This window comes from Asticcacaulis sp., from assembly GCF_051956075.1.
In the GTDB taxonomy this organism is placed as follows: domain Bacteria; phylum Pseudomonadota; class Alphaproteobacteria; order Caulobacterales; family Caulobacteraceae; genus Asticcacaulis.
Genome location: NZ_JBQCGA010000010.1, coordinates 1 through 53,036 on the forward strand (window position 1 = coordinate 1; position 53,036 = coordinate 53,036).

47 protein-coding genes are annotated in these 53,036 nt (G+C 61.8%); 22 read left to right on the plus strand and 25 right to left on the minus strand.

The window, feature by feature from the left end:
• The coding region (locus ACTHLA_RS02920; protein WP_440185264.1) for an aminotransferase class I/II-fold pyridoxal phosphate-dependent enzyme at positions 1-1,085 on the plus strand (1,085 nt) is incomplete at its 5' end.
• On the opposite strand, the gene ACTHLA_RS02925 is transcribed toward ACTHLA_RS02920, so the two are convergent.
• Complete coding sequence (locus ACTHLA_RS02925; RefSeq protein WP_440185266.1) at positions 1,062-1,991, minus strand: DUF2608 domain-containing protein; 930 nt, start codon at positions 1,989-1,991, stop codon at positions 1,062-1,064. The genes ACTHLA_RS02920 and ACTHLA_RS02925 overlap by 24 nt on opposite strands.
• A 61-nt stretch (positions 1,992-2,052) precedes the next feature.
• On the minus strand, positions 2,053-3,087 hold the full coding sequence (locus tag ACTHLA_RS02930; protein WP_440185269.1) for a cupin-like domain-containing protein: 1,035 nt from the start codon (positions 3,085-3,087) through the stop codon (positions 2,053-2,055).
• An 806-nt stretch (positions 3,088-3,893) separates the two neighbouring features.
• Between ACTHLA_RS02930 and ACTHLA_RS02935 the strand changes: the two genes are divergently transcribed.
• From ACTHLA_RS02935 to ACTHLA_RS02950, 4 genes are all read left to right on the plus strand, one after another.
• Positions 3,894-7,226, plus strand: a complete 3,333-nt coding sequence (locus ACTHLA_RS02935; RefSeq protein WP_440185271.1) for a TonB-dependent receptor — start codon at positions 3,894-3,896, stop codon at positions 7,224-7,226.
• A 168-nt stretch (positions 7,227-7,394) separates the two neighbouring features.
• Positions 7,395-8,927: a tryptophan halogenase family protein gene (locus tag ACTHLA_RS02940; RefSeq protein WP_440185274.1), complete on the plus strand. Its 1,533-nt coding sequence runs from the start codon at positions 7,395-7,397 to the stop codon at positions 8,925-8,927.
• Entirely contained in the window at positions 8,920-10,434 is a 1,515-nt protein-coding gene (locus tag ACTHLA_RS02945; protein ID WP_440185276.1) for a tryptophan halogenase family protein, read from the plus strand. Before ACTHLA_RS02940 ends, ACTHLA_RS02945 begins: the two co-directional genes overlap by 8 nt.
• Positions 10,434-11,960, plus strand: a complete 1,527-nt coding sequence (locus ACTHLA_RS02950) for a tryptophan halogenase family protein (RefSeq protein ID WP_440185279.1) — start codon at positions 10,434-10,436, stop codon at positions 11,958-11,960. Before ACTHLA_RS02945 ends, ACTHLA_RS02950 begins: the two co-directional genes overlap by 1 nt.
• Positions 11,961-12,028: 68 nt before the next feature.
• Here the strand turns inward: ACTHLA_RS02950 and ACTHLA_RS02955 are convergent, their stop codons facing one another.
• Positions 12,029-12,727 (minus strand): DUF6445 family protein, encoded by a 699-nt coding sequence (locus ACTHLA_RS02955; RefSeq protein ID WP_440185281.1) that lies wholly within the window; start codon positions 12,725-12,727, stop codon positions 12,029-12,031.
• A 110-nt stretch (positions 12,728-12,837) separates the two neighbouring features.
• Here ACTHLA_RS02955 and ACTHLA_RS02960 point away from each other — a divergent pair, with 110 nt between their 5' ends.
• Positions 12,838-13,533: a DUF6445 family protein gene (locus tag ACTHLA_RS02960; protein ID WP_440185283.1), complete on the plus strand. Its 696-nt coding sequence runs from the start codon at positions 12,838-12,840 to the stop codon at positions 13,531-13,533.
• Here ACTHLA_RS02960 and gabT read toward each other — a convergent pair.
• The 4 genes from gabT to ACTHLA_RS02980 all read right to left on the minus strand — a co-directional run bounded on the left by gabT (position 13,517) and on the right by ACTHLA_RS02980 (position 19,218).
• Entirely contained in the window at positions 13,517-14,800 is a 1,284-nt protein-coding gene (gene gabT / locus ACTHLA_RS02965; protein ID WP_440185286.1) for a 4-aminobutyrate--2-oxoglutarate transaminase, read from the minus strand. The genes ACTHLA_RS02960 and gabT overlap by 17 nt on opposite strands.
• A 208-nt stretch (positions 14,801-15,008) precedes the next feature.
• A complete protein-coding gene (locus ACTHLA_RS02970; protein ID WP_440185289.1) occupies positions 15,009-16,562 on the minus strand; it encodes a DHA2 family efflux MFS transporter permease subunit in 1,554 nt (517 codons plus the stop codon).
• Positions 16,563-16,630: 68 nt separating this feature from the next.
• Entirely contained in the window at positions 16,631-17,728 is a 1,098-nt protein-coding gene (locus ACTHLA_RS02975; RefSeq protein WP_440185292.1) for an HlyD family secretion protein, read from the minus strand.
• 23 nt (positions 17,729-17,751) lie between these two features.
• Entirely contained in the window at positions 17,752-19,218 is a 1,467-nt protein-coding gene (locus tag ACTHLA_RS02980) for an efflux transporter outer membrane subunit (RefSeq protein WP_440185295.1), read from the minus strand.
• A gap of 114 nt (positions 19,219-19,332) precedes the next feature.
• On the opposite strand from ACTHLA_RS02980, the gene ACTHLA_RS02985 reads away from it, so the two are divergent.
• The 3 genes from ACTHLA_RS02985 (at position 19,333) to ACTHLA_RS02995 (ending at position 23,482) form a co-directional block, all read left to right on the plus strand.
• Positions 19,333-19,977, plus strand: a complete 645-nt coding sequence (locus tag ACTHLA_RS02985; protein WP_440185298.1) for a TetR/AcrR family transcriptional regulator — start codon at positions 19,333-19,335, stop codon at positions 19,975-19,977.
• 72 nt (positions 19,978-20,049) lie between these two features.
• Complete coding sequence (locus ACTHLA_RS02990; RefSeq protein WP_440185301.1) at positions 20,050-21,738, plus strand: ATP-binding protein; 1,689 nt, start codon at positions 20,050-20,052, stop codon at positions 21,736-21,738.
• Positions 21,739-21,835: 97 nt separating this feature from the next.
• Positions 21,836-23,482, plus strand: a complete 1,647-nt coding sequence (locus ACTHLA_RS02995; RefSeq protein ID WP_440185304.1) for an EAL domain-containing protein — start codon at positions 21,836-21,838, stop codon at positions 23,480-23,482.
• Here ACTHLA_RS02995 and msrA read toward each other — a convergent pair whose 3' ends face one another.
• The 3 genes from msrA to mtnP are packed head-to-tail and all read right to left on the minus strand — an operon-like array spanning position 23,483 to position 25,490.
• Positions 23,483-24,091, minus strand: coding sequence for a peptide-methionine (S)-S-oxide reductase MsrA (msrA, locus tag ACTHLA_RS03000; protein ID WP_440185306.1), 609 nt, complete (start codon positions 24,089-24,091; stop codon positions 23,483-23,485).
• Positions 24,092-24,099: 8 nt separating this feature from the next.
• Positions 24,100-24,591 carry a peptide-methionine (R)-S-oxide reductase MsrB gene (gene msrB / locus ACTHLA_RS03005; protein WP_440185308.1) on the minus strand — a complete coding sequence of 164 codons (492 nt, stop codon included), beginning with the start codon at positions 24,589-24,591 and terminating at the stop codon, positions 24,100-24,102.
• Between the two features lie 53 nt (positions 24,592-24,644).
• Positions 24,645-25,490 carry an S-methyl-5'-thioadenosine phosphorylase gene (gene mtnP, locus ACTHLA_RS03010; RefSeq protein WP_440185311.1) on the minus strand — a complete coding sequence of 282 codons (846 nt, stop codon included), beginning with the start codon at positions 25,488-25,490 and terminating at the stop codon, positions 24,645-24,647.
• Positions 25,491-25,684: 194 nt separating this feature from the next.
• Here mtnP and ACTHLA_RS03015 point away from each other — a divergent pair, with 194 nt between their 5' ends.
• From ACTHLA_RS03015 to pstB, 5 genes are all read left to right on the plus strand, one after another.
• Positions 25,685-26,716: a porin gene (locus tag ACTHLA_RS03015; RefSeq protein WP_440185313.1), complete on the plus strand. Its 1,032-nt coding sequence runs from the start codon at positions 25,685-25,687 to the stop codon at positions 26,714-26,716.
• Positions 26,717-26,923: 207 nt separating this feature from the next.
• Positions 26,924-27,985 carry a phosphate ABC transporter substrate-binding protein PstS gene (pstS, locus tag ACTHLA_RS03020; RefSeq protein ID WP_440185315.1) on the plus strand — a complete coding sequence of 354 codons (1,062 nt, stop codon included), beginning with the start codon at positions 26,924-26,926 and terminating at the stop codon, positions 27,983-27,985.
• A 173-nt stretch (positions 27,986-28,158) separates the two neighbouring features.
• Positions 28,159-29,133: a phosphate ABC transporter permease subunit PstC gene (gene pstC / locus ACTHLA_RS03025; RefSeq protein WP_440185317.1), complete on the plus strand. Its 975-nt coding sequence runs from the start codon at positions 28,159-28,161 to the stop codon at positions 29,131-29,133.
• A 13-nt stretch (positions 29,134-29,146) separates the two neighbouring features.
• Positions 29,147-29,986, plus strand: a complete 840-nt coding sequence (pstA, locus tag ACTHLA_RS03030; protein WP_440185320.1) for a phosphate ABC transporter permease PstA — start codon at positions 29,147-29,149, stop codon at positions 29,984-29,986.
• Between the two features lie 15 nt (positions 29,987-30,001).
• On the plus strand, positions 30,002-30,811 hold the full coding sequence (gene pstB / locus ACTHLA_RS03035) for a phosphate ABC transporter ATP-binding protein PstB (RefSeq protein ID WP_440185323.1): 810 nt from the start codon (positions 30,002-30,004) through the stop codon (positions 30,809-30,811).
• A 62-nt stretch (positions 30,812-30,873) separates the two neighbouring features.
• On the opposite strand, the gene ACTHLA_RS03040 is transcribed toward pstB, so the two are convergent.
• From ACTHLA_RS03040 to ACTHLA_RS03070, 7 genes are all read right to left on the minus strand, one after another.
• The gene (locus ACTHLA_RS03040; RefSeq protein ID WP_440185327.1) at positions 30,874-32,898 is read right to left on the minus strand and encodes a glycosyltransferase family 39 protein; all 2,025 of its coding nucleotides are present in this window, start codon (positions 32,896-32,898) and stop codon (positions 30,874-30,876) included.
• 57 nt (positions 32,899-32,955) lie between these two features.
• Positions 32,956-33,807 (minus strand): alpha/beta hydrolase, encoded by an 852-nt coding sequence (locus ACTHLA_RS03045; RefSeq protein WP_440185330.1) that lies wholly within the window; start codon positions 33,805-33,807, stop codon positions 32,956-32,958.
• Between the two features lie 62 nt (positions 33,808-33,869).
• Positions 33,870-34,181, minus strand: a complete 312-nt coding sequence (locus ACTHLA_RS03050) for a Dabb family protein (RefSeq protein ID WP_440185332.1) — start codon at positions 34,179-34,181, stop codon at positions 33,870-33,872.
• A 64-nt stretch (positions 34,182-34,245) separates the two neighbouring features.
• Positions 34,246-34,914 (minus strand): DsbA family oxidoreductase, encoded by a 669-nt coding sequence (locus tag ACTHLA_RS03055; protein ID WP_440185335.1) that lies wholly within the window; start codon positions 34,912-34,914, stop codon positions 34,246-34,248.
• Between the two features lie 36 nt (positions 34,915-34,950).
• Positions 34,951-36,831, minus strand: coding sequence for a sodium:solute symporter family protein (locus ACTHLA_RS03060; protein WP_440185337.1), 1,881 nt, complete (start codon positions 36,829-36,831; stop codon positions 34,951-34,953).
• A gap of 26 nt (positions 36,832-36,857) precedes the next feature.
• Complete coding sequence (locus ACTHLA_RS03065) at positions 36,858-38,015, minus strand: AGE family epimerase/isomerase (protein ID WP_440185340.1); 1,158 nt, start codon at positions 38,013-38,015, stop codon at positions 36,858-36,860.
• Complete coding sequence (locus ACTHLA_RS03070; protein ID WP_440185343.1) at positions 38,012-39,187, minus strand: glycoside hydrolase family 130 protein; 1,176 nt, start codon at positions 39,185-39,187, stop codon at positions 38,012-38,014. The genes ACTHLA_RS03065 and ACTHLA_RS03070 overlap by 4 nt, the downstream gene beginning before the upstream one ends.
• 189 nt (positions 39,188-39,376) lie before the next feature.
• Between ACTHLA_RS03070 and ACTHLA_RS03075 the strand changes: the two genes are divergently transcribed.
• Both ACTHLA_RS03075 and ACTHLA_RS03080 read left to right on the plus strand, forming a co-directional pair.
• Positions 39,377-39,796: a MerC domain-containing protein gene (locus tag ACTHLA_RS03075; protein WP_440185345.1), complete on the plus strand. Its 420-nt coding sequence runs from the start codon at positions 39,377-39,379 to the stop codon at positions 39,794-39,796.
• A gap of 85 nt (positions 39,797-39,881) precedes the next feature.
• Positions 39,882-41,783 carry an ABCB family ABC transporter ATP-binding protein/permease gene (locus ACTHLA_RS03080; protein WP_440185348.1) on the plus strand — a complete coding sequence of 634 codons (1,902 nt, stop codon included), beginning with the start codon at positions 39,882-39,884 and terminating at the stop codon, positions 41,781-41,783.
• Here the strand turns inward: ACTHLA_RS03080 and ACTHLA_RS03085 are convergent.
• The 5 genes from ACTHLA_RS03085 to ACTHLA_RS03105 all read right to left on the minus strand — a co-directional run bounded on the left by ACTHLA_RS03085 (position 41,723) and on the right by ACTHLA_RS03105 (position 44,044).
• Complete coding sequence (locus tag ACTHLA_RS03085) at positions 41,723-41,890, minus strand: hypothetical protein (protein WP_440185351.1); 168 nt, start codon at positions 41,888-41,890, stop codon at positions 41,723-41,725. The two genes, ACTHLA_RS03080 and ACTHLA_RS03085, sit on opposite strands and share 61 nt — an antisense overlap.
• Before the next feature lie 106 nt (positions 41,891-41,996).
• Positions 41,997-42,230 carry a hypothetical protein gene (locus tag ACTHLA_RS03090; protein ID WP_440185353.1) on the minus strand — a complete coding sequence of 78 codons (234 nt, stop codon included), beginning with the start codon at positions 42,228-42,230 and terminating at the stop codon, positions 41,997-41,999.
• A 104-nt stretch (positions 42,231-42,334) separates the two neighbouring features.
• Positions 42,335-43,117 carry a 3-hydroxybutyrate dehydrogenase gene (locus ACTHLA_RS03095; protein ID WP_440185356.1) on the minus strand — a complete coding sequence of 261 codons (783 nt, stop codon included), beginning with the start codon at positions 43,115-43,117 and terminating at the stop codon, positions 42,335-42,337.
• Between the two features lie 60 nt (positions 43,118-43,177).
• Entirely contained in the window at positions 43,178-43,534 is a 357-nt protein-coding gene (locus ACTHLA_RS03100) for a phasin (protein WP_440185358.1), read from the minus strand.
• Between the two features lie 87 nt (positions 43,535-43,621).
• Positions 43,622-44,044, minus strand: coding sequence for a Tat pathway signal protein (locus ACTHLA_RS03105; protein WP_440185361.1), 423 nt, complete (start codon positions 44,042-44,044; stop codon positions 43,622-43,624).
• Between the two features lie 160 nt (positions 44,045-44,204).
• On the opposite strand from ACTHLA_RS03105, the gene ACTHLA_RS03110 reads away from it, so the two are divergent.
• Genes ACTHLA_RS03110 through ACTHLA_RS03120 form a run of 3 tightly spaced genes read left to right on the plus strand, consistent with a single transcriptional unit; the run spans position 44,205 to position 47,460 of the window.
• Complete coding sequence (locus ACTHLA_RS03110; RefSeq protein ID WP_440185363.1) at positions 44,205-45,119, plus strand: response regulator; 915 nt, start codon at positions 44,205-44,207, stop codon at positions 45,117-45,119.
• The gene (locus ACTHLA_RS03115; RefSeq protein WP_440185366.1) at positions 45,119-46,285 is read left to right on the plus strand and encodes a hypothetical protein; all 1,167 of its coding nucleotides are present in this window, start codon (positions 45,119-45,121) and stop codon (positions 46,283-46,285) included. Before ACTHLA_RS03110 ends, ACTHLA_RS03115 begins: the two co-directional genes overlap by 1 nt.
• Positions 46,282-47,460 (plus strand): hypothetical protein, encoded by a 1,179-nt coding sequence (locus ACTHLA_RS03120; RefSeq protein ID WP_440185368.1) that lies wholly within the window; start codon positions 46,282-46,284, stop codon positions 47,458-47,460. Before ACTHLA_RS03115 ends, ACTHLA_RS03120 begins: the two co-directional genes overlap by 4 nt.
• Before the next feature lie 5 nt (positions 47,461-47,465).
• Here ACTHLA_RS03120 and ACTHLA_RS03125 read toward each other — a convergent pair whose 3' ends face one another.
• On the minus strand, positions 47,466-49,640 hold the full coding sequence (locus ACTHLA_RS03125) for a prolyl oligopeptidase family serine peptidase (protein WP_440185371.1): 2,175 nt from the start codon (positions 49,638-49,640) through the stop codon (positions 47,466-47,468).
• Between the two features lie 179 nt (positions 49,641-49,819).
• Between ACTHLA_RS03125 and ACTHLA_RS03130 the strand changes: the two genes are divergently transcribed.
• The 3 genes from ACTHLA_RS03130 (at position 49,820) to phhA (ending at position 51,674) form a co-directional block, all read left to right on the plus strand.
• Positions 49,820-50,425 carry a hypothetical protein gene (locus ACTHLA_RS03130; protein ID WP_440185373.1) on the plus strand — a complete coding sequence of 202 codons (606 nt, stop codon included), beginning with the start codon at positions 49,820-49,822 and terminating at the stop codon, positions 50,423-50,425.
• The gene (locus ACTHLA_RS03135) at positions 50,418-50,720 is read left to right on the plus strand and encodes a winged helix-turn-helix domain-containing protein (protein ID WP_440185376.1); all 303 of its coding nucleotides are present in this window, start codon (positions 50,418-50,420) and stop codon (positions 50,718-50,720) included. Before ACTHLA_RS03130 ends, ACTHLA_RS03135 begins: the two co-directional genes overlap by 8 nt.
• A gap of 87 nt (positions 50,721-50,807) precedes the next feature.
• Complete coding sequence (gene phhA, locus ACTHLA_RS03140; protein ID WP_440185384.1) at positions 50,808-51,674, plus strand: phenylalanine 4-monooxygenase; 867 nt, start codon at positions 50,808-50,810, stop codon at positions 51,672-51,674.
• Between the two features lie 6 nt (positions 51,675-51,680).
• Here phhA and mtgA read toward each other — a convergent pair whose 3' ends face one another.
• Both mtgA and ACTHLA_RS03150 read right to left on the minus strand, forming a co-directional pair.
• Positions 51,681-52,433, minus strand: a complete 753-nt coding sequence (gene mtgA, locus ACTHLA_RS03145) for a monofunctional biosynthetic peptidoglycan transglycosylase (protein WP_440185379.1) — start codon at positions 52,431-52,433, stop codon at positions 51,681-51,683.
• A 21-nt stretch (positions 52,434-52,454) separates the two neighbouring features.
• Positions 52,455-53,036: WD40 repeat domain-containing protein (locus ACTHLA_RS03150; RefSeq protein ID WP_440185381.1), on the minus strand; the 582-nt coding region annotated here is incomplete at its 5' end.

Genomic DNA, 53,036 nt, shown 5'->3' on the forward strand with positions numbered 1-53,036 from the left:
GGGCGATCAATCTGGGCCAAGGCTTCCCGGAAACGGACGGTTTCCCGCAGGTGCGCGAAGCCGCTGCGCGAGCGCTGATGGAGCAATCCAACCAGTATGCGCCGATGCGCGGTCTGCCGGTGCTGCGTCAGGCGGTCAGCGACTTTTATGCCTGCACGCAAGGGATCAGGCTCGATCCAGACCGCGAGGTGGTCGTCACCTCCGGCGCCACCGAGGCGATCTGCGCCGCGCTGCTGGCCCTGATCACGCCGGGCGACGAGGTCGTGGTGTTCGAGCCGATGTACGACGCCTATGTGCCGCTGATCGAACGCGCGGGCGGCGTACCACGCATCGTGCAAATGTCGCCACCGCACTGGCGTTTCAGTGACGACGATCTGAAGGCGGCGTTCAATGACCGCACGCGCGCCGTGCTGTTGACCACGCCGAACAATCCGACCACGACCTGCCTCGACCGCGCGCAACTTGATTTGCTGGCCCAATATTGCGAGCGGTTCGACGCTTATCTCATCGCCGATGAAGTCTGGGAGCAGGTGGTGTTCGGCCGGAAACACTTAAGTGTGCTGCACCATGACGCCTTGCGACATCGCAGCATAAAGATCGGCTCGGCGGGCAAGATCTTCTCGCTGACCGGCTGGAAGGTCGGCTTTGTCTGCGCGGCGCCGGACCTGGCCGACCAGATCGCCCGCGCGCATCAGTTCATTACTTTCGCAACGCCGCCCGCCTTGCAGCATGGCGTGGCCTACGGGTTGAACCTGCCGCAGGCCGTATTCGACGCGGCGCTGACCGAACTGGCGCAGCAACGGGCCTGCTTGAGCGAAGCGCTGACCGCTCAAGGTTTTGCGATCCAGCCGGGCGAGGGGACGTATTTTCTCAATATCGACCTGCGGGCATCGGATATTGCGTCCTCTGGCCTCGATGTCGCGCAGCATCTGGTGCAGCATTGCGGTCTGGCCACCATCCCGCTTCAGGCCTTCTGCCCGACGGGTCGCGACCTGCCTGTGCTGCGGCTGTGTTTCGCCAAGTCGCCGGAAACCCTGACCGAAGGCGCGCGGCGTCTGGGGCTATTGCGCGGCGCACAGATCTGAGGCCAGCGCTGCGCAGACCCCGGCGCGAAACGCCGCCATGCCCTGTTCGGCCTTGTCCTGCCGCACCTGGCTGCGCATGAAATCGGCGGCGTCGGGCCACAGGCGGCTGTAGGCGAAGGGATGCAGGCGTGCGGCGATATGGGGCGCGGCCTTGATCACATGCTCGACATTGTCCTGCGTGTCGTCGATGAACCAGACATCGTCATAACGCACCGGCAGGCTGTGCAGCAAAAGATCGAGCATCAGTCCTTTGTCCTGACCGGCGACCAGCATCACGCCATCGGAAACCGTGACCGGGCGGAACGGGCCGGTCTGCGCCCAGCCTGCGCGCACGCTGGCGGCATGGATTTGCGCCTCGCCCAGCTTGCCGCGCTTCACGCACAGAGGCGCGCCGCATTCGGGCGCCGACGACAGATCAACTCCGGCCTCGCCAAGCGCGCGCTCGGTGGCGCCGCGCAGGTCCGGGCCGCGCGCGCTCAGGGCGTAAACGGCGACGCCCTTCGTTTGCAGCTTTGTGATCAGCTTGGGCATATCGGCCTGGGTCGGCTGCATGACGCTCAGCTCCAGCAAGGCGCTGTTGTCACGCAGAAGGTCGCTGACCGCCGCCCGTCCTGCTGGCGTGGCTGCATCGTCCTGACCGCGCTTCCAGACGTACCAGCTATCGCCGCCAACATCCTGCCGCGTGGTCAGCAGCGTATTGTCGATATCGAACACCACCAGCACGCGGCGGCCGTGCGCCTTGGCCTGCAAGGCTTCGGCGACCGGAACGGCGAGATCGTCCGTGACGCGCTCCGCCGGAACCGGACGCGGCGTGTGATGGCGGACAGGGTGATGGACGGGGCGCGCCTCGACCGCGTGGGCGGTCAGGGCGGCAGCGAAGAACAGGAGCAGAAAGCGTTTCAACATCGTGCGTCTCATGGCGGGGGCGAACCCTAGCCATCCCGCCATGCGAACGCAACAGATGAAACTATCTTACCCCGGCATTGACCAGGGCCTGCAAGGCCTTGAGGATTCCGCTGCGGATTTTCGCATTGTGCGGCCCAAGTCCGCCCTGATGGCCTTGCGGAATATGCGCGACCGGATCGCCATCGGTCTGGAAGATGTAATGGTCGAACATGGTCTTCCAATAGGCCTTGTCGGCGGGGCTCACGTCCTTGAGCGCCAGCAGCGCCGCCAGAAACGGCGTCAGCGGATTTTCGGCGGTCGGCGCGCTGTTGCCCCACCAGTAATTGACCAGCACGTTGAAGGGCGAGAGCGACTGGACATGGTGCCACCAGTATTTCGGGATGTAGATGGCGTCACCGGGCTCCAGTTCGGCGACCTGAGCGTGCTTTAACGCCTCGGCCAGTTTGGGGAAGCGCTCGAAATCTGGCTCTTCAAGGCTGGCCAGCGAGATGGCGCGCCCGGATGGGTTATGCTCCATGGGGCCGATATAGAGATTGACCAGTTGCTCCGGCGGAAACAGGGTGAAACGCCGCCTCCCCGCCGCGACGCAGGCGATATTGTGGTCATTGTCGTTGTGAATCTGCGCGCGCGTGGCGTTGGAAATCCAGATGCGCGGCGCAATGGCGGGCGGCAGCAGCGGATTGGGATTTTCGGCGGCGAAACCCGGCAGGTGCTGCGGCGTCGGGGTGGACTGAATATAGATGTAGGGCGGGGCGGGTATGTCCATGACGCGCAGCAGATCATCCAGACCTGCGGACACTGTCTTCTGGCGGCGGTTGAAATTGAAGTCGCGCATGTCAGTGGCGTAGGCGAGGCGACCCTGGGTGCCGGTGTGCGCCTCCAGCACAGTGGTCGGGCGACCGTTATCAAATTGCTTTAGGTACGCAGCCACCGCTTGCGCGCCTTCGTCCGACCGGAGCGTGACCGGCCAGGCCCTGACCAGTTTTCGCAAAACGACAGGATGTGCGGCGGGCAGAATCTCCGTTGCAAAGCGGCGGGCGTCGACATCCGGTATTTCAATGATAGACGACAGGCGGGTAAGAGAAACACAGGTCATGCTGTCATAAATCGGGGAGAAACGGGCATACGCAAATTGTGGGCAAAGTGAGGCGGAAACATGACGGCAGTGGCTTGAAGTGCGCCGGCATCACTGACCTTGCCGCCTACCTGTCTGCACGATCCGCGTCGTGGAGGGAGTGGGATCGTTTTTGCAACTTCTGCGCAGTTTTTGAGGGGAGCGCACACATGGCGCGACTAAGTTTCGTGGCATATTTGTCGTGCAAATGGGAAAATTGCACGAAAAATCATGCCTCTGTCAAAATGCTCGGGTTTGGTGGAACTCATTGAAAGCGCTTCAAAAATTGCGATTTTCCTGAATCATACGTCAAATCCGGTCGAAAAACGCGCCTGTCGCGCGAAAAACCCGCGAACAGGTGTGACATTCATGCCATTGTATGACGGCATTGTGGCGATAAGCCCATATTACCTCTAGATATTTCAAGGGTGTTTCGGTAAAAAAAAGACGAAATAATTAATCAGGTCGAGAAGCGCTAACGTCACACCTTCCACGCAACGACGGTACTGGTCTCAATTATTTTTGACATAAACGTCAAAAATGCGAAGACGGAAATGTGGCGAGGGGTCGGCGAATAATTCAGGTGAGGGGCGGTCGCCGCCACCATCTCTACGCTACAAGCTATTCGGTCTCGATTGACTGTTTTGGAACATTCAGTGTCACCGGTGGAAGATTCGGGCCGCCGTAAGGACAGCTTAGGGAGAAGATATATGAGAAGTTCCAATGGCAAGCCCAGGTTTGGGGCGAACCTGCTTAAGGGCGGCGTTTCTGTATTAGCATTGAGCGCAATGGCCGCGACTTTGGCCGCGCCGGCCTTTGCGCAGGACGCAGCGAGCACCGACACCTCGGCAAAAAGCGACAAGAGCACCGAGGTCGTCGTTGTCGGCGTGCGCAAGGCGCTCAAGACGGCGCAGGATCTGAAAAAGAATGCCGATACTATCGTCGACTCGATCACCGCCAATGACATCGGTTCGTTCCCGGACAAGTCGGTCGCCGAAGCTCTGCAGCGCGTCGCGGGCATCACGGTCAATCGCTTCGCCGCCACCGGCGATACGGCGCACTTTTCGGCGGAGCCGTCCGGCGTCGTCGTCCGCGGCCTGCAACAGGTCCGTTCGGAATTCAATGGTCGTGACATCTTCACTGCAGACTCATCGCGCGGCTTGAGCTGGTCCGATGTGTCGCCGGAATTGATGGGCGGCGTCGACACCTACAAGAACCAGACGGCGGAACTGATTGAAGGCGGCATCGCCGGCACGATCAATCTGCGCACCCGTCTGCCCTTTGATCAGAAGGGCCAGTTGATGGCTCTGACGGCGGAATATGTCTATGGCGACAAGGCCAAGCAGGGCGAGCCGGGCGTTTCGGGCATCTATTCCAATCGCTGGGATACGCAATGGGGCGAATTCGGCTTCATGATCAACGCGGCTCACTCGAAGGAAGTGACCAATTCGCAGGGCATTCAGTACGGTCGTCTCGTGCCGGTGGAAAATTCGGCTTACTGGAATATCAATCGCATCTATGTGCCGATGACGATTTCGCTGCGCGACAACGTCTATTATCGCACCCGTGACGGCGTGTCGCTGGCCGGCGAGTGGCAGAACCATGACCACAGCATGTTGCTAACCTTCCAGTACAACCAGTCGAAAAAGGTTGAGCAATGGGAAGAATATGTCGCTACCTCGTCCACCGGCATTGACGCCTGGGCGCAGCAAATCAACTATGTCTCCTCTGGTGGTAATCTTGAATGTTACGGCGGCGCCAGCGCCTGCTCGTTTAACTCCGACGGCGTCCTGACCAACGGCACCTTCGTGAACTCCAACGGGGCATGGTATGGGTCGTGGGACGCGCCCGACGGCGTGACCTCTCCGAGCGGCGTCTCGGCGACCGCGCCGAATGGACTGATGCGCACCTGCTATAGCTGGGAGACCAGCGCCGTGCCCTGTCCGGCGACGCAACGCGCCGGCACGTTTGAAGCCTCGACGCGCTGGAGCGACAGCAAGAACGACACGCGCGACGCCTCGCTGAACTTCAAATGGGACGTCAATGACAAACTACACACCAATTTCGATGTGCAGTATGTCGATGCGATTCAAAAGAACTACGACATCTCCGATGGCTTGCAGACTTACGCGCAGGCGAACATCAAATATGACGGCGACCACCCGACCATGACCTTCGCCGATGATAACAGCGGCTGGTACGATGCGGCGACAGGTACGACCGCAGCGGCCAACGGGCTGAACTTTGGCCAGAGCGCGGTCGGCTGGTATCTGGCGCCGGGCGGCATTTCCAATCCGGCAAATTATCGCATGCACTGGATCATGGACCACCTGACCGATTCTCAGGGCCACGAATTCGCCACGCGCGCCGACCTGGCCTACAGCTTCGATTCGCCATGGTTGAACACTTTGAAGGCTGGCGTGCGTTACGCCGATCGCGAACAGACCGTTCGCTGGAGCACCTACAACTGGGCCAGCGTGGTCAATAACTGGTCGAACTACGACGCCGATAATTATTATATCACCGGCTCCGCTTTCCCCGACCAGAACGCTTATGGCACGCATACCTTTAACCAGAACTTCTTTGGCGGCGGCGCGACCAATATTTCGGACATCATCTTCTTCAAGACGGCTTATCTGAAAGATCGTCAGACGTTGGATAAGACCTTCGACATGACGCACTATCAGCCGGTCTACAGCGACACGGGCGCAAATTCTAACGCCTGGACGCCGATCTGTTATCGCTCGGATGAAACGGATGGCTGCTTCCGCTCGGCGGAAGTCGCAGACGTGTCTGAAAAGACGTCGGCGGCGTACGTGCAGTTGAAATTCGGCGGCCCCGACGCCAATATCAACGGATTAAACATCGTGGGCAATGTCGGCGTACGCTATGTGCAAACCATCAACGAAAGCACCGGCGGCGTGATCTATCCGGGCGACTCGATGACCTACGATTCGACGCCGCTTGTCGAGTCGCCGGCTGGCAGCGGTCATTTTGTGCCGAGCATTACCTACTATATCTCCGCTGACGATCGCGCTTTCCTGGGGACTGTGAACAACAATGTTCAGACAACCAAGGCGACCCATATCAACTGGTTGCCAAGCTTCAACGTGCGTGTGGGCCTGACGGACACCTGGTTCCTGCGTTTCGCCGCGTCGCGCGCCATGTCACGCCCGGATATCGGCAACCTGAAGAAATATACGGCCATTGGAGCCACGATCCCCAGCACGACAGCGAATACCCTCGATTGTAATGCGACGACCGGCGCCTTTATATGTGACAGCAGCGGAGCGATCCAAAAGACGAAGATCACCTATACGGCCAACGCCAACAATCCGACCCTGAAGCCGATTACCGCGGATCAATTTGATCTGGCGGCGGAAGATTACTTCTCGTCAACGGGCAGCTTCACCTTCACGATGTTCTACAAGAAGTTCCACGACTATATCCAATATGGTCGTTACACGGCGCAGTACACCAATGCCGGCATCACGCGCGACGTTATCGTCAGCGGTCCGGTCAATGGCGACGGCGCGTCGATCAAGGGCTTCGAAGTCGCTTACCAGACCTTCTTCGATAAGTTGCCGGCGCCGTTTAACGGCCTGGGCATCCAGACCAACTATACGCACCTGGTTAATTCGGGCATCCACAGTTCGAACGTGGTGGTCAATTCCGGCGACGGTTCGTCTGGGCAGCTAGGGGGGGGGGCGTCAGGTACAACTGTAGCCGCCAATGCCGCCGTGTCCTATACCAACCTGCCGCTCGAAGGTCTGTCAGACGACTCCTACAATCTGATCGGGATGTACGAAAAGGGCAACTGGTCGGCGCGTCTGGCTTATAACTGGCGCTCGAAATATCTGGTGACGTCGCAGGACTGCTGCGTGGTGTTCCCGATGTGGCAGAAGGCGGCGGGTTTTCTCGATGGTCGTCTGGCCTACCGCATTAACGAGCATGTTGAAATCTCGGTCGAGGGCAGCAATCTGCTCAACACCCAGACTGTCCTGATGCAACAGGTCGATGGTCCGATGAGCAATGGCACTAACAATCCGACGAAGCTGATACCGGCTTCGTGGTTCCAACAAGACCGCCGCTTCCAAGCGACGATCAGCCTGAAATACTAAGGAAACCAGTATATTACCGCATTTGACGCGCAGCTTGACGGCTGCGCGTCCTTTTTTTATGCGCGGCGCATTTGTCGCCTTGACCGGACGACGGCTTAGTCGCATGTCTAATAAAAACCTATAAAAATCGCAGTCTGAGAAAACGCAGAGGTCATGAATCCAACGCCTATGAAAATTGTCATTCTTGGTGGAGGCACGGCGGGTTGGATGACCGCCGCCGCGTTCAGCAAGGCTTTCAATCCAGGCTTTTGCAGCGTCCGTCTGATCGAATCAGATGAGATCGGAACAGTCGGCGTAGGCGAGGCCACCTTGCCGCAACTTAAGGACTTCAATGATTTTCTCGGACTCGACGAAGCCGAATTTATGCGCGAGACCAACGCCACCTTCAAGTTGGGTATCGATTTCCGCAACTGGGGCCGCAAGGGCGACAGCTACATTCATCCCTTCGGCATTCACGGCCAGGCGATCAATGGCGTGCCTTTGTTTCAGTACTGGCTGAAGGCGCGGGCGCATGGCGACATGCCGAGCCTTGAAGACTATTCCTTTCCGATTATGGCGTGCCGCAGCCTGAAATTCGACTTCCCGTCGGATGATCAGCGTTCCGTGCGTTCAACCTTTTCCTATGCCTATCAATTCGATGCGGTGCTTTATGCGCGCTTTCTCAGGCGCTGGACCGAGGCGCGCGGCCTGAAAAGAACCGAAGGCAAGGTCGTGAACGTCACATTGCGACCAGACGATGGCTTTATCCAATCGCTCACCCTGGCTTCCGGCGAGGTGATCGAGGGCGATTTGTTCATCGACTGCTCAGGTTTTCGCGCCCTGCTGATTGGCCAGACCTTGCAGGCCGGGTGGGAGGACTGGACGCCCTGGTTGCCATGCGACCGGGCGCTAACCGCGCCTTGCGATCGCGAAGGGGACTTCACGCCCTATACGCGCGCTACGGCGCAGGAGGCTGGCTGGACCTGGCGCATCCCGCTGCAGCATCGCACCGGCAACGGCTATGTCTTTTCCAGCCAGTTCAGCACGGAGGAAAGGGCGCGTGAGATATTGCTCGGCGCGCTCGACGGCAAGGCGCAGGCGGAGCCGCGTCTGCTGAAATTCGCTGCGGGACGCCGCACGACCTCATGGCGCAAGAACTGTGTGGCCATCGGTTTGGCCAGCGGCTTTTTGGAGCCTTTGGAATCGACAAGCATTTATCTGGCGCAGATCGCCTCGGATTTTCTGATCCGCATGTTCCCGGACCGAGGCTTCGATCCGAAGCTGACGGGCGAATTCAACCGAATGATCGATATCGAGTACGACCGCGTGCGCGATTTCCTGATTCTGCATTATCACGCCAACCAAAGGCCGCCTGAGGATGATCCTACCGGGCTTTGGCGTTATGTGCGCGAAATGACGGTCCCTGACTCATTGCTGGAAAAAATCGAAATATTCCGGCATCGCGGCCATATCCATCGCTATCGGGACGGATTGTTCGCGCCGCCAAGCTGGATCGCCGTCTATACTGGGCAAAACATCCTCCCCGAGCATTATGACCGCCAAGTGGACAATATGACGCTGGACATGATTCGCGAGAAAATGGAGGAGATGCGCGAGCGCGTCACCGCTAATGTCGCCGCCTTGCCAACACATGCCGAGTTTTTGCGTTCCTATTGCGCCCTGGCCATGGACGCCGCCGCACCGGAGGCGGGACATGCCTGAAGCCGTCCGCCCAACCCGCCTGGTCATCGTCGGTCGTGACGACGCGCTTTGGCTTTCGGCGAATATTCTGTGGCGCGCCTTTTCTGAGGCGGGCTTTGAGATTACGGTCGTTGAACTGCCCTCCATGCTGCGTCCCGGAGAGGTTTACCCTACACTGAAGCAGCAGGAAGCATATCACACCCTGCTGGGCTTGCGCGAAGAGCCTATGATGCAGGCTGCGCAGGCGACCTACAGCCTTGGGCAGCGCTTTTCCAACTGGCAGAAAACCAGACCTCCGTTCATTCACGGCTATTCGACATACGGTCGGCCGATCAATCGCGTCGCCTTTCACCACTATTGGGTCAAGGCGCGCGCTCAGGGGATGAAGGCGGAATTCGACGACTTTTCGATCAATGCGGTCGCCGCCAAAAATGGGAAATTCTTCTTTCCGGGCGAAGATGTCGACGGTTTCGCCATCTGTGACTACGCTTATCACCTTGAAGCGCAGGGCTATTGCGGCGTATTGAAAACCGTCGCGTCCGGGCGTGGCGTCAGGATTATACCGGGGCGCATCGCCGAGGTTGTCCGCGACGCCGAAACTGGCGACATCGCCAGTATCCGGATGGTCGGCGGTGAGAGCGTTTCCGGCGACCTATTCATCGATGCGTCCGGCTCGGAAAGCGCCTTGCTGGGGAAGGCGCTGAATGTCGGTTTTGAATCCTGGCGCAAATGGTTTGTTTGCGACCGGTTGATGACCACCTATGCGCCAGTCTTGTCGCCATTGCCGTCATTCAGCCAGGTTTCGGCCTTCCGATCCGGCTGGACCGGCATGTTCCCCTTGCAAAACTGCACCGCCGTGCAACAGGTTTACGCCAGCCTCGACATGGCGGACGAGCAGGCCTTCGAAGCCTGCGGCATCGTCACATCAATGCAACTCAACCCCGCCCCTGTCGTCACGCCGTACGAGGCGGGCGTGCGCGGCGCTTTTTGGGAGAAGAACTGCATCGCCATCGGCGAAGCCGCAACGGTCCTCGACCCGATCGACAGCGTGCGCATGCACGTGAATCTGCTCGGCCTTTCGCATTTGATTTCGCTCATGCCCGTCACCCGCGACTGTCGGTTGGAGCGCGAAGAATATAACCGGAATACGCGGTCAGCGGTCGAACGCATCCGGGATTATCAACTTTGCCATTATATCCTCAATCAACGCTTCGGTCAGCCGCTTTGGGATCATTGCCGGACGTTGGAAGTTCCAGACAGCCTCCGCTATAAGCTGGACCTGTTCGCCGCGCGCGGCAGGCTCGTGGTTTATGACGATGAAACCTTCGAGGATGATGACTGGATTGCGATGTTGTTGGGTCACGGCCTCATCCCGCAGGCCTATGATCCGCTTGCGGATCAAATCAGCGACCCTGAGGCCATCCAGCAATTTCAGAAAATGCTTGGCTTTATTCGCTCTGTCGTCGCGCCGATGAAGCCCATGGAGGCGGCCCTGGGACGCGCCGCAACGCAGACGCAGGTCTATTGATGCAATCTCAGATCCGTAAAATCGTTATCGTGGGCGGCGGGACAGCGGGTTGGATGGCTGCGGCCGCATTCGTCAAGGCGCTTGGCGGCCATCTTTACGATATAGTTCTGGTGGAATCCGAGGACATCGGCACGGTCGGGGTCGGTGAAGCGACGATACCGCCGATCATGGAATACAATGCCTTTCTTGGCATAGTGGAGGACGAGTTCGTCAAAGCGACCAACGCCACGTTCAAGCTTGGTATCGAATTCCGCGACTGGCGTCGGTTGGGACATAGCTATTTTCACCCCTTCGGCGTGTTCGGCGCCGATATCGACGGCTTCAGCTTTTCGCATTTCTATTTCCGCCACTACTATCAGACTGGCGGCGGTCCGGTTGACATTGGCAAGTATAACCTCGCAACGGAGGCGGCCCTTCAGGGGCGGTTTGGCCATCTCAAACGCGAGGCTGGCAAACCCCAACTCAACTACGCCTATCAGTTCGACGCCGCCCTTTACGCCCGCTTCCTGCGTCGTTACGCAGAAGGGAGAGGCGTAAGGCGACAGGAAGGCTGTATCACCGATGTTCGTCAGCATCCTGAAACGGGTTTTGTTACCTCGGTGCAATTGCAGGACGGGCGCATTATCGAGGGCGACCTGTTCATGGACTGTTCGGGCTTTCGCGGCCTGTTGATTGAGCAGACCCTCAAGACGGGCTATCTGGACTGGAGCCAATGGTTGCCGATGGATCGGGCTGTCGCCGCGCCCTGCGAAAGAACGAACGATCTGCCGCCTTACACGATCGCTACGGCGCGTGAATCGGGTTGGCAATGGCGCATTCCCCTGCAACACCGAACCGGCAACGGGCATGTCTTTTGCAGCGCCTATATCAGCGAAGACGCCGCCGCGGACACCCTTTTGGCCCATCTGGACGGCAAGCTGACGTCGGATCCCAAGGTCTTGCGGTTTACGACAGGGCGCCGCCGTAAGGCATGGTGCAAAAACGTCGTGGCGCTGGGTTTGGCGGGCGGCTTCCTTGAGCCGCTTGAATCGACAAGCATTCACCTTATACAAGCCGGTCTGGCCAAGTTCCTGGCCCTGTTCCCGCGTCACGGCTTCAATCCTCACATTATCGCCGAATATAATGCGCAGATCGAAGAGGCTTACGACAACATCAAGGACTTCCTGATCGCGCATTACAAGGTCAGCGAACGTAACGATTCGCCGTTTTGGCGCTATGTCCGTCAGGTGGAGATTCCAGACAGTCTGCAAACCCGTCTGGACGTGTTTCGCGCCACCTGCCAGACATTGTCGCGCGATACGGAACTGTTTCGTGAAGTCAGTTGGGTTGCTGTGCTGACCGGGCAGGGCCTGACGCCGGAAGATTATCATCCGGCGGCCGACGCCATGGACGATGATGAACTTCGTCTGCATCTTGGCCAGTGGCGCGCCGCCGTTCTGGAGCGCGTCAAGACTCTGCCGACGCATGAGGATTTCATCCGGCGTCATTATGCGTCTGACGCCTTTCTGAACCTGCAGAGAGCTTAACGCGTTTTCCCAAAAAGTGGTTCTACTTTTTGGATAAGAAAAAGCGACACAACAAAGACTTAGAGCGGTCAGCTTTCGGTATTGAAAAACAGATTAGCGGTCAGGCGGCCGTGAGCTGGGTCGATGCTGAGTCCCTCATACGTATCCAGTCGCGCCGAATGCAGTTGTCCGGCGCGGTACAGAATCAGGCGGTTGAAATGCGGCTCGACATAGACGATCTCTTCGTAAGCCTCGCGCGGATCGAGTCCCGCGGCCACTTCCTGCTGCCGGACATGACGGAATTTGTCATTGCGGGTTGGCGTGATCAGTTCGAAACCTGTCGCCTTGTGACGGTAGAAGGCCGTGCCGCCGGACGGTATGAGGCTGAAATAATGCACGCTCGCAAAGCTGTCGAGGCGATGCGTGTCGGTATGAGGCGCAGCCTGGGCAGGCGTCATCTGGTCGCGCGCAATCGTCGCCAGCCCCATAAAGCCATAGGCCTGTAATTTGAGATTTGGGCGCATGCCGAAGATATCGACCAAGGGCTGACGCAGCACATGCTGCAAAAGCGATAAATAGCCGTCAGGCAAGGACGCCATCAGGCCGGGATATTTCGATGTGGACGGCGGCGCTGCGAAGGCGGCTTCAATGGCGGCGGCGCGCAACGTCTCTGGATTGTTCAGGACATTGTCCGCGACGAGTACGCGATGCCCTTCCTGGCCGAACGTCCAGACTTCGATAGTGGGAGCAGGATTGAGCGACAGTTCGGAATGAACGCTATCAGACATGCGACCCCTTGTTATTTTGCGAACGCATCCTTGCGCCTTCCTGAGGTGGGCGCGAATTGCAACGGCCTGCGATTTGTAGCAGAAGAGCGTGATAAAGGGAGGTCAAAGGCGTGTCAGTACATAATTTCAAAGTCGGTCTTGAACAGACTCCGGTCGTAGTCATCGATAATTTTGTCGCGGATCCGGATCGTCTGGTCGATATCGCCGTCGACATGGCGCCTTTTCCCGGCCAGAGCGGGCACTACTATCCGGGACGCCGCCGCCGGATTACGCCGCAGGATGGTGAAAGCTTCGATTATGTGCGCGCCGTCTGCCAGTCTCTCGCGCCGATCATGGACAGCGCCTACGGCGTGACCAGATATGATATTCTAGATGCAGGCTTTTCACTGGTCACAACGCCGCCAGAGGCGCTTGAACCCTTGCAGAGCATCCCGCATTTCGATCATCACGAAGCGGACGGCTTCGCCATCCTGCATTACCTGTCCAAAAGGCCCGGCGGCGGTACGGCCTTTTACCGCCACGAAACCTCCGGTTTTGAAACCCTGTCGGCGGAGCGGCTGGAGGCCTATGCAGAGGCGCGTCGCCGTGATCTGGAGAGCATGGGCGTACCGCAGGGTTATCATCGCGGCGACCGCAACGGCTTCGTCGAACTGGCCAGCGTAGAGGCGCGTTACAACCGCGCCGTCATCTATCCGGGCAGCCTGCTGCATTCCGCCTTTCTGCCCGACAATTTCAACTTCAGCCCGGACCCCCGTCTTGGCCGCCTGACGGGCAATATTTTCGTCCGCGCTACGGTCTGGCGGTAAGCGCGGTCTCCAGCTTTGTCAGGCCTTCCTCCAGAACGGAGTCGGAGGCGGTCAGCGGGCAGAGCAGGCGGATGGTGTTGGCGAAGACGCCGCACGACAGAAGGATCAGGCCATTGTCCTGAGCGCGTGTGGTGACGGCTTTCGTGGTCGCCGCGTCGGGCGCGAAACCGCCGCGCTCACTGACGATGTCAAAGGCGATCATGCCGCCGAGACCGCGCAAGGCGCTGATCGGAACGATGTCGTTGCGGCGCGACAGGGCTTCGATGCGAGCCTTCATCTTGTCGCCCTGCCGGTTGGCGGCGTCGAGCAGGTGTTCCTCCTCGATGACGTCCAGCACGGCCAGGGCCGCCGCGCAGGCGACCGGATTGCCGCCATAGGTGCCGCCAAGGCCGCCCAGTTCCGGCGCGTCCATCACCTCGGCGCGTCCGACCACGCCGGACAGCGGATAGCCGCCGGCCAGCGATTTCGCCATGGTCATCAGGTCAGGCTTGACGTCGTAATGCTCCATGGCGAACAGCTTGCCGGTGCGGCCAAAGCCCGTCTGCACCTCGTCGGCGATCAGCAATATGCCGTGCTGGTCGCAGCGTTCGCGAAGGGCGCGCATCAGCTCCGGCGGGGTGATCAGGAAGCCGCCTTCGCCTTGCACCGGCTCGATGATAATAGCGGCGACCGTATCGGGCGCTATGTCGGCGCGCAGCAGGTAGTCGAGCATTTTCAGGGTGTCGGCGACATCGACGCCATGCGCCTCGACCGGGAAGGGCAGGTGATAGACGCCCGCCTGAGCTGGTCCGAGCCCCTTCTTGTACGGAACCACCTTGCCGGTCAGGGCCGAGGTCAGGGCGGTGCGGCCATGAAAGCCGCCGGAAAAGGCGATGATATTGTCGCGTTTCGTATAGGCGCGGGCGATCTTGATGGCGTTTTCGACCGCTTCGGAGCCGGTGGTCAGGAACAGGGTCTTGGCGGGCTTGGTCACTGGCGCCAGCGCGTTCAGCCGTTCGGCCAGGGCGATATAGGGCTCATAGGGCGCGACCTGGAACGCCGTATGGGTAAAGGCGTTCATCTGCGCCAGGGCGGCAGCCTGCACCCTGGGGTGACGGTGGCCGGTGTTCAGCACCGCGATGCCGCCCGCAAAGTCGATATAGCGCTTGCCGTCCACGTCCCACAGCTCGGCGTTTTCGGCGCGCGCGGCGTAGATTGTTGTGGCGTGACCGATGCCGCGCGGTACGGCGGCTGTGCGGCGGGCGGCGAGATCGGCGTTGTGGGTCATGGCGAGGCTCCTCATGGGACCACATCAGATAGCATATTGTGATCACAATATGCCAGATGGCGCGCAAAAAAAGAGGCGGTTCCGAGGGGGAGAACGGAACCGCCTTAGAAGCCTAACTGTCACTCTTCCGAGCCGTGTCTGCGAGGCAAGGGCGACCGCCCGCCCGAGCTTATGCGAGGAAAGCCTTAGTGGCGATTGAACGCCTCAATCAATGCACCTGCGACATATCCACCGGACCTTGCGGTTTGGGCAGGATCCAGGCCAGGAAGGCGCAGGCGACGAAGACGGCGGCCGCGCCCATGAAGACTTCATTGGTCGAGATCATCAGGGCCTGGCTGCTCAAAAGCTGGTTGGCCGTGTCGAGGCCGCCGTCAGGGCCGCTGGTCACCGAAGCGGGCAGGTTGTGAAAGTTGACGAAGGGCGCCAGTTCCGCATGGCTTTTGCTGGCCCCGTTCTCCCAGGCGGTCGTCACGAAGGAGGTCGCCACCGCGCCCGCCATGGTGCGGATGAAGTTCTGCAAACCGGAGGCCGAGGCGGTTTCTTCCGGGTTCACGGCGCCCATCGACACCTGAATCAGCGGCATGAAGAAGAAGGGCATGCCCGCGCCCGCCAGGAAGATCCAGATCGAGATTTCGGTATGCGACATATTGGTGTTGGCGATCGAGCGCATGAAGGTGATGAAGGCCAGCCACATCACGCCGAAGAAGATCAGCCGACGCGGATCGACCTTGGTGGTCAGTTGCGAGGCGATCGGCGCGGCGACGATGGCCAGAATGCCGATCAGACCTGTGGCGTTGCCCGCCGAGGTCGCCGTCCAGCCGAGATTGGTCTGCATCCACAGGGGCGCAATGACGTTAATCGCGAAGAAGGAGCCGATCATCAGGGCCAGACAGATCATGGCCAGCGAAAATCCGGGATGGCGGAAGACGTGCAGATCGACGATCGGATGCGCGTCGGTCAGCTCCCAGATCATAAAGGCGACAAAGCCGAGCGCGGCGGTCACCGCCAGGCCGACGATCAGCGGTGAGGCGAACCAGTCGCGATCCTTGCCGAGGTCGAGCATGATCTGTAGCGCGCCGACCCACAGGATCAGCAGCAACAGGCCGACGACATCGACGCGCGCCTTGACCGTCTGGGTTTCCTGGCTGGCCAGGACGCGCCAGACGAGGAAGCCCGCCAGAATGGCGATCGGCACGTTGACAAGGAAGATCGAACCCCAGCCGAGATTGTCGCACAGCGTCCCGCCCAGCACCGGCCCCGCAATCGGGCCGACCAGGGTGGTGATGGCCCAGATCGCCATCGCCGCCGGTTGCAGCTTCTTGGGGAAGATGGTCAGTAGAAGCGTCTGCGACAGCGGCATCAGCGGACCGCCGCAGAAGCCCTGAATGATGCGGGCCAGGATCAGGATGTGGAAGGTCGGCGACAGGCCGCACAATAACGAGGCCAGGCCAAAGCCAATCAGCGCCATCGAAAAGACGCGCACCGTGCCGAAGCGCGCCGCCAGCCAGCCGGTCAGCGGCACCGAGATCGCCTCGGCCACCGCATAGGAGGTGATCACCCATGTGCCCTGCGAGGTCGAGACGCCGAGCGCGCCGGCGATGTTCGGCACCGAGACGTTGGCGATGGAGACGTCGAGAATGGCGACGAAGTTGGCCAGGGCCAAGAGAACGCCGCACATCCACAGGGTCATGCCCTGAAGCTGGACGTGTTTAGGGTTGGGCTCGACGCTGGTGGCGTCAGCCGTCGTATCAGAACCGGACATGGTCTGGCTCCCCGATAAAAGTGACACTCGAAAAAAGGCCGCCGCCGAAGCGGTCGGCCTTTAAAGGCTTATTGCGCGCCCGACACGTCGATCTTGGCGTCCATGCTCATGCCGACGCGCAACGGGTGCTGTTGCAGTTCCTTGGGGTCGAGCGCGATGCGCACGGGCAGGCGCTGCACGACCTTGATCCAGTTGCCGGTGGCGTTCTGCGCAGGAATGACCGAAAAGGCCGATCCGGTGCCGCCGGACATGCCGACCACCTTGCCGTGGAACTTGACCGAGCCGCCATAGACGTCGGCGGTCAGGGTCACGGGTTGGCCGATGCGCACCTTCTTGAGCTGCACTTCCTTGAAGTTGGCGTTCACATAGGCGCTCTGGATCGGCACGACATCCATCAGGGGCGTGCCGGGCTGGACGCGCTGGCCGACCTCGACCGTGTTCTTGGCGACCACGCCGTCGATGGGGGCGCGGATGACGGTGCGGTCAAGATCGACCTGCGCCTGCTGCACCTTGACGCGGGCGGCGACCACCTGCGGGTTGTCGCCGACGTCGACATTGGAGATCAGCGCATTGTTGGAGGCGCGCTGGCCCTGTGCGGCGGCGGCCTGCGCCTGAGCATTGTTGAGCGCGGCTTTCGCCTGATCGAGCGCGGCCTTGGCCGAGGTCAGATCTTCGCCGGTGACAGCGCCGATCGACACCAGCGTCTTGCGGTCGTCATAGGCCTTCTGCGCCTTGTCGAGGGCGGCCTGGGCCGAGGCGACCTGGGCCTGCGAGGCCTGCACCTGCGCGGCGTAGGTGGCGTCGTTTTCGTAGATGGTCGAGACCTGACGGTTGACCTGATCGAGCTGGGCCTGCGCGGCGGCCAGGGCCAGCTTGGCGTCGGTGTCGTCGAGGGTCAGCAGCACATCGCCCTTCTTCACCGGCTTGGTGTCGTAGATATCGACCTGCGCGACCGGCGCGGCGATCTGGGCGGTGATGGTGGCGGACGACGCATCGACATAGGCGTTGTCGGTGGAGACGGTCTTGCCGCCGAACAGCAGTTCATAGCCGCCCCAGACCAGGGCGATGGCGACGACGGCGCCGCCGAACATCAGGAACAGGCGGCCGCGATTGGAGGAGGCTTTAGGAGCCGGAGCCGGATTGGGGGAGGTTTCTTGATCGGACATGGGTTTGACTTTTCAGAAAAATCTTATTCGGACTGATAGCCGCCGCCCAGAGCGGCGATGAATTTGATGCGGTTGTCGTAGGCCTGCGCCGTGAGATCGTTCAGCGCGCTTTGCGCCGAGGCGACGCGGATCTGTGCGGCGTCGATCTCAAGCTTCGTGGCCAGACCGCGCTGGAAGCGCGCCTGAGTCAGGTCGAGCGTCTGTTGCGCGGCGTCGAGCCGGGTCTGCGCCGTGGCGAGCTGGTCGGTGGTCGCGCGCGTGGCGGAAACCGCGTCGGCGACCTGCTGGAACGCCTTGGTCAGGGTCTGGTCGTAACTGGCGACCGCAGCGTCGTAATCGGCTTCGTAGGAGCGGTATTCAGCGTTCAGACGGCTCTGATGGAACAGGGGCAGGCTGATCGCCGGACCGATGCTGCCGATATTGGAGTTGGAATTGAAGAAGTTTTCCAGCCCGCCTTTGGACAGGGCTTCATAGCCCCATGACGCCGTCAGGCTGACATTGGGATAGAAGTCCGCCTTGGCGTATTTGATTCCGGCGGCCTGCGCTTCGACGCGCAGTTTCGCGGCGGCGACGTCCGGGCGGCGGCCCAGCAGGTCGAGCGTGGCGTTCTGCGGCAGGGCGCTGACATCCGCCGGTTTCAGGTGCGGGCGCGTAATCTGCGCGCCGCGGTCGGGACCGGCGCCGATCAGGGCGGCGATCAGGTTCTGCTGGCCGCGAAGCGCACCGTCAACCGAGGCGATCTGACCTTGAAGCTGCGCCTGCTGATCCTGCTCGGCCAGCACGGCGTCCTTGGTCGCCAGATGATGATCGAGCAGGGCCTGATTGAGCGCCACGCGGTCGTTCGAGGCGGCCAGCATGGCGTTCAACTGATCGCGCGCATCGTAAAGGCGGCTCAGCTCGACATAGGCCTGAGTGACGGTGGCGGCCAGGGTCAGGCGGGCGGCGTCGGCGTCAACCTTGGCGGCCTCGGCGGCGTGTTTGGCGCCGGTGATCGCCGCGCGGCTCTTGCCCCATGGGTCGAGATTGTAATTGGCGTCGAGCGTGGCCTTGGTCAGATTCCAGTAGTTTCTCGGCAGGTAAGCCTGAAACGCGGCGGGGAAGCCCATGTTCAGCGATTGCTTGGTCTCCAGGCTGCTGACGTTCAGGCTGGCGTCGGCCTGCGTGCCGGCCTTGATCTGCGCGCTCTGCGCCACGGCCTTTTCGATGCGCGCCTGCGCGACCTGAAGGTCGGGCGCGTTCTGGAAGGCTTCGGTGATCAGGGCGTCAAGCTGCGGGTCGCCGAAGCCTTGCCACCAGGTCTGAACCGGCCAGGCGCCGTTCGGCTGCGCGGCCAGGGTTTCGCTGGCGGCCAGATCCTCGGCCTTGAGCGGCGTCAGGGTCGAAGACTGCGGCACAGTGGCGCAGGCGCTCAGCAGGGCCAGCGCGCTGACCGCCGCCAAGTTCCTGAAAATAGAGGACTTGCCGTGAAATTTCTGCATAAGAGAGGACATGGAGGCTGTTGGTCCTGAAACACAAAAAGGTGAACCGTACTGTACAGTTTCGTTTCAATGCGCTATTGTGCAGTGCAAGTCAAGCACTAACTGTACAGTATGGTACAAATTCGTATGGAAATGTTGAACGAACAGGTACGCGAAACGCCGAATTTCAAAGATCAACGGCGTGAGCGCATCATTCAGGTCGCCCGAAGCGTTTTTTTCGAGGTCGGCTATGCGGGCGCCAGCATGTCGCTGATTTCGCAGCGTCTGGGCGGCTCCAAGGCGACGCTTTACGCCTATTTCAACAGCAAGGAAGACCTGTTCGCGGCGATCATCCGCGAAGGCTGTCAGGATATGGCGGCGATCTTTCAGGCGCATATCGGAACCAACGATCTGCGCTCGTCCCTGACCCAGGTGGCGCGCGAAATGATGAGTCTGATCCTGTCGGACTGGGGCAACCGCACCCTGCAACTGATCATCGAGGAAAGCCCGCGCAATCCTGAACTGCCGAAACTGTTTCACAACGCCATCGAATCAAGCGGCAAGCAGACCATGAAGCAACTGCTGTTGACCGCGCACGACAAGGGGCAGGTCAGGATCGACGATGTCGAGGTCGCGGCGGGGATTCTCAAAAGCCTGCTGTTCGGCGACATCCACTTCAAGCGGCTGCTGAACCTGTGCCCGCCGCCATCGCCGCAGGCGCTGCACACCCATATCGACCGCGCCATCGACGTCTTCCTGACCTATTACGGAACCGAAGGCCGCGCCGGTTAATCTTGTTTAAGATTTGGTGAACTTTTTAGGTTAACGTCTTGCGAATCAAGCTGGTACGCGAGACTTTACCCCATGATCCAGTCTCCCGACGATAAGTCCGCCTTTCAGCCCGACGCGGCTCTGGCAGGTTCGCTTTGCGAACTGGCCATGACGATGTTCGAGGTTCAGGGCGCGCGCCTGTCTCTGCATGGCGGCGCTCCGGTCGGGCGCGGCGTTGCGCGCGACCTGCCGGAACGCAGCGCGCTGTTCGGACGCGACGCGACGGCGGGTGAAGGTCTGATCCTCGCCGACGCCAGCCGCGACGCGCGTTATTTTCTCGATGCGGCGGTGTTGACGGCGCCGAATCTGCGCTTCTACGCCGATATGCCTTTGTCGGTCGAAGGGCGCGTTATCGGCCTTTTGTCGCTGATCGACCCGGTGCCGCGCGCTGATTTCGACGCCCGCCGCGCGGCCCTGCTGGCGGGGCTGGCCGAACTGGCGGCGGGCGTGATGACACTGGCGAAGGACGCCGGGCGGCAGGCAGGATTGAACGCCATGCTGCGCGAGGCGCTGAAGGCCCAGACCGAACGGCTGGACCGCGCGGCGCGCGCGGCGGCTTTCGGCTACTGGACGCTCGATCTGACGACGCGCGCCCTGTACTGGTCCGATGGCCTCTATACGATTTACGGCCTCAATCCCAAGACCTTCACCCCGACCCTGAGCGGTCATCTCGACATCTATGGTGAGGCGGCGGAGACGGTTTTGTCGCATCTGCAGCGCGCGGCGTCGGCGGGCGAGGATTTCGACTTTACCGCCACCATTGCGCGCCATAGCGACAAGGCGCAGCGCCGTCTGCACATCCAGGGCGGGATTGAGCGCGGCGCCGACGGTCAGCCTGCGCGGCTGTGCGCCGTGGTCTGCGACGTCAGCGAACGCGCGATGCGGCCCGCCGAGGCGCCGCGCGACGAGGCCCTGATGCGGCTGACGCAGGAATTGCGCCATCCGCTGCGCGATATTCTCGATGTGGCGCGTCAGGCCGGAACGGGCGCGGACGTCGCCGCTTTCAGCCAGGCTTTACGCGCCGACGCCGAGGCGCTGGATCGGCTGGCGCCGGAAGCGGAGACCACGCCGCCGGTCGCCCTGGGTGATGTTTTGCGCGCCGCCGTCGCGCCGTTCGTCGAACGCGCCCGCGTTCAGGATACGCGCCTCAACCTGCACTTCATCGACTGGACGCATCAACAGGCGCGCTGCGACGTCGCCCGGCTGGAGCAGGTCATGCACCACCTGCTCAGCCATGCCTGCAAGGCGACGCGCGGCGGGGTGATCAGCGTCACCGCCAGCCAGGTTCAGGCGGAGACCGAAACAGGCGCGCTGGAGACGCGGCTGCACGTGTCGGTGCGCGATTCCGGTCCCGGCATGGACGACGCCGCGGCGCAGAAGCTCCTGTCCGGCGCCAAGGGCGATCTGGGCCTGTCCATCGCCCGCACCCTGATCGAAATGATGGACGGCCATATCGGCGTTTACGCCCATCCGGGCGAGGGCATGCAGGTCTGGTTCGAAATCCCTGTGCGCTGGGTCAAGATGCTTGCGCCGCGTCCGCGTCATCTGGCGCCGGACCCGATGCGCGCGCCGGTCGCTGCAAAACCTGAGACGTCAGGGCGCGGACCGGCCTATGCGCCGCGACCGTCAAACCAGGCTGCGCCGCAACCGGTGGATGAGCATCGCCTCAACCGCGACTATCTGCGCGCCCTGTTGCAGGATATGAAGCTGAGTCTGGGCTAGGCGACGGCTTGCATTAGGTTTTCGCCAAATTTTAAGACCTTTCCTGTAACATGGTCATTTAAGCGCGACCCATAAGGTCGCCGGGGAGCGCCTGAACTTGACCGAAGATCTGAAAAGCCAGCGCGATCGCTATATCGCCTTTTCGCTGGCCGCCGCCGATCTTTTGATCGAGGTCGATGAGGATTTTCGCATCGTCAGGACGGTCGGCGCCACCCAGGCGCTGTTGAACCAGTTCGCCGCCGAGGTGATCGGGGGCGACGTCGCCGACATTTTTACAAAGAGCGAACGTCCATTCGCGCGCCGTCTGTTGCAGCGCGTCCAGATCGCCGGACGCATCGAGCCGTGCGCGCTCGATCTTGATCAGGGCGATCATCCGCCGTTGCGCGTCAATCTCGGCGCCTGCCACCTGCCTGGTCATCACGGCCACAGCTTTCTGAGCCTGACCGTTTTGACCGAGGCCGCGCGCGTCGAGATCGAAGGACGCGACGAGGCTTCCGGCCTGCTGGAGCCAGAGGCCTATAAGGCGTTCACGCAAAAGACGCTTAGTCGTGGCGGTCCGGGCGCGCCGGACGATATGAAGCTGGTGCGCGTGCGCGGCCTGTCGCGCGCGGTGCGCGACCTGCCCGATCAGAAGGCGCAGATGCTGGTCGGAGAGATCGGCGCCGTGTTGCGCGCCAACGCGCTGAACGGCGTCGCCGCGGCGCGTCTGTCGGAGGAGGATTTCAGCTATCTGCCCTCCAGCGCCGGCGAGTCGTCATCGCAGGGCCTGTCACAGGATATTACGGCGGCGGCGCGCGCGGTCGGCCTGCCCGACGATGTGCTGAACACCACGGTGCTGAATCTGGCCCTGTCGGTCGGCAATCTCGACCCGGACAGCATCGCCCGCGCCCTGACCTATGTGCTGAGCCGGTTTTCGGTCTCTGATCGCGCCCCCGTCAAGGATCTTGAAAGCGGCCTGCAGGCGGCCATGGCGGAGACGGTCAATCATTTCGATTCCTTACGCACTCTGATCGACGGCGGCGACTATACTTTGTTCTACCAGCCGGTCGTGCGCCTCGACGACCGCAGCACGCACCATTACGAGGCCCTGCTGCGCTTCTCGGATGGACGCGCGCCCTTCGACACCATCCGCATGAGCGAACAACTGGGCCTCGTACAGGAGTTCGATCTGGCCGTGGCGCGCAAGGCGGTGGACATGTTGAACCTGCGCAGCGACGTCAGCATCGCCATCAATCTGTCGGGTCAGTCGGCGCAAAACGACGCCTTCCGCGAATCCCTGCGTACCCTGCTGCTGCCCTTCCCGCACCTGTCGTCGCGTCTGTTGTTTGAACTGACCGAATCCAAGGCGATCGAGGACATGGAGGCGGCGGCCAACTTCCTGCGCTGGCTGCGCCGCACCGGTTATCAGGTCTGCCTCGACGATTTCGGCGCCGGGGCCGCGACCTATGCCTATCTGCGCCGCTTCGACGTCGATTACGTCAAGATCGACGGGCCGTTCATCAAGGAGGCCCGCGACAACCAGCGCCAACGCGCCCTGATCCGCTCCATCGCCGTACTGGCGCGCGAGTTGAACGCTGAGACCGTCGCCGAAATGATCGAGGACGAGACCACGCTGAAGCTGTGCGAGGAACTGGGCATAGATTACGGACAGGGCTTCCTGTTCGGCAAGCCCAAGGCGCAGATCGACATGCCGCGACAGGCCGTCAACGGTCGCCGCCGCGGCTTCCGCGAAAGCTGGGGCTGATCACGAATCAGCCAGATCGCCCCAAAGCTTATGCAGGGCCGGGCCACGCCCGCAGCCGAGATAATAGGCGTCGTAATGCGCGGCGTGGGTCTTCCAGAAATGCTGGTGATAGTCGGAAGCCGGATAGAAGGGCAGGCCGGTCGCGGTCGATTTGACGATCAGGGTGGCGATCGGCTTGTGCAATTGCTGGCCGACCGCCTGGTTTGAGGCCACGGCCCTGACGTATTGATCGTCATTATAGGTGAAGATGGCGGTGCGGTAGCTGGAGCCATAATCGCAGATCACGCCATTGGGGTTGGTCGGGTCGGTGTGATGCCAGAAGGTCTGCAGCAACTGGTCGTAGCTGACCTTGGCGGGGTCGTAGGTGACCTCGACCGATTCGACGTGGCCGGTGGTTTCGGTCACCACCTCCTCATAGGTCGGGTTCTTGACGTGACCGCCCATAAAGCCCGCGCGCGTCTTGACGACGCCCGGCACATGGTCGAACGCCTTTTGCATGCTCCAGAAGCAGCCGCCGGCGAAGACCGCGACCTGATCGGCGGCGCTGGCCGCGAAGGCCGTGGCGCTCAGAGCCATGGCGGTCAGGGTGAAGATCGTCTTTTTGAACATGATGCGCCTCACGCAGGATGGAATTGCAGAGCTGCGCCATTGTTGCAGTAGCGCTTGCCGGTCGGGGGCGGGCCGTCATTGAAGACATGGCCCTGATGGCCGCCGCAGCGCGCGCAATGATATTCGGTGCGCTCCACGCCGATGGCGAAGTCGGCCTTGGTCTTCAGATGGTTCGGGATGGCGCGGAAGAAGCTGGGCCAGCCGGTGCCGGAATCGTATTTCGTATCGGAGTTGAACAGGGGCAGGTCGCAGCCGAGGCAGGCGAACACGCCCTTGCGGTGTTCATTGAGCAGCGGGCTGGTGAAGGGGCGCTCGGTCGCTTCGTGGCGCAGCACGGCGTAGGCCAGCGGGGACAGGCGCTTCTTCCATTCGGCGTCGCTCAAAGAGAGCGGCGCGATGGTCTCGGCCTGCGCGCCCTGACCGCAACCGGCAAGTACAGCGCCCACAGTGCTCCCCAGGGCGCCCATACTGATGAGAGATAACAGATCGCGGCGTAACATGCTTGGCTCCTTTTTGGCCCCATCACACTGATACGCGCGTCATGGCGTTCGGGTTACAACAGCAGTAAATCGAGCAGGGCGCGCCGTTCGGGATCGAGCGAGTCGGGCCGGACCATCAGCGCGTCCTGCAAGGCGCGGCGATAGCGCTCATCGACCGGCGGCGGTCCCTGTTCGAGCAGGGCGGACAGGATGCGCCGGGCCACGCCCAGACTGTCGCTGAAGCGTTGCAGGATCGCCTGCACGCTGACATGCTCGTTCGGATCGTCGCGCCAGCAGTCGTAATCGGTGACAATGCACAAGGAGGCGTAGGCCATCTGCGCCTCGCGGGCCAGAAAGACCTCCGGAACGTGGGTCATGCCGACCAGATCGCCGCCGAAGCCCTGCATCATGCGGCTTTCGGCGCGCGTGCCCAGGCGCGGACCATCGACGCAGACATAGGTGGTTTCGGTATGGACGCTGTGTCCGGCTTCGCGCACGGCCTTCGCGATCCACGCCGCCATGTCCGGGCAGACCGGCTGCGCGGTCGAGATATGGGCGGCGAGGCCGTGACCGAGAAAGGTCTTGTCGCGCGGCCCCTTGACGTTGTCGATATACTGCTTAGGCGCGGCGAAGTGGCCGGGCGCGATGGCTTCGCGTAACGAGCCGACCGCCGAGACGCCTAAGATCTGGCGCGCGCCCAACGCTTTGAGCGCGTAGATATTGGCGCGGTAATTGACCTCGTGCGGCAGGAACTGGTGCTGACGGCCATGCCGGGCCAGAAACAGGATCCGCCGCCCGAAGGCCTCGGCCTCGACGATCGGCGAGGACGGCGCGCCGAAGGGGGTGGCGACCGCATGTTCACGCAAAGGCGTGACGCCGTCGAGCTGATAAAGACCTGTGCCGCCGATAATCGCTAACATGCGCACACCCTCACTGTGACTTTTTTCACGCAGGCGCCGTATGTCGGCGCCACATAGCCTGTCCTGTCATCGAACTGTCGTCAAAACTACACGCAAGCGTCATGGCCCGGACCTATAGCGCCGCCCTGTGGTCTTCGCTGTTCGGGGACCGGAATTTCTTCCCGGAATTATTCCGACGTTCAAAGGGTCTGTCCATGAAAAAATCCCTCATCCTCGGCGCAGCTTTCGGCGCCGTCATGCTGGCCGCCGCCGCTGGCGCCAACGCCCAGAGCTGGGCTGACAACACGACGGTGTCGGGCCGCATCTACGCCGACGTGACCGACCTGTCGGTCAAGACCAACGACGTGAAGCAATCATCGAGCGGTTTCGGCACGGATGTGAAGCGCTTCTATGTCGGCATCGACCATAAGTTCAACGAAACCTGGGCCGTCAATGTCACGACCGACTTCACGACGGTCAACACCAACAGCGGCGCTCTTGACTCGGTCTATATCAAGAAGGCCTATCTCGAAGGCAAGTTCTCGCCGGCTTTCGACCTGCGCGTCGGTTCGACCGATATGCCCTGGATCCCGTATGCGGAAGGCGTCTATGGCTACCGCTACATCGAAAACACCCTGTCGGACAAGGCGCACGTCGGCACCTCGGCTGACTGGGGCGTGCACGCTTCCGGTAAGCTGGGCCCGATCTTCTCCTACGCCGTCTCGGCGGTCAACGGCAACGGCTACAAGAACACCGCGCGCGCCAAGGGTCTTGACGTCGAAGGCCGCCTGAGCGCCAAGATCGACCAGTTCGACTTCGCCATCGGCGGCTACACCGGCAAGCTGGGCGCGACCTACGGCGTCGCCACGCCGAACACGGCCAACCGCTTTAACGCCCTGGCCGCCTGGACCGGCGAGCGCGCCAAGATCGGCGTCGAATACTTCTCGGCCAACGACTATGCGGCCGCCATCGTCAAGGGCGCCGCGGAAGACAAGGCGGACGGCGTTTCGGTTTTCGGCGCCTACCGCCTGAACCCGGTCTATACCCTGATCGGCCGTTACGACGACGTGAAGCCGACTAAGGACACGAACAGCTCGAAGGAAGACAAGTATTACAATGTCGGCGTTCAATACGCCGCCTTCAAGAACGTCAACTTCGCCCTGGTGTACAAACACGACGATCTGAAGTCCACGGGCGTCAAGACCGTGAGCGACGAAATCGGCATCTGGTCGCAGCTTCTCTACTAAGCGCGACAAGATTGACGAAAATCGAGCCGCCGCGCATAACATGCGCGGCGGTTTTTTTTGCTTTCATCTGTTGCTGAAATCCTTGCGAATCAAAGCTTTTCCTTCGGGTGTCATAAACTTTATCCCCTTGTCATATAGCTGTTACAAAAGACGCGTAACCCGCTGCGCAGGACATAAGGGTCCGCTAAATTCCTGAGGAGATGGGGAATGATGAAGTTTCTGACTGCCGCGGCTGCTGTCGCGCTGCTGATTGCTCCGGTCGCTTCGACCGCTTCCGCTGCCGACACCGTTTCGGGCGCCGGTTCGACCTTCGCCGCGCCGCTTTACGCCAAGTGGGCCGAAGGCTACAAGCGCGCCACGGGCGCGTCCCTGAACTATCAGGCGATCGGTTCCGGCGGCGGCATCAAGCAGATCGAAGCCGGTACGGTCGATTTCGGCGGCACCGACAAGCCGCTGACCGAGGATGTCCTGGCTCAGCAGCACCTGTACCAGTTCCCGACCGCCGTCAGCGGCGTTGTGCCGGCGATCAACATTCCGGGCATCCCGACGGGCAAGCTGAAGCTGCCGGGCAAGGTTCTGGCCGACATCTATCAAGGCAAGATCACCAAGTGGAACGATCCGGCGATCGCCCAGTGGAACAAGGGTCTCAACCTGCCGAACCTGCCGATCACCGTCGTCCACCGTTCGGACGGTTCGGGCACGACCTTCATCTTCACGACCTATCTGTCGATGGCGTCGGCGGACTGGAAGTCGGGCGTTGGCGCCAATGACGCGGTCGAATGGCCGGTCGGCGTCGGCGGCAAGGGCAATGACGGCGTCGCCGCCCTGGTTCATGGCACTGCCGGTTCGATCGGCTATGTCGAATACGCCTATGTCATGAAGACGGGCATCACCTACGCCCTGGTTGCTTCGCACGACGCCACCTGGCCGCTGCCGACCGCCGCCGCCTTCAAGGCCGCGACCGCTGGCGCCGACTGGGCGCACGCTCCGGGCAACTATCTGATGATCGTCAATCAGCCCGGCGCCAACGCCTGGCCGATCTCGGGCGCGACCTTCGCCCTGGTGCACACGAACCCGACCGCCGCTGACGCTGCCAAGGTGGCGGGCGTGCTGAAGTTCTTCGACTACGGCTTCAAGAACGGCGACTTCAACGCCAACGACCTGCTTTACGTGCCGCTGCCCGCCTCGGTGAAAACCCTGATCCGCAAGCAATGGGCTGACCAGATCAAGGTGGATGGCAAGCCGGTTTACGTCTCGCCGAACAAGTAAGACCCGCTCCGGATCGCTTCGATCCGAGCCATGTCAAGACATGGGGCGGGGCCGAGATTTCGGCCTCGCCCCTGCCTCGTTTTATAAAGACTCTCCTCCGCCCGCCCTTGTTTATGACCGTTCTGACCGGTATAGGCAGGCGGCAGGAACCCACCAACCGGAACCGTCATCTCATGACCTCTGAAACGTCCGCTTCCGCTGTCTCCGCTGCCAACGGCGTCAAGGCGTTCAAGCCGCGCTTCGATCCGACCGACCCGATCTTCCGCTGGGTGTCGTTTGCCGCCGCCACTCTGCTGCTGGTGGTGCTGGCCGGAATCATCGGCTCTTTGGTGGTCGGCGGTTGGCCCGCCCTGTCCCACTTTGGAATCAAATTCTTTACCGACTCGTCCTGGAATCCAGTGACCGAGCAATATGGCGCGGCCGGTCCGATCGTCGGCACGATCATCTCCTCGGGTCTGGCCCTGGTGTTCGCCCTGCCGATCGCGGTCGGCGTTGCGGTCTATCTGACGCAGTTCTGCCCGCGTTCGCTGGCCCAGCCCCTGTCCACGGCGGTCGAGTTGCTGGCGGGCATTCCGTCCATCGTCTATGGCATGTGGGGTCTGTTCGTCTTCGCCCCCTTCTTCGCCGCCCATGTGCAACTGCCGCTGATGATGGCGGCCAAGCCCGGCTCGCTGCTGGAAAAGCTGACCGCCGGGGTGCCGAACGGCGCCAATGTCTTCACCGCCTCGGTCATTCTGGCCATCATGATCCTGCCCTATATGGCCGCCGTGTTCCGCGAACTGTTCCGCTCGATCCCGCCGCAGGTGCGCGAAGCCGCCTTCGGCCTGGGCGCAACCCCGTTCGAGGTGACGACCTCGGTGATCATCCCCTATGTCCAGAAGGGCATGATCGGCGTGATCATGCTGGGCCTTGGCCGCGCGCTCGGCGAGACGATGGCCGTGACCTTCATCATCGGCAATTCTCACCGCTTCCCCAAATCGTTGTTCGATTCGAGCGCCACCCTGGCCTCGACCATCGCCAACGAGTTCGCCGAAGCGACCACCGACATGCACACCTCGGCGCTGGTGGCGCTGGGCCTGGTGCTGTTCCTCATCACCTTCGCGGTTCTGGCGGCGGCGCGCGCGCTGCTGTCGTCGCAGCGTTACTAAGGGAGCCGGGATCATGAACCGCACCTTCCGCCGCAAGGCCGCCAATATTGTCTTCGTCTCGCTGTGCGTGCTGGCGACCGTGGTGTCGCTCGTCGCGCTGGGCCTGATCCTGTATTCGCTGTTCAAGAACGGCTTTGGCGCCATGAACCCGCACATCTTCACCATGGACACGCCCGCGCCCGACTCCGAAGGCGGCCTGCGCAACGCCATCTATGGCTCGATCATGATGTGCGGCGTCGGCATGATCATCGCCCTAGTCGTCGGCATTCTGGCCGGGACCTGGCTAGCCGAGATCGGCGGCGATACGCCCTATGGCCACGCCGTGCGCTTCCTCAACGACGTGCTTCTGTCGGCACCGTCCATCCTGATCGGCCTGTTCGTCTATGAACTGCTGGTCAAGCCGTTCCACGGCTTTTCCGGCTGGGCGGGCGCGGTGGCTCTGTCGATCCTGGCGACGCCGATTGTGACACGCACGACCGAGGACATCCTGAATCTGCAACCGAACGCCCTGCGCGAAGCGGGCATGGCTCTGGGCTCATCGCAATTCACCACCATCCGCAAGATCATCTGGAAAGCGGCGGGCGCAGGTCTGTTAACCGGCGGGCTGCTGGGCTTTGCGCGCATTTCGGGCGAGACCGCGCCGCTTCTGTTCACCGCGCTGAACAACCAGTTCTTTGAGGGCAATCTGGCCCATCCGATGTCGTCCCTGCCGGTCGTCATGTTCAACATGGCGCTCAGCCCCTACAGCGACTGGAACAAGCTGGCTTGGGCCGCCGCCCTGCTGGTGGCCGTCGCCGTCCTCATCGTCAACATCATCGGGCGCTGGCTGGCGCGCGAAAAGCAACAACATTAATCGGGCCACAGACACATGACCGACACCACGTCCCCCGACTTTCAAAGCGTGATCGTTCCGCCTCCGGCTGGCAGCCTTGTGCTTGAGGTCAAGAAGCTCAACTTCTTCTATGGCGCCAATCAGTCGCTGTACGGCGTCGATCTGCCGGTGAAGCGCAACGCCATCACCGCCCTGATCGGCCCGTCCGGCTGCGGCAAGTCCACCCTTCTGCGCACGATCAACCGCATCTATGACCTCTATCCGGGGCAGCGCGCCGAGGGCGAGATTCTGTTCGACGGCGAGGACATCCTGAATGGCAAGGTCGATGTCGCTTCCCTGCGCGCGCGCATCGGCATGGTGTTCCAGAAGCCGACGCCCTTCCCGATGTCGATCTATGATAATGTCGCCTATGGCGTGCGCCTGCACCAGTCGAAGTCCAAGGCCGAGATGGACGAACTGGTCGAATCGTCCTTGCGCAAGGCGGCGCTTTGGGATGAAGTCAAGGACAAGCTGCACAAGTCGGGCCTTGGCCTGTCGGGCGGTCAGCAGCAACGCCTGTGCGTGGCGCGCGGCATCGCGGTCAATCCGGAAATCCTGCTCCTGGACGAACCGGCTTCGGCGCTTGACCCGGTTTCGACCGCCAAGCTTGAGGACACGCTGGAGGAGCTGAAGCGCGACTATTCGATCGTGATCGTCACGCACAACCTGCAACAGGCCGCGCGCCTGTCCGACTATACGGGCTTCATGTTCCTCGGGAAGATGATCGAGTTCGGTCCGACCGAAGAGCTGTTCGTCAAACCGAAGGTCGATAAGACCGGTGAATATATCGGCGGCCGCTTCGGCTGATACGCCTCACCAGCGGGCAAAACAAAGAACCCGGCAGGTTATCCTGCCGGGTTCTTTGTTTCCTATTCCACGTACAGCACCCTCGGATCGGCCTCGAAGGTCGTGCCGTCCGTGCGGGTGGCGCGGGCCGACAGGGTATGCGTTCCGACGGTGAGCGAGCCCTTTGGGAAGCTATAGGTATATTGCAGCTTCGGCCAGTTGGGATCGTATTTCAACAGGTCCGGCGCGCGGTGCGTCGGCTCGTCGATGCCGTAATGGGCGTGGGCGACCACCTTGCCGTCCAGCAGCATATCGACGGACTTCACTCCCTTGGGATCGGCGGCCATGCCGTACTTGATTCCCGTATCGTTGCGTGAGATGAAGTCGCCGCGGGTCGGGTGGGCGATATAGAGTTGCGGCACGAACGGGCAGGGCGTCGCATCGACCTCTGCGTCGGTCAGCGGTGTGGCGCGCACCTTGGCGGTGTAAAAATCGATAGCCGTGCGATAGGGCGGCAGGGCCGTGATTCCCTCCTTTTCCGCCTCGCCAAAATCCTTGCATAGATTGGCGTAGAGCGCGATCTGCTCCGGCTCGTGATAGATGTAGGACGGCTCCAGCAGGGCCAGCACGACCGGCCCGCCCGCGTGATCATTCAACAGCGCCTGACGGTCAAGGCTCCAGTCATGCCGGGCCACCGAAAACATGCTGACATCGTCATAAGGATCGCCCAGCGTATAGACGCGCAGGTCGCGATGGCCGTCGGCGGGGAATTCCAGATGCACGGCGGCGATATGGCCATTGGTCGCGACGGCGGGCGCGGCGCCGAACCGAACCTGCGCGCGCGCCATCGCCTTGCGCAGCGGCGCGTCCAGCGCGGTCCAGTCCTCGTTTTTGAGGATGTTGTAGGCGCGCCAGCGCGAACTGAGCCTGGCCGAATTGTCGTAGAGAATCTGATAGCCGGTCGCCGCCACGCCGATCGCCAGACCGATCAGCGGCCCGGTGGCGATCAGGGCGGCGCGCAGGCGTCGGCTGTTCAGATTTTTCGCCGTATCGGCAAAGCGGATCAGCACGCCTGGAACCAGGGGCAGCATGGGGATGGCGGCCATAAACGGCCAGTGCGGCATGACCTTTTTGTTGACCGTGGCTTCGAGTGCGTAAAAGGCGAAGATCACCACGGTCTGCCAGGCCAGCAGGGTGTCGAACCCGCGTTCAGGGCGCGCGCCGTCCTCATCCTTTTTCGGCCACAGCGCATGCTTGACCGCGCCCCAGATGGCGATGAAGAACAGGGGCGTCCACACGCCGAACTGGGTTTCGATCAGGCTGAGGACGTGCTTGGGATCGGCGTCGTAATTGGGACGGCGGATGACGTGAAATTCAATCGCGGGCCAGCCTTCTGACGCATTGTAGAGGATGGCGGGCAGCAAACCGATGACGCCCAGCGCCGCTGTGATCCACACGCCCGGATGCGTCCAGAATTTGCGCCCGCGCGGCTCGGCCAGCATGAAGACCACAACCGCCAGGCCCGGCACGAGAAAGCGGAAGTGCACAAGTTGTCCGATACCGGCGCACACCCCGGCCCAGATCCACCATTTCAGGCTCGATTTTGTATCCGGCGTCTGCATGGCGCGCAGCAGGCAGCCCAGCATCAGGGCCAGCAACAGTTGCAACGCGCCTTCGGGGTAGAAGATGGTGCCATTCAGGCTGATGGCCGGGATCAGCATCGAGATGATCGCCGCCCAGATGGCGTTGCGCGCGCTGGTCACCGGTTTGGCCATGAACCAGACCGCCCACGGGATCGCCATGGCGATGGCGAGGGCTACGATCCGCAACGGCTCGACATGCCAGCCGAAAAGGGTTGTCACCAGCCGCGCCAGCCACGGAAAGCCCGCCGGAATGTCGGGATAGCCGAAGGCCAGATACTGGCCCGACACGACGAAATGGCTTTCTTCCCAGATGACGTGGCTGATCAGGCCGACGCTGAATTTCCAGATCAGCATGAAGACCCACAGGGCCAGGGCGGCTTGTTTCAGCCGGTTATCATCGCCGAAAAGCGGCTTCTGCGGCCCCGTCACGCTTGGCGCGGCGCCCAGTTCGTAAAAATCCTGCATAGCGTTGTTCCTATCCCGCTGTTCTTTTGACAGGCTGCGGGATCAAGGTAAAGGCTGCTACTTCGCGGGCGTCAAAAGGCCCATATCGCCGAGCCAGTCCGTCAGCCGCTGTGGCCAATCGCGCACAGTCTTATGATCGGAACGGTCGCCCATATTAAAGGCGTGCGGAACTCCGGCCATGACATGCCGCTCGAACGGCACGTCGGGGAAGGCGTCGTACAGACGCTCAATGGCGTCGGTGTCCGCCATGGCCATGCGGTCGGCGGAGCCGTTGAGCAGGAAGACCGGCGGCGGCGCGTGGTCGGTAAACGGAACAATGCCCAGCGGGCCGGGATAGATTTCGATCAGAAAATCCGGGCGGGCGTCGGTCCGGTCGATGGGATCGGCGGCGTTCGGATCGGTGGTCGGGGGATTGAAAGCCGCCATCGAGGTCAGTTCGCCGCCGGCGGAAAAGCCCATCACGCCGATGCGATGCGGATCGACGCCATAGTCGGCGGCGTGGGCGCGGACATAGCGGATGGCGCGCACGAGGTCGGCCTTGGCGTCGCCTTCGACGGAATAGGGCGAGCCTTTTTCCCTCGCCAGCACATATTTGAGCGCAAAGGCGGTGACGCCGATCCCAGCCAGATACTGGCCCGGCTGCTCGCCCTCGGCATGAAAGACAAGGTTCTGGTGACCGCCGCCGGGAACGACGATCACGGCGGTTCCGGTCGCCTTGCCCGCGGGCGGCGCAAAGACGGTCAGGGACGGATTGTTGATCGAACGCCACCACCAGTCGGCGTGTTGCTCAGGGATGTCACGACGCGACTCAAAACCGGGCTGGCCTTTGGCCCATAGCGGTATGACGGTTTCTGCTGAGGCGGGCGCCGCAAGGGCGAGCGCCAGCAAGGCGGCGATGATGGAACGCATGATATCCTCCCGGTTTATGATTTTGGCCGGTTTATGATTTTGGGAGGAGGCTAACCCGGAAATCAGCCCTTGACCAGTTCGCGCGTGGCGGCGGACACCGTATAGTCGGCGGCGACGCGCACGTCGCGCAGGTGGCGCACCTGACGGATCGATTCTTCGTAAAGCGGATGGGCCTTATAGGCGCGGAAATCTTCGATGGTGTCGAATTCGCCATAGACGACGATGTCGATATCGTTGGCGATCTGGTCGATCTTTTCGTTGTAAGCGACTTCGAGCAGCCGGGCCTGCGGGATCTGGGTCAGGACCGACAGGCCGCGATAGACGGCGTCGCGGTTGTCCGCGCTGGCGTTGAACATCACGATATGGCGGATCATGCAGGACTCGTTTCAGGCTTAACGTGTGCGCCTCACTTAAAGCCTGAGGCGACTTCGTCAAGCCCTATTCGGCGCAGCCATCGGGTCCGCAGACTGCGCCCGACGGTTCGGCTGGCGTCTCCGCTTGAATCTGACGCAAGGCGGCGGCGAAGGTCGCGACCGGTTGCGCGCCGGACAGGGCGTAGCGGTCGTCGAAGACGAAAAAGGGGACGCCATTGACGCCATGGGCGCGGGCCGTTTGTTCGTCCTGCGCCACCCTGGCCGTCAGGCTGGCGTCGGTCAGCGCCGCCGCCATATCGGGGCGCGTCAGCCCGACGTCTTCGCCGATCGCGAACAGGTTTTCACGATCAAATATATTCTCATTTTTTGAGAAATATGCGTCATACAAAGTGTTTAACAACGGAAATTGCAGGTTTTTTTCCGCCGCCAGGGCTAAAAGCACATGCGCATCGCCTGTATCGCCGATCAAGGTTCCTGAAAGCTGGAAATCAAGTCCAACCTGCGCGGCCATATCGGTAACGCGCTTCTGCTGGGCGTCGGCCTGAGCGCCGCGCAGACCGTATTTGCGCGCCAGCATGGTCTCGACCGGCTCCGGCGCTGCGTCCGGTTGCAGGCGGAAGGCGTGATGGACAATCTCGACCTCGGCGCCGGTCTGCGCGACCGCCTGATCAAGCGCCGCCTTGCCGATGGCGCAGAACGGACAGACGATGTCGGACCAGATGTCGATACGCATGCGAGCCTCCTTTTGCATGAACCGTATATATGGTGGTTACGGTTTATCGCAAGGCGCATCGCGCAGACGATCCCACCAGGAAAATTTGAGAATGAGCGTGCAGGCGGCGGCCAGTCCTGCCGTCAGCCAGAATTTCGGCATGGCGTGAATCACCAGGAAGATGGCCGAGGCGGTCAGAGCGGTCTGCCAGACGACGCCGATCAGCACGTTCATGACGTCGAGGCCGAAATCTCGATTGGGCTGGGCGTGCGGCTCGTCCTCGCGCAGCGCCGTCAGCACCGGCCCCCAGAAACCCCACGGGCGGGTCTGGCTGTAAAAGGTCTTGAGCGTTTCCATATCTGTGGCCGGAGTCAGGTAGGAACCGATCACCGCCACGAACAGACAGGCCAGCATCAGCCACGGAAAGGCGGCCAGACCGTCGATCTTCGCCACGGTCATCCACAGCGCCGCCACAACCCCGACCGTCATTGAGGCCGCATAGCCGGTCCCATTCAGTCGCCACCAGTACCATTTGACGATATTGGCGACCGTATAGCCGCCATAGAGGCCGGTGGTGATCCAGGTGATGACCTCGTTGAACGATTTGAGCTGCCAGCCGATAGCGGCGGCGATGACTGCGAACAGGAAGGCGGTCAGCCAGGCCAGCCGCACCAGGGTCTTCTGATCCGCGTCCGGCCTGATATATTTGCGGTAGATGTCGTTGACCACATAGGCGGGCGCGGCGTTGAGCGAGGCCGAATAGGTCGCCATGAAGGCCGAGAGCAGCCCCGCCAGGGTCAGGCCCAGCAGGCCGGGCGGCAGGAATCTGTGCACCACCCACGGCAGGATGGCGTCGAAATCGCCGGAGAAGGGTTTGCCCGCCGCTGCGGCCTGCGCCTGCATGTGCGTCCATTCCGGGCCGATAAAGACCACGGCCAGCACGGCGAGGCCCGCGATCATCAGATAGCGCGGAAACAGCAGCACGATATTGACGAAGCCGGAAATCTTGGCCGCTTCGCTGGGCGAGCGCGCCGATAGCAGGCGCTGCATGTCGTAATTCGGCGCCGGCCCCGCCATCGCCTTCAATATGCCCTGAAAGGTCATCAGCCCCATGAACAGGGCGAAGTAGGAATAGCCTTCGCTGTTGATCGTCGTGATGGCCGACGCGGCGATGACGCGGTTCTCAGGCTTGGCGGCGCGGGCGACGGCGTTCCAGTCGAGGTCGAGCTTCCAGCCGAAAAGCAGCGAATCCCAGCCATGCGGCACGGCGGCGCGAAGCATGTCGGCGCTCACCGTCGTCATGGCGATCCAGGCGATGGCGATGCAGACGACGAGCTTGATGAAGAATTGCAGAACCTCGGTCATCACCACCGAATACATGCCGCCCTTGACCGAATAGATGGTGGTCAGGGCCACCACGATCAGGCCGTAGAGCTTGTCATTGACCTCCGGGTCGGCAGACAGCCGCCACGGCGCGAATTCGGCCACCAGCTTGCCGATGCCCAGAAAGCCGTAAGCCAGCATGCCGACCACCATGATCAGGGCGAAGATGACATTGATCAGGTGCGAGGCGCGCGCGCCGGGGCCGTCGCCGAAGCGGAAGGTCATCCATTCCGCGCCCGTCAGTCTGCCCGAACGGCGCAGCCAGACGGCCAGAAACACCATCAGGAAGATCTGGTTGAACACCGGCCACAGCCACGGGATGAAGACCGACTTCAGGCCATAGACGACCAGCAGGCCGACCATCCACATGGTGCCGCCGACATCGAACATGCCCGAGGCATTGGAAAGGCCCAGCACGTACCAGGGCAGGCGGTTGCCGGCGAGGAAATAGTTGGACAGGCTGCCCGACGACAGTTTCGACACCCAGAAGCCAAGCCCTAGGGTCAGGATCAGATACCCGGTGATAATCGCCAGGTCGATGGGGTTGAGGGTCATGGTTTCCTGCCTGTTTTATGGTTTTATCAGCCCAGACGTTTGACGAGTTCGAGCATGGCGCGGCCATTATGGTATGGGCATTTCCACAGGCTGAGAAGCGCCTGTGGCGGACGCTTGGCGTCGCGCGCATACCAGGTCCATTCACGGCCTTGAGCAGCGCCATAGCCGGATTTTATGCGCGCCCACAGACGCAGGGCGGCGTCGGCATAGGCCTTCTCGCTGGTCATCTGAAACGCATTGACGAAACCGACCAGTCCTTCGGCCTGTCCCCACCATTCGCCGTCCGCGTCGAGGCGACCGTCGAAGCCGCGCTCATAAGCGATCCCGCCGTGGTCCAGCACGCCCTGCTCCAGCGTCGCGCGGGCCAGGGCCAGCACATGCGGCCTGGCGCGCGCGATCAGGGCTGGATCGTCCAGTGTCTCGACGGCCTCCCATAACAGCCAGCTCGCCTCGATGTCGTGGCCGTAGGAGATGGCCTCGGTGCGGTCGGTCCAGTCCATGTCGAAGAACAGCCGCAAATGCCCGTCTGAACCCATGAAACGGTCGATAAACACCTCAATCGCGCGGCGCAGCGCTACTTGCGTCGCCGCGTCGGGCGCGACCTGATGCAGGCGGGTATAGGCTTCCAGCACATGCAGGTGGGTGTTCATCGTCTTGGGCGCGTCCATATCCTTATCGGACAGGCGCGGGTCGTTCACGGCGGCCCAGTCGCGCGTCAGGGCTTCGATATAACCGCCGCGGTCGGCATCCCAAAAGCGCGTCTCGATCAGGTCACGCATGGCGCGCGCCGTCGCCAGCGCCGCCGGATCGTCCGTCGCGGCGTAATGTTCGGCGAACCCGTAAAGCGCGAAGGCCTGCGCATAGGCCTGCTTTTTCGTATCGCGCGGTCGGCCCTGCGCGTCGACCGTCCAGAAGACGCCGCCATGCTCTTTATCGAGCAGATGCGCCTTCAGATAATCCGCCGCGCGCTGCGCCGACGCCGTCCCGCCAGCGGCGGCAAAGAACCACAGCATGCGCGCATTGAGGATCGCCGCCTTGGGCGCACCGGGGACAGGCTGGCCGGAGGCGTCGATTTCACCGTAAAAGCCGCCGCTTGGATCGGGCGCATTTTCCGACCACCAGCGCAAAATGGCGTCAGCCTCAGCGCGCGCCTCCTGTCGAAAGATGTCGAGCGCGGGTTTCATCGCGCCATAAAGGCTTCATTTTTGGCGATCAGATCGAGACGTTGCGCAACGCACGCCGCCGAGGTCAGCGGGTCCGGCGGCGTGTTCAGGCAGTAATCGACCAGTTGCGCCACCGTCGAGGTCGCCACATGCAGCCTTGTGTCCGATGAGGCGTAATAGATGAAGATGCGGCCCTGATCCTCGATCCAGCCATTGGAGAAGACGACGTTCGACACATCGCCGACGCGCTCCTCGCCCTGCGGCGCAATCAGGTGGCCGCCCGGCGCATGGGTGACGATCCACGGGCGCTTGAGGTCGGTCATGAACAGGTACAGCACATAGCGCAGGCCCGCCGCCGTATTGCGCACCCCGTGCGCCAGATGCAGCCAGCCGCGATCGGTGCGGATCGGCGCCGGACCCTGGCCGTTCTTGACCTCCTTGATCGTGTGATAGACCTTGTTGTCGACGATGGTTTCCGTTTCGATGACCGCATGGGCCATGTCGTCGCAAAGGCCCCAGCCTATGCCGCCGCCGGAGCCGACCGAGATAAAGCCGTCTTGGGGGCGGGTATAGAGGGCGTACTTCCCATCCACGAATTCAGGATGCAGCACGACATTGCGCTGCTGGCCCGAACGTGTTGTCAGATCGGGCAGGCGTTCCCATGCCGCAAGGTCTTTCGTGCGCGCAATGCCGCATTGCGCCACGGCGGCGCTGAGATCGTGCGGCTGGTTCATATCCTTGCGCTCGGTGCAGAACAGGCCGTAGATCCAGCCGTCCTCATGCCGGGTCAGGCGCATATCGTAGACATTCGTATCCGGCTCGTCCGTCTGCGGCAGGACCACCGGGCGCGGCCAGAAACGGAAATTATCGACCCCGTTCGGGCTTTCGGCCACCGCGAAAAACGATTTGCGGTCGTCGCCCTCGACACGCGCCACGACGACATAACGGCCATCGAACAGCAGCGCGCCTGCGTTGAAGACGGCGTTGATTCCCATCCGCTCCATCATGAACGGATTGGTTTTCGGATTGAAATCGTAGCGCCATTCCAAAGGCGCATGGGCGGCGGTCAAAACCGGATGCGCATAGCGTTGATAGACGCCGTTCGTATCGGTCGTCGGCGCATTCGGCAGATTCAACAACGCGGCATGCGTTTTTTGTAATCGCGCCAGTCTTTCGCGCGCATTCCCGTCCATGATCGTCCTCCTGAGCGCATTGGCTTATCCGTCCACGTCGCCGCAATTAAGTAAAATTGATTTATTAATTGAGCAAGGCCGTTTGCGGTCCGCCAACGAAAAAGTTTACCGGGAAGATCGCCGACGCCCCTTGCGTTTGGTTACTTTATAACATATGTGAGGGCGCACGGATCGCAGCGAGGAGAGAGCATGCCCGCGCCCGAAGCGCCTCACAAGAGCAGATGGCTGGATTTCGCCTCAGTCGGCCTGTCCGGGCTATGCGTCGTGCATTGTCTGGCCCTGCCGCTGCTGGCGGCGGCCTTGCCGCTGGCCGGAACCCTGGCCGATGCGCCGTGGGTGCATCCGCTGCTGGTGCTGATTGCGGCCCCGCTCAGCCTGTGGGCGATCCAATCGTCGCGCGCCTGGCGTAAGGTTCCGGTGGTCGGGCTGATCTTGGCCGGTCTGGCCCTTCTGGCTCTGGCCGCCTTTGTCCCGGCTCTGGCCGATCTGGATACGACTCTGACTGTAATTGGCGCCCTCGCCATCGCCTCGGCGCATGTGGTCAACTATCTGTCTGGCGCGCGTCATACGCACAGCGAGGATTGCGCCTGCGAAGTCGCGGGCGAATAGCCGCCTTTTTTGCGCCGCAAACATTGGCGAGTGCGGTCAGCGGTCCTATATAGGGACACATTCTAGCCGCATCCCGGAATTTGCCATGAGTTCTCAGCCCGCGCCCGCCAGGACCACGCAGCCGCCCGTTCAACCTCAATATACGGCCCCGATGCTGAAATCCAAGGCGAAGGCGTCCGAGACGCTGGCCTTTCTCAAACCCTATCTGTGGCCGTCCGACCGCCCCGATCTGAAGATGCAGGTGGTGTGGGCCTTGCTGGCCATGCTGGTGGGCAAGCTTCTGACGGTGGCGACGCCGTTCGCCTACAAATGGGCGACCAACGCCTTTGCGTTGAAAGGCGCCGCCGCGCCGGGCTTCTGGTCGCTGATCATGGCCTCGCCGATCATTCTGGTGCTGGCCTATGGCGTGGCGCGCATGTTCTCGCAGGTGTTCAACAATATTCGCGACGGCATGTTTTCGGCGGTCGGGCAGCATGCAGTGCGGGGCCTGGCCAACCGCGCCTTTGTCCACCTGCATAATCTGAGCTTGCGCTTCCACCTGCAACGCCGCACCGGCGGTTTGTCGCGCGTGATCGAGCGCGGCAAGACCGGCATCGAAACCATTATCCGCCTGACCATGATGGTCGGCATACCGACCGTGGTCGAGTTCGCCCTGACCGCGATCAGCCTGTGGGCGCAGTTCGACCTGATCTATGTCGCGGTCGTGGCGGTGACGGTCGTGGTCTATGTCTGGTTCTCCATCGTCGCCTCGAACATGCGCATCTCGATCCGCAAGGAGATGAACGAGGCCGACAGCGACGCCATGTCCAAGGCGGTCGATTCGCTGTTGAACTTCGAGACAGTCAAATATTTCGGCAATGAGGCGCTGGAGCGCGGCCGTTACGACCGCGCCACCGCCATGTACGAAAAGGCGGCGATCAAGACCTACACCTCGCTGGCCTGGCTCAATATCGGTCAGGCGGTGATCTTCTCGATCGGCATGGTCACGGTGATGCTGATGAGCGCCTGGGAGGTTGCGCACGGCACCAAGACCATCGGCCATTTCGTGCTGGTTAACGCCTTCATGATGCAGCTCGCCATTCCGCTCAACTTCATCGGCACGCTGTATCGCGAAATCTCGACCGGCCTGATCGACATGGAATCGATGTTCAAGCTGCTGGACGAGCCCGCCGAGGTTGTCGATGCCGATGAGGCCCGCGATTTGATCGTCACCGACGGCGCGGTCAGCTTCAAGGATGTGGTCTTTTCCTACGATCCCGACCGTGAAATCCTCAAGGGCGTGTCGTTCGACGTGCCGGCGGGCAAGACGGTGGCGATTGTCGGGCCGTCGGGCGCGGGTAAATCGACCATTTCGCGCCTTCTGTTCCGCTTCTACGACGTCAAAGGCGGCGCCATCGAGATCGACGGTCAGGACATTCGCGGCGTGTCGCAGGCCAGTTTGCGCAAGGCCATCGGCATGGTGCCGCAGGATACGGTGCTGTTCAACGACACCATCGCCTACAATATCGGCTATGGCCGCTATGGCGCCTCGCGCGAAGAGGTCGAGGCGGCCGCGGACCGCGCGCAGATTTCGGGCTTTATCGCCACGCTTCCCAAGGGCTATGACACTGAGGTGGGCGAACGCGGGCTGAAGCTGTCGGGCGGCGAGAAGCAGCGCGTCGCGATTGCGCGCACGCTTTTGAAGGCGCCGCCGATCCTGATTCTGGACGAGGCGACCTCGGCGCTCGACACCCATACCGAGCGCGAAATTCAGGCCTCGCTCGATGATGTGTCGAAGAACCGCACCACGCTGGTGATCGCGCACCGGCTCTCCACCGTCGTGAACGCCGACGAAATTCTGGTGCTCAAGGACGGCGTGGTGTCCGAACGCGGCAAGCACGCCCAGCTCATGAAGCTGAACGGCCTCTACGCTTCTATGTGGGAGCGTCAGCGCGCCGCCGACGACGCCAGAGAGGCGCTGGCCAAGGTGACGGCGGAGGCTGAATAGTCCCCGGCGTGGGCAGGACGGTTCATCGCCGCGCCGATAAAGCAGGCGACCACAAGAGCCACAGGCATCATGGCGCCCAGCAGCGCCTTTGACAGCATCGTCTTCATAACAAAATCCCTCTCACCGTAAGATGAGAGGGATTTTGCCGTGCAACAGACCAGGTTCGCGCTACGATTCTGGTCGGGGGATTGCAAAAAGCCGGTAAGTCCGGTCTTACATCGACGAGGTCGACGTCGTGGTCGTCGTCGTCGTGGTCATGGCGTCGGCGGATGCGCTGTCGGACATGGCCATATCGGACATGGCGCCGCCCGTATCGGCGGGCGCCATTTCGGAGGTCGTCGTTTCGCTGGTTGTCGTCGTTTCGCTCGGCTTGGAGCAGGCGCTGGCGCCCAGGCATAAAGCGGCGGCGGTCAGCGGCAGAAGCATCTTGGCGGAAATCTTGATCATGGTCCCTCTCCTTCACAAACAGGTGAAGCGGGACTATGGCCAAGCCGATATAGGGAAGCTTTGCGGATGCCGCCCGCTAAACATAAAAAAGTGGTAAGTAGGAATCAGGCCGCTGTCCAGCCGCCGTCAATGCTGAGGGGGGCGCCGTTGATCGACTTGCCCGCGTCGGAGGCCAGGAAGACGGCGAGGGCGGCGATGTCCTCGACCGTGACGAACTCCTTGGTCGGTTGCGCGGCCAGAATCACGTCCCTGATCACCTGTTCGCGCGTCATATTGCGCGCCTTCATGGTGTCGGGAATCTGCTTATCGACCAGAGGCGTATGCACATAGCCGGGGCAGATGGCGTTGCAGGTGACGCCGTGCTCGGCGCCTTCCAGCGCGATGGTGCGGGTGAAGCCCAAAAGCCCGTGCTTGGCCGAGACATAGGCCGATTTGAACGGCGAGGCGACCAGGGCGTGCGCCGAGGCGATATTGATGATCCGGCCCCACTTTTTCGCCTTCATCGCCGCGAAGCTCAGGCGCACTGTGTGGAAGCTGGCGGTCAGGTTGAGCGCGATGATCGCGTCCCACTTCTCCGGCGGAAAGTCCTCGACCGGCGCGACGTGCTGGATGCCTGCATTGTTGACGAGGACATCGACGCCGCCCAGGGCCTCGCACGCCTTGATCATGGCTTCGATCTCGGCGGGTTTGGTCAGGTCGGCGCCGCTGTAAAGCGCTTTGACGCCGTAATCCTTTTCAAGACCCGCGCGCTCGGCCTCGATGGCGTCGGCGTCGCCGAAGCCGTTGATTAAGATGTTCGCGCCTTGCGCGGCCATCGCCTTGGCGACGCCGAGGCCGATGCCGCTGGTCGAACCGGTGATCAGCGCCGTCTTTCCTGACAAGCTCATGGTAAAATTCCTGATATGTAAGACGTTTCGGGGAGGGAGAAACGGGTAGGCTTTAGTCCTTTAGTCCTTGGGCGTATCGCCGCCGGTCGGATGGGCGTGGCGCGCGGCGATGTTCAGCGCCTGCTGGCCGCATTGCTCGACGAAATGCATGGTGGCGGCGGTGCGGTCCTGACCGTATTTCAGGCAGGTCTCGGCCCAGCGCTTTTGCAGGTCCGCCAGGGCGACCGCGTCCTGCGTCGTCGCGGCGGCGTTCATCAGGTCGAGCGCCTCGCGCGTGAACTTGCCGGTGTCTTCGGCGTAACGATGCGAACTGGTCGAGATCATTTCGATCAGATTGATCAGGCTGCGCGCCGCCAACTGGCTTTGCGCCTCCATCAGCTTCAGGCCGCTTTCAAACGGGGAGGGTGATGACGTCATGCGATGCCTCCGCAGGTTACCGCAGACCCTAGCCGGTCAGCCTGTCGAAACTATGGCCGAAACGTCGCCGCCGCAATGCAAAAACGCTTAATTGATGATAATGGAGCCCAGCAGCACCTTGGCGCCCGTAACGCCCAGAATCCGGTCGGTCGCGGCCTGCAACTGCGCAGCGACATAGCCGGTGTCCACCAGCGAAGTTCGGTTCAGATTGCCGGCATAGCCCTGCAAAACCGTGACATAAGCGTCCTGCAGGCGCGGGACATAGAGTTTGATCTGCGCGACCAGTTTCGGATTGTCGCTGTAAAGACCCATATCGACGCTCATCACGCCGTGCCGCAGGCGTCCGGCGTCGGTGAAGACGGTGATGGTCGGAAACTGGGTGTACCCCACGCCGCCGCCCTTCTTCTTGGCTTCTGACGCCAGGGCGGACCCGGCGGGCGCAAGACTGGCGGCGAGACCCAGTGCGGACGCCAGGCGAAATGCGTGAAAAAAGAGGCTGCGACGATTCATAAGCTCATTCTGGCTGATGGGACGTTAAGGCGGCGTTTATAATGGAAAACGGAAAATTAACTACAAAAATCAGTTACTTGATCAACAACACATTAAGGGGTTGCGGTTAGGCTGGACCGGCCAGTCATGGGGGTTGGCGTCGTTTTTCTTTTCGCATCTGATGACCGTGTTGTCGACTCCGCTCCAGCGCCTGCGGCGCAAACTCGATCCAGCCATCGTGCCGGTCCTGGTCGTTGAGGATCACGACGCGTCGCGCCGTCTGGTCATGGAGCTGCTGCGCGCCTCCGGTTTCAACAATCTCTATTTCGCCCGCGACGCTGAACAGGCGATTGAGATGATCGCCGCGCATCCGCCCGATCTGATGATTCTGGATTGGAACCTGCCCGGCATGTCGGGCGTCGAACTGACGGAAAGCATACGTCACGCCGCCCTGACCGGCGATCCGCGTTTCCCCAATCCGCAGACGCCCATCGTCATGCTGACGGCGCGGCAGCGTGCGCGCGACGTCGATCAGGCGCGTCTGGCCGGAGTGGATGAATTCGTCGTCAAGCCGTTTTCGACCGCCTCCCTCTTACGCGCCGTGGTCAGCGCTTTAACGCGCCGCCGCCGTTTCATCGCCGCAGAGACCTATGCCGGTCCCGATCGCCGTCGGCGCAAGGCGGCGTCGCACCCCGGCCTGGGGCGCCGCGCCGGCGACATTCCGGTCAGCGGCAAACCGCATACGGATGCGCGCGCGACGGCGACCGATGAGGTCAAACGCCTGCGCGAACGGTTGGGCGATAAGGGCGCTCTGGACCGCAAGGCGGTCAATACGGCGGTGACGCGCCTGATCGCCAGTCAGACAGCGGCCCACGATCTACGCATGCGGCTGATCGAGCGGGCGGCGGCGTCGCTGAATCAGTATGTGCGCCTGTTCGGCCAGAAGGCCGAGCCCGATGTGCTGGACGTGCATTTCGACGCCCTGATCCAGCGTGGCGACATGCCGCCCGATGCGCAGGCTGAGGCGCTTGAGATCGTCCATCATCTCGATACGCTGGTGGCGCGCCGCAGCGTCCAGAAGCGGGCGCGCGCCTGATGGCGGGGGATTTTGACAGGACCGGCGGCGCCAGCGCCCGCGACGTGCGCAATCTGGGTCATTTAAGCGCCACCGCCTCGACCTCGCGCGTGCTGAACCTGTCGCTGGTCCACCTGACCAGCGGACTGGACAAGGACTATCTCACTAAGCCGTTCTTCCGCGACACGCAGATGAACAAGGCGATCCTGATCAAGCACACCCTGCGCGCCAATGAACGCGACCTGTTCCTGCGTCAGCGCCGCACCGCCACCAAGGTCGTGCTGCCGTTCGATCCGAACGATCTGAAGCTGGGCGGCCAGTCGGTTCTGGTCGGGCAGAACGGCTTCGATCTGTTCTGTCGTTCGCATTTCCGCACCGATGACGCCTCCGGTCATCCTGACGTGCAGGTGCTGCGTTTGCTCGACGCCCTGCCGTCGCTCGATCCCTTCCTGGTGCGCGAACATTTATCGCGCCACGGCTTCAAACCGGCGGCCTGTTATCTGAAGATTTCGCCCTATGACGTGCAGCGCATGGTCGGCTTCGCCAATAGCGAGATCGAACAACTGGTGCGCGTCGCCTTTTCCGACGTTATGGGCGGCGAGGCGGCGGGCAAGCTGACGGGCAAGATCCTGTCGAACGAACTGGACGCCGAACTGCGTCCGTTGATGACCACGCTGAACATGAGCGAGGCGGAGTTTTCCGACGGCATCTTTTCCTGGCGCGGTTTTCTCTATTTCAAATGGCGTCAGACCGGCCTGCGCGAGGAGATGCGGCGCGTGCTGGAGGCCCTGTCGAATTATCAGCCGTCAGGCGGCTGCGACGAAGCCCTGCGCGACTATTTCCGCGAGGCGCGTCCGCGTCTGGCCAAACGCATCATTGAGGCGGTCGCCCATACCGGGCGCGTGCTCGCCATCTATGACGAAGCCTATCACGCCCTGATCCGTGGCCGCGATCCGGGCCCGTTCCGCCGCTTTCTGCTCGATGGGCCGAATCTGTTTTACGAACTGGGCGAGTGCATCGGCATTCTCAGCCATATCAGTTCCTTCTGGGATTATCGCGTCACGCAGGCGCAGAACGGCCAGGGCCAGAACCTCGGCCTGAGCGCGATCGACTATGGCGACATCCTGATGGATTTTGAGGACGCTCTGGCGCTGGTCGCCCGTTATAATGAAGGCCGCGCGGCATGAAGCATACCCAGCCGATCCCCGCCGTCACGGCCCTGACCAATGACAGCGACTTTATCTCGGTGCGCGAGATCCGCAATCTCGGCCACTTAAGCCGCACCTGGGCCAGTTCGCGCGTGCTCAACCTGGCTAAGCTCTATATCGCGTTTCACGAAAACCCGAATTATCGCGACAAGCCTTTGTTCGAGAATTCCGGCTTGAATCGCGCCCTGATCCTCAAGCACACGCTGCGGCTGGATGAGCGCCACCTGTTTCCGGGCGGACGCCAGACCGTGACCAAGGTTATCCTGCCCTACGATCCCTATGATCTGCGTCTGGGCGGGCGCTCCTTCTTCTTCCGTCAGAGCCGTTACGAAGAACTGATGCGGTCCTATCTCGGCATCGAGGACGTCGGGCGCAACCGCGACGCCAAGGTCTTGAGCTGCATCGACAACCTGCCCTCGCTCGATCCGTTCCTGCTGCGCGAACACCTCAACAAGGCCGGGTTTCAGCCGTCGGGCGTCTATTTTCAGATCTCCGCCTCCGACCTGAAGTCGATGGCCGCCTTTACGGCGCAGGAAATCGAGAACCTCGTCAATGTCGCCTTCGGGCAAAAGCGTGGCAAGGGCGCGGCCAAGCTGGGCAACCGCATCCTGTCCGACGAACTGCACAAGGATCTCGATCCTTTGCGCGAAACCCTGCGCATGGACGATGAGGCGTTTCAGGAAGGCATTATGTGCTGGCGCGGCTTCCTCTATTACAAATGGCGGCATCGCGAATTGCAGGCCGGGGTGCGCGAGGTGCTGAGCGGTCTGGGCGCCGTCAGGCCGCGCGCCAAGAGCAGCGACGCCACCGGCCTTTATCTGCAAAAGGCCGTGCCGCGCGTCGCCCGCGCCATCGCCGCCGTGCTGAACGATGCGCGCATCACCCTTGGCGAATATGACGAGGTCTATAAGGCGCTGGCCAATCGCCGCGACCCGGAGCCGTTTCGCCGGTTTCTACGCTACGGCTCTACCCTGTTTGTAGAACTGGGCGAGAAGATCGGCACGCTGGACCATATTGTCTCCTTCTGGCGCTTCCGCATGGCGCGCACCCTGCGCAAGGGCGCGCGCGCCCTGCACGACATCGAATATGCCGACATCCTGATGGATTTCGAGGCCGGGCTGATCCAGTCGCTGCAAAAGGGCCGCCAGCCCTGAGCAGCTTATTTATCCATCAGCTTTTCGGACAGGTAGGTGAATTCCAGCGCATAGCGGCGGGCGCGTTCCTGTAAATTCGCCGCCGCGGCATGGCCGCCTTCGGTGTTTTCATAATAGTAGAAGGGCAGGCCCATATCCTCGAATAGGGCGGCCATCTTGCGCGCATGCACGGGGCCGACGCGATCGTCCTTGGTCGAGGTCTCGAAGAAGGGCTCAGGATAGGCGACGCCCGCCTTGACATTGTGATAGGGCGAAATCGAGCGCAGGAAGGCGCCTTCGACCGGATCATCGGGATTGCCGTATTCGCCCTCCCACGACGCGCCCGCCGCCATGTGGTTGAAATTGACCATGTCGAGCAGCGGCACCTGGATCACCACCGCATTCCACAGGTCGGGCCGCTCGGTCAGTTGCACGCCCATCAACAGCCCGCCGTTCGAGCCGCCCATAATGCCAAGGTGCGGCGTCGAAGTGATCTTTTTGGCGATCAGGTCTTCGGCGACCGCCTGGAAGTCGTCATAGATGCGCTGGCGGTGGGTTTTCAGGCCCGCCTCATGCCATTTCGGCCCGAACTCGCCGCCGCCGCGGATATTGGCCAGCACATAGGCGCCGCCCTTTTCCAGCCACAGCTTGCCGATCGAGGCCGAATAGGACGGCTGCATCGACACCTCAAAACCGCCATAGGCGTAGAGCAGGGTCGGGGTCGAGCCGTCCAGCTTGATGTCCTTGCGCGCTACAAGGAAGTAGGGCACCTGCGTGCCGTCCTTCGAGGTCGCCCAGAACTGCTGCACCTGCAAGCCCTTGGCGTCGAAGCGTTCGGGGCTGGATTTGATCTTTTCGATTTTACCCGTGGCGGCGTCGGCGCGATAGAGGGTCGAAGGCTCCAAAAAGCCTTCGGAAAAGACGAACAGGTGGTCGCTTTCGTCATCGGTCGAACTGACCGACAGGGTCGAATTTTCCGGCAGGTCGAGCTTAAACGACGACCAGCCTTTCGGGCTGAAATCGAAGCTGCGCACCTCGCCGGTTACATTGGACAGGATGGACAGGATGAGGCGGTTCTTCGTCTGGCTGACGCTTTCGACCGACTGGTGTTCATTGGGCATGAACAGCACCGTCGGCTCGACATGGACCGGATCGGCCAGGGCGCTCTTCAGGTCGAAGGCGATGATGGCGCCGTTGTGGAATACCGTCCCCTTGGCCGAGGTCCAGTCGGACTTGAGCTGATAGACGGCCTGCCCCTTATAATAGGCGTCGAAGCTGGCCGTGGTCGGGAAGGGCAGGACGACCTTTTGGCCATTGGGATAAAAGGCCTGCTCGGTATTGAAAAAGTCGAGGCCGCGATAGGAGGTGTCCATCACATACTGGCCGTCGATATCGCGCAGCACATTGCGACCGGCGGAGACGTCGGCCTTGTCGCCGCGGAAGATCTCGACCGCCTGATCGAGGCTCTGGCCGCGCTTCAGCGCCTTGGTGATATAGGCATAGCCCGACGCGGTCACATCGCCCGGCGTCCATTCGCGCGTGACATAGATCGTGTCGGCGTCGCGCCAGGTCGCTGACTGCTTGCCTTCGGGCAAGGTAAAGCCGTCCTTGACGAATTCGCGTTTGGCGATGTCGAATTCGCGCACCACATCGGCGTCCTTGCCGCCGTCGGACAGGCTGACCAGACAGCGATTATAGGCGGGCGGCAGGCAATCGGCGCCATGGAACACCCAGGTCTTGCCCTCGGCCTTGGACAGGGCGTCGAGATCGAGGATGGTCTCCCATTTCGGCTGGCCGGACTTATACGAGTCCCACGTCGTGCGCCGCCACAGGCCCTGAACATGGGTTCCGTCCTGCCAGAAATTGTCGATCATGCCGCCATGCGCAAAACCCGGTGAGGCGATGCGGTCGCTGGCTTGCAGGATTTTCAGCATCTCGGCCTGGGCGGGCGCGAAACGCGGGTCTTTTTCCAGCGCATCGAAGGTCGCCTGATTGTGCGCCTTGACCCAGGCCAGCGCCTTGTCGCCTTCGACATCGTCGAGATAGTCGCGCGGATCGGGCGCGTCTTTTGCGGCTATATTGGGATTGGAGGCGACCTGTTTGGCCACCGTGGTCATCTGAGTCTGAGCAAAGGAGGGCATAGCCGCCACCGTAGCCAGCGCCGTGGCCATCATCAAGTTGTTCAGAAATACGCCGCGCATGTTCGCCCCGCCTTAGCGTTATAAGATACGGTTGAAACTAAACGGTTTGCAGGCGCTGACAAGGGCGTGCGGATTACAAAATCGTCATGTTGGCGCGAGGTTCATAAAAGTACTTTACATTTTAAAGTTCTTTCTATATTCAGAATCCATCATCATCTGTCGCTGGAAAGGCGCACCTCATGTCCACCTTGCAAAACGAACTCGACTATCTGAAGGGCCTGGCCGAATCCGGCGCGCGCGGGCCTTTGCGCAACGGTTCGACCCTGTTCTGGGCCGGTCTGCTGTACGGCCTGGCCTCTATCGGACAGTACGCCATGATGCGCGGCTGGCTGCCCGCATCGGGGCTCATGAGCCTGTTCATCTGGTTCGGCGCCAGCCTGCTGTTCGCGGTGATCGCGACCGTACTGCGCATCAACTGCCCGCCTTCGACCGGCGGCAAGACCAACCGCTATGCCTATTCGGCCTGGGCGGCGATCGGCATCGCCATTGTCGCCTTCATCGCCTGCGTGGCGATCATCGCCTACCGCATGCACGACTTCGAACCCATGTCCTATCTGCTGGCCCCGGCCATTCTGATCTTCTACGGCATAGGCTGGGCGGTCAGCGCGCTGGTTTCGGGCAAGGGATGGCTGCGTCTGGTCAGTTTCGGCAGCTTCCTTGGCGCGCTGGGTCTGGCGGTTTTGGCGGGAGCGCCTGAGCAGCTTCTGGCCTATGCGGCGGCCCTGTTCGTGCTGGCCATGTTGCCGGGTCTGGCCCTGATGCGCGAGGCGCGCCAAAATGGATGACGATTTCTCCATCGAGGCGCTCGACGATGTGATCCACGGACGGTTAAGGCTGGGCGTCATGGCCTTCCTGTCCACCGCCGAGGCTGCTGATTTCACCACCTTGAAGGCGCGGCTCAACGCCACGGACGGCAATCTGTCGGTGCAGTTGCGCAAGCTGGAGGAGGCCGATTACGTCACGATCGACAAGGCCTTTGTCGGCAAAAAGCCTCAGACCACGGTGCGTTTGACCGATAGGGGTCGCGCCGCCTGGCTCGGCTATCTGGAGGCCATGCGTAAACTGGTGGCGCCGGAATAGACCTTGTGGCCTCACAACAAAGATATTTGCATTTGAAACCATATCGGCGCATCCTGATGAAAAAGCAGGAGCGCCCTTATGCAAACTATGGATGAGGTCAAACACGGCATTGTCGGCGGCTATGTGCCGGAGCGGCCGGACTGGATCGTGCCGCAGAACTGGGACGCCTACACGCCCGAAGAGCATGGCGTCTGGAAGACCCTGTTCGAGCGCCAGATCAAGCTGGTTCCGGGCCGCGCCTCGCAGCACTATCTCAACGGCATGAACGATCTGCCGATCGGACCGGATGCGATCCCCAACTTTGACGACCTGTCCGAGGCCCTGATGCGACGCACCGGCTGGCAGGTGGTGGCGGTGCCGGGCATGGTGCCGAACGACGTCTTTTTCGATCATCTGGCCCATCGCCGCTTCCCGGCGGGGCAATTTATCCGCACGCCCCGCCAGCTCGATTACCTTCAGGAGCCGGACGTTTTTCATGACATTTTCGGCCATGTGCCGATGATGATGAACCCTGTCATGGCCGACTTCATGCAGGCCTATGGCGAGGGCGGCCTGCGCGCCATGAAGCTGGGCGTGCTGGACCGCATGGCGCGGCTCTACTGGTACACGACCGAGTTCGGCCTGATCGAGGAGGGCGACGATATCCGCATCTTCGGGGCGGGGATTCTGTCCTCCTTCACCGAGACGCGCTTTGCGCTGGAAAGCCCGTCGCCGAACCGCATCGGCTTCGACCTCAGGCGCGTCATGCGCACCCATTACCGCATCGACGAATTTCAGGAAAACTACTTCGTCCTGCCATCGCTCGATACGTTGTTCGATCTGGTCCATACCGACTTCGCGCCGATCTATGCCGAACTGGCCGCGCAGGACGACATCCAGCCGCCGGCGATCCTGCCTGAGGACAAGGTGTTTACCCGCGGGACGGGCGCGTATCACCGCGCCTTGTCGGCATAAAGGACGTCAATCCGCCGCGCAGACATCCAGGCCCTGCCGGTCCACGACGCGGGCGCGGGACTGGATGCGGCCGGAGCGTTTGCCGCCCCTGGCCTTCCATGACAGAGGTTTGGGCAGAATAGCGGCCAGTTTCGCGGCCTCGGCGGGGCTGAGCGTCTTTGCCGAATGGCCAAACCAGTATTGCGACCCGGCCTCGGCGCCATAGACGCCCGGCCCCATCTCGATCGAGTTGAGATAGACCTCCATAATGCGGTCCTTGGACCACATATGCTCGATCAGGAAGGTGTACCAGACCTCGAAACCCTTGCGCACCCAGGAGCGGCTCGGCCACAGAAAAACGTTTTTCGCCGTCTGCTGCGAAATGGTAGATGCGCCGCGCTTTTTCTTATGCGTGGCGTTATAGGCTTCGGCCTTCCTGATCGCGTCATAGTCGAAACCGTCATGGGTGCAGAATTTCGCATCCTCGGAAGCGATGACGGCGGCCTTCAGATTGTCGGAAATCTGCGACGCCGGAACCCAGCGGTGATCGAGCCCATTGCCCTGCGCCAGCCGCTCGACCATCAGGATCGTGACCGGCACGGGCGCGAAGCGGTGGATCGCCACCGACAGGGTCGAAAAGACGAAGAAGCCGAGAACGCAGAGGCCAAGAAAGCGGAACGGACGGAATTTTTTACGCATGACGGGTTTCGGTTGCGGGGCGGCGTCGTACATGACCTCCTCGCTGAGGCCCGGTATGGCGTCTTCGGGTTGTTCTGACATCCGCCCCCCCCAGCCGTGATCTTAGCCTTGCGCCTCGAAAATATACACCGAACCGTCCTCGTCGCCAATCAGCAGACGGTTGGCCTCGTTCGACAGGGCAAGCGCCGTGATCGGCGATCCCTTTTCGGCCTTGACCCAGTCGATGCCGGTCGATTGCAGCTCGGCCAGCCAGACGCGCCCGTCCTCGGTCCCGGCGGCCAGCAGCGTGTCCTGGGCCGCGCCCGCCACGACCGAAACGAGGGTCGATTCCTGCGGATTGATCTCGGAGGCTTCCTCGCCCATCGGACCCGTCGGTTTCAGAAACGGCCAGACCACCGCCCCCATTGCCCCCGCCGTCGCCAGCAGCTTGCCCTTGGCGAAGAAGCTCATGGACTTGATCTTGGCCGGATAGCCGCCCATGCGCATATCCTTGGAATCCCTAACGCGCCAGCCGTGCAGGGCGTTTTCCTGCATGGCGGTCAGCACATAGTCGCCCGACGGCGCGATGGCGATCTTGGTGTGCGACCCCGCCCAGGTGAGCATCTGCGGCTTTTGGCCCGCAATGCGCGCAAACCAGACCGCCACGCCATTATAGGTGGCGCAATAGAGCTTGCGGCCCTTGGG

Excerpts from the sequence above, each read along its gene's own strand:
- ACTHLA_RS03050 (WP_440185332.1), bottom strand. The coding sequence starts at position 34,181 with ATGATCCGCCATATCGTGATGTTCAACGCCAGCGCGGACAACCGCGAC.
- ACTHLA_RS03100 (WP_440185358.1), bottom strand. The coding sequence starts at position 43,534 with ATGACGTCATCACCCTCCCCGTTTGAAAGCGGCCTGAAGCTGATGGAG.
- ACTHLA_RS02940 (WP_440185274.1), top strand. The coding sequence starts at position 7,395 with ATGAAAATTGTCATTCTTGGTGGAGGCACGGCGGGTTGGATGACCGCC.
- ACTHLA_RS02980 (WP_440185295.1), bottom strand. The coding sequence starts at position 19,218 with ATGTCCTCTCTTATGCAGAAATTTCACGGCAAGTCCTCTATTTTCAGG.
- ACTHLA_RS03095 (WP_440185356.1), bottom strand. The coding sequence starts at position 43,117 with ATGAGCTTGTCAGGAAAGACGGCGCTGATCACCGGTTCGACCAGCGGC.
- ACTHLA_RS02985 (WP_440185298.1), top strand. The coding sequence starts at position 19,333 with ATGGAAATGTTGAACGAACAGGTACGCGAAACGCCGAATTTCAAAGAT.
- ACTHLA_RS02930 (WP_440185269.1), bottom strand. The coding sequence starts at position 3,087 with ATGACCTGTGTTTCTCTTACCCGCCTGTCGTCTATCATTGAAATACCG.
- ACTHLA_RS03065 (WP_440185340.1), bottom strand. The coding sequence starts at position 38,015 with ATGAAACCCGCGCTCGACATCTTTCGACAGGAGGCGCGCGCTGAGGCT.
- ACTHLA_RS03105 (WP_440185361.1), bottom strand. The coding sequence starts at position 44,044 with ATGAATCGTCGCAGCCTCTTTTTTCACGCATTTCGCCTGGCGTCCGCA.
- ACTHLA_RS03085 (WP_440185351.1), bottom strand. The coding sequence starts at position 41,890 with ATGAAGACGATGCTGTCAAAGGCGCTGCTGGGCGCCATGATGCCTGTG.
- ACTHLA_RS03055 (WP_440185335.1), bottom strand. The coding sequence starts at position 34,914 with ATGCGTATCGACATCTGGTCCGACATCGTCTGTCCGTTCTGCGCCATC.
- ACTHLA_RS03090 (WP_440185353.1), bottom strand. The coding sequence starts at position 42,230 with ATGATCAAGATTTCCGCCAAGATGCTTCTGCCGCTGACCGCCGCCGCT.
- ACTHLA_RS03080 (WP_440185348.1), top strand. The coding sequence starts at position 39,882 with ATGAGTTCTCAGCCCGCGCCCGCCAGGACCACGCAGCCGCCCGTTCAA.
- ACTHLA_RS02950 (WP_440185279.1), top strand. The coding sequence starts at position 10,434 with ATGCAATCTCAGATCCGTAAAATCGTTATCGTGGGCGGCGGGACAGCG.
- ACTHLA_RS03115 (WP_440185366.1), top strand. The coding sequence starts at position 45,119 with ATGGCGGGGGATTTTGACAGGACCGGCGGCGCCAGCGCCCGCGACGTG.
- pstC (WP_440185317.1), top strand. The coding sequence starts at position 28,159 with ATGACCTCTGAAACGTCCGCTTCCGCTGTCTCCGCTGCCAACGGCGTC.
- ACTHLA_RS03070 (WP_440185343.1), bottom strand. The coding sequence starts at position 39,187 with ATGGACGGGAATGCGCGCGAAAGACTGGCGCGATTACAAAAAACGCAT.
- ACTHLA_RS03040 (WP_440185327.1), bottom strand. The coding sequence starts at position 32,898 with ATGCAGGATTTTTACGAACTGGGCGCCGCGCCAAGCGTGACGGGGCCG.
- ACTHLA_RS03060 (WP_440185337.1), bottom strand. The coding sequence starts at position 36,831 with ATGACCCTCAACCCCATCGACCTGGCGATTATCACCGGGTATCTGATC.
- gabT (WP_440185286.1), bottom strand. The coding sequence starts at position 14,800 with ATGACCCACAACGCCGATCTCGCCGCCCGCCGCACAGCCGCCGTACCG.
- ACTHLA_RS02935 (WP_440185271.1), top strand. The coding sequence starts at position 3,894 with ATGGCCGCGACTTTGGCCGCGCCGGCCTTTGCGCAGGACGCAGCGAGC.
- mtnP (WP_440185311.1), bottom strand. The coding sequence starts at position 25,490 with ATGTTAGCGATTATCGGCGGCACAGGTCTTTATCAGCTCGACGGCGTC.
- ACTHLA_RS03130 (WP_440185373.1), top strand. The coding sequence starts at position 49,820 with ATGTCCACCTTGCAAAACGAACTCGACTATCTGAAGGGCCTGGCCGAA.
- msrA (WP_440185306.1), bottom strand. The coding sequence starts at position 24,091 with ATGTTCAAAAAGACGATCTTCACCCTGACCGCCATGGCTCTGAGCGCC.
- ACTHLA_RS03110 (WP_440185363.1), top strand. The coding sequence starts at position 44,205 with ATGACCGTGTTGTCGACTCCGCTCCAGCGCCTGCGGCGCAAACTCGAT.
- pstA (WP_440185320.1), top strand. The coding sequence starts at position 29,147 with ATGAACCGCACCTTCCGCCGCAAGGCCGCCAATATTGTCTTCGTCTCG.
- ACTHLA_RS03075 (WP_440185345.1), top strand. The coding sequence starts at position 39,377 with ATGCCCGCGCCCGAAGCGCCTCACAAGAGCAGATGGCTGGATTTCGCC.
- mtgA (WP_440185379.1), bottom strand. The coding sequence starts at position 52,433 with ATGTCAGAACAACCCGAAGACGCCATACCGGGCCTCAGCGAGGAGGTC.
- ACTHLA_RS02990 (WP_440185301.1), top strand. The coding sequence starts at position 20,050 with ATGATCCAGTCTCCCGACGATAAGTCCGCCTTTCAGCCCGACGCGGCT.
- ACTHLA_RS03015 (WP_440185313.1), top strand. The coding sequence starts at position 25,685 with ATGAAAAAATCCCTCATCCTCGGCGCAGCTTTCGGCGCCGTCATGCTG.
- ACTHLA_RS03120 (WP_440185368.1), top strand. The coding sequence starts at position 46,282 with ATGAAGCATACCCAGCCGATCCCCGCCGTCACGGCCCTGACCAATGAC.
- ACTHLA_RS03045 (WP_440185330.1), bottom strand. The coding sequence starts at position 33,807 with ATGCGTTCCATCATCGCCGCCTTGCTGGCGCTCGCCCTTGCGGCGCCC.
- ACTHLA_RS03125 (WP_440185371.1), bottom strand. The coding sequence starts at position 49,640 with ATGCGCGGCGTATTTCTGAACAACTTGATGATGGCCACGGCGCTGGCT.
- pstB (WP_440185323.1), top strand. The coding sequence starts at position 30,002 with ATGACCGACACCACGTCCCCCGACTTTCAAAGCGTGATCGTTCCGCCT.
- pstS (WP_440185315.1), top strand. The coding sequence starts at position 26,924 with ATGATGAAGTTTCTGACTGCCGCGGCTGCTGTCGCGCTGCTGATTGCT.
- ACTHLA_RS02975 (WP_440185292.1), bottom strand. The coding sequence starts at position 17,728 with ATGTCCGATCAAGAAACCTCCCCCAATCCGGCTCCGGCTCCTAAAGCC.
- ACTHLA_RS02955 (WP_440185281.1), bottom strand. The coding sequence starts at position 12,727 with ATGTCTGATAGCGTTCATTCCGAACTGTCGCTCAATCCTGCTCCCACT.
- ACTHLA_RS02970 (WP_440185289.1), bottom strand. The coding sequence starts at position 16,562 with ATGTCCGGTTCTGATACGACGGCTGACGCCACCAGCGTCGAGCCCAAC.
- ACTHLA_RS02925 (WP_440185266.1), bottom strand. The coding sequence starts at position 1,991 with ATGTTGAAACGCTTTCTGCTCCTGTTCTTCGCTGCCGCCCTGACCGCC.
- msrB (WP_440185308.1), bottom strand. The coding sequence starts at position 24,591 with ATGTTACGCCGCGATCTGTTATCTCTCATCAGTATGGGCGCCCTGGGG.
- ACTHLA_RS02945 (WP_440185276.1), top strand. The coding sequence starts at position 8,920 with ATGCCTGAAGCCGTCCGCCCAACCCGCCTGGTCATCGTCGGTCGTGAC.
- ACTHLA_RS03135 (WP_440185376.1), top strand. The coding sequence starts at position 50,418 with ATGGATGACGATTTCTCCATCGAGGCGCTCGACGATGTGATCCACGGA.
- phhA (WP_440185384.1), top strand. The coding sequence starts at position 50,808 with ATGGATGAGGTCAAACACGGCATTGTCGGCGGCTATGTGCCGGAGCGG.